General features: G+C 56.7%; 45 protein-coding genes (1 of these 45 only partly in view). 13 read left to right on the forward strand and 32 right to left on the reverse strand.

The features are described 5' to 3' along the window. The 3 genes in view from pgeF to lgt are tightly spaced (at most 23 nt apart) and all read right to left on the reverse strand, a layout consistent with a single transcriptional unit that may run on beyond the window. On the reverse strand, positions 1-441 hold the 5' portion of the coding sequence (pgeF, locus tag JM93_RS13875) for a peptidoglycan editing factor PgeF (protein WP_145344373.1). The gene continues 330 nt to the left of window position 1, outside the view; the window shows 441 of its 771 coding nt (coding positions 1-441); its start codon is at positions 439-441; the stop codon falls past the left edge of the window. A 23-nt stretch (positions 442-464) separates the two neighbouring features. Continuing rightward, on the reverse strand, positions 465-1,580 hold the full coding sequence (locus JM93_RS13880) for a class I SAM-dependent methyltransferase (protein ID WP_145344375.1): 1,116 nt from the start codon (positions 1,578-1,580) through the stop codon (positions 465-467). Next, positions 1,577-2,401, reverse strand: a complete 825-nt coding sequence (gene lgt / locus JM93_RS13885; RefSeq protein ID WP_145344377.1) for a prolipoprotein diacylglyceryl transferase — start codon at positions 2,399-2,401, stop codon at positions 1,577-1,579. Before lgt ends, JM93_RS13880 begins: the two co-directional genes overlap by 4 nt. Positions 2,402-2,596: 195 nt before the next feature. Here lgt and JM93_RS13890 point away from each other — a divergent pair, with 195 nt between their 5' ends. The 5 genes from JM93_RS13890 (at position 2,597) to JM93_RS13910 (ending at position 5,683) form a co-directional block, all read left to right on the forward strand. Beyond that, positions 2,597-2,887: an accessory factor UbiK family protein gene (locus tag JM93_RS13890; protein WP_145344379.1), complete on the forward strand. Its 291-nt coding sequence runs from the start codon at positions 2,597-2,599 to the stop codon at positions 2,885-2,887. A gap of 278 nt (positions 2,888-3,165) precedes the next feature. Next, on the forward strand, positions 3,166-3,666 hold the full coding sequence (locus JM93_RS13895) for a type III secretion system chaperone family protein (protein ID WP_145344381.1): 501 nt from the start codon (positions 3,166-3,168) through the stop codon (positions 3,664-3,666). Then, positions 3,663-4,484, forward strand: coding sequence for a pyrroline-5-carboxylate reductase (proC, locus tag JM93_RS13900; protein ID WP_145344383.1), 822 nt, complete (start codon positions 3,663-3,665; stop codon positions 4,482-4,484). Before JM93_RS13895 ends, proC begins: the two co-directional genes overlap by 4 nt. Positions 4,485-4,563: 79 nt before the next feature. Further along, a complete protein-coding gene (locus JM93_RS13905; protein WP_145344385.1) occupies positions 4,564-5,271 on the forward strand; it encodes a TetR/AcrR family transcriptional regulator in 708 nt (235 codons plus the stop codon). A 70-nt stretch (positions 5,272-5,341) separates the two neighbouring features. Beyond that, positions 5,342-5,683, forward strand: coding sequence for a tRNA-binding protein (locus JM93_RS13910; protein ID WP_145344387.1), 342 nt, complete (start codon positions 5,342-5,344; stop codon positions 5,681-5,683). Between the two features lie 17 nt (positions 5,684-5,700). Here the strand turns inward: JM93_RS13910 and JM93_RS13915 are convergent, their stop codons facing one another. Genes JM93_RS13915 through JM93_RS13925 form a run of 3 tightly spaced genes read right to left on the reverse strand, consistent with a single transcriptional unit; the run spans position 5,701 to position 8,441 of the window. Continuing rightward, positions 5,701-7,095 carry an ATP-binding protein gene (locus tag JM93_RS13915; protein ID WP_145344389.1) on the reverse strand — a complete coding sequence of 465 codons (1,395 nt, stop codon included), beginning with the start codon at positions 7,093-7,095 and terminating at the stop codon, positions 5,701-5,703. Between the two features lie 39 nt (positions 7,096-7,134). Further along, entirely contained in the window at positions 7,135-7,830 is a 696-nt protein-coding gene (locus JM93_RS13920) for a response regulator (protein ID WP_145344391.1), read from the reverse strand. Further along, positions 7,830-8,441 carry a MarR family winged helix-turn-helix transcriptional regulator gene (locus tag JM93_RS13925; protein ID WP_145344393.1) on the reverse strand — a complete coding sequence of 204 codons (612 nt, stop codon included), beginning with the start codon at positions 8,439-8,441 and terminating at the stop codon, positions 7,830-7,832. Before JM93_RS13925 ends, JM93_RS13920 begins: the two co-directional genes overlap by 1 nt. A gap of 250 nt (positions 8,442-8,691) precedes the next feature. On the opposite strand from JM93_RS13925, the gene JM93_RS13930 reads away from it, so the two are divergent. Continuing rightward, positions 8,692-9,594, forward strand: a complete 903-nt coding sequence (locus tag JM93_RS13930; RefSeq protein ID WP_145344395.1) for a branched-chain amino acid aminotransferase — start codon at positions 8,692-8,694, stop codon at positions 9,592-9,594. 72 nt (positions 9,595-9,666) lie between these two features. Here the strand turns inward: JM93_RS13930 and JM93_RS13935 are convergent, their stop codons facing one another. From JM93_RS13935 to JM93_RS13980, 10 genes are all read right to left on the reverse strand, one after another. Next, complete coding sequence (locus tag JM93_RS13935) at positions 9,667-10,965, reverse strand: multidrug effflux MFS transporter (RefSeq protein WP_244300843.1); 1,299 nt, start codon at positions 10,963-10,965, stop codon at positions 9,667-9,669. Positions 10,966-11,103: 138 nt separating this feature from the next. After that, entirely contained in the window at positions 11,104-11,565 is a 462-nt protein-coding gene (locus JM93_RS13940; protein ID WP_145344397.1) for a molybdenum cofactor biosynthesis protein MoaE, read from the reverse strand. A 5-nt stretch (positions 11,566-11,570) separates the two neighbouring features. Then, complete coding sequence (moaD, locus tag JM93_RS13945) at positions 11,571-11,822, reverse strand: molybdopterin converting factor subunit 1 (RefSeq protein ID WP_145344399.1); 252 nt, start codon at positions 11,820-11,822, stop codon at positions 11,571-11,573. Positions 11,823-11,859: 37 nt separating this feature from the next. After that, positions 11,860-12,435 carry a CDP-diacylglycerol--glycerol-3-phosphate 3-phosphatidyltransferase gene (gene pgsA / locus JM93_RS13950; protein WP_145344401.1) on the reverse strand — a complete coding sequence of 192 codons (576 nt, stop codon included), beginning with the start codon at positions 12,433-12,435 and terminating at the stop codon, positions 11,860-11,862. Between the two features lie 133 nt (positions 12,436-12,568). Next, positions 12,569-12,868 carry an HlyU family transcriptional regulator gene (locus JM93_RS13955; protein ID WP_145344403.1) on the reverse strand — a complete coding sequence of 100 codons (300 nt, stop codon included), beginning with the start codon at positions 12,866-12,868 and terminating at the stop codon, positions 12,569-12,571. 14 nt (positions 12,869-12,882) lie between these two features. Then, positions 12,883-14,505: a tetratricopeptide repeat-containing sulfotransferase family protein gene (locus tag JM93_RS13960; RefSeq protein ID WP_145344405.1), complete on the reverse strand. Its 1,623-nt coding sequence runs from the start codon at positions 14,503-14,505 to the stop codon at positions 12,883-12,885. Between the two features lie 144 nt (positions 14,506-14,649). Next, positions 14,650-15,228 carry a thymidine kinase gene (locus tag JM93_RS13965; RefSeq protein WP_145344407.1) on the reverse strand — a complete coding sequence of 193 codons (579 nt, stop codon included), beginning with the start codon at positions 15,226-15,228 and terminating at the stop codon, positions 14,650-14,652. A 93-nt stretch (positions 15,229-15,321) separates the two neighbouring features. Further along, positions 15,322-16,416 (reverse strand): endonuclease/exonuclease/phosphatase family protein, encoded by a 1,095-nt coding sequence (locus JM93_RS13970; RefSeq protein WP_145344409.1) that lies wholly within the window; start codon positions 16,414-16,416, stop codon positions 15,322-15,324. Positions 16,417-16,439: 23 nt separating this feature from the next. Beyond that, positions 16,440-18,437: an excinuclease ABC subunit UvrC gene (gene uvrC, locus JM93_RS13975; RefSeq protein WP_145344411.1), complete on the reverse strand. Its 1,998-nt coding sequence runs from the start codon at positions 18,435-18,437 to the stop codon at positions 16,440-16,442. Between the two features lie 101 nt (positions 18,438-18,538). Beyond that, positions 18,539-19,534: a calcium/sodium antiporter gene (locus JM93_RS13980; RefSeq protein ID WP_145344413.1), complete on the reverse strand. Its 996-nt coding sequence runs from the start codon at positions 19,532-19,534 to the stop codon at positions 18,539-18,541. A gap of 323 nt (positions 19,535-19,857) precedes the next feature. On the opposite strand from JM93_RS13980, the gene JM93_RS13985 reads away from it, so the two are divergent. Further along, positions 19,858-20,535 (forward strand): outer membrane protein, encoded by a 678-nt coding sequence (locus JM93_RS13985; protein ID WP_145344415.1) that lies wholly within the window; start codon positions 19,858-19,860, stop codon positions 20,533-20,535. Between the two features lie 138 nt (positions 20,536-20,673). Here JM93_RS13985 and JM93_RS13990 read toward each other — a convergent pair whose 3' ends face one another. Further along, positions 20,674-21,324 (reverse strand): glutathione S-transferase family protein, encoded by a 651-nt coding sequence (locus tag JM93_RS13990; RefSeq protein WP_145344417.1) that lies wholly within the window; start codon positions 21,322-21,324, stop codon positions 20,674-20,676. A 201-nt stretch (positions 21,325-21,525) separates the two neighbouring features. On the opposite strand from JM93_RS13990, the gene JM93_RS13995 reads away from it, so the two are divergent. Next, positions 21,526-21,780 carry a hypothetical protein gene (locus JM93_RS13995; protein WP_145344419.1) on the forward strand — a complete coding sequence of 85 codons (255 nt, stop codon included), beginning with the start codon at positions 21,526-21,528 and terminating at the stop codon, positions 21,778-21,780. A 7-nt stretch (positions 21,781-21,787) separates the two neighbouring features. Here JM93_RS13995 and JM93_RS14000 read toward each other — a convergent pair whose 3' ends face one another. From JM93_RS14000 to JM93_RS14025, 6 genes are all read right to left on the reverse strand, one after another. Next, positions 21,788-22,423, reverse strand: coding sequence for a ribonuclease T2 family protein (locus tag JM93_RS14000; RefSeq protein WP_208995172.1), 636 nt, complete (start codon positions 22,421-22,423; stop codon positions 21,788-21,790). 51 nt (positions 22,424-22,474) lie between these two features. Further along, on the reverse strand, positions 22,475-22,909 hold the full coding sequence (locus JM93_RS14005) for a hypothetical protein (RefSeq protein WP_208995174.1): 435 nt from the start codon (positions 22,907-22,909) through the stop codon (positions 22,475-22,477). 103 nt (positions 22,910-23,012) lie between these two features. Continuing rightward, positions 23,013-23,864, reverse strand: a complete 852-nt coding sequence (locus JM93_RS14010) for a 23S rRNA (adenine(2030)-N(6))-methyltransferase RlmJ (RefSeq protein WP_145344423.1) — start codon at positions 23,862-23,864, stop codon at positions 23,013-23,015. Continuing rightward, positions 23,861-24,370, reverse strand: a complete 510-nt coding sequence (locus tag JM93_RS14015) for a GNAT family N-acetyltransferase (RefSeq protein ID WP_145344425.1) — start codon at positions 24,368-24,370, stop codon at positions 23,861-23,863. The genes JM93_RS14010 and JM93_RS14015 overlap by 4 nt, the downstream gene beginning before the upstream one ends. Before the next feature lie 163 nt (positions 24,371-24,533). Continuing rightward, entirely contained in the window at positions 24,534-25,325 is a 792-nt protein-coding gene (locus JM93_RS22290; RefSeq protein WP_208995176.1) for a cold-shock protein, read from the reverse strand. 222 nt (positions 25,326-25,547) lie between these two features. After that, positions 25,548-26,639: a DUF1176 domain-containing protein gene (locus JM93_RS14025; protein ID WP_145344427.1), complete on the reverse strand. Its 1,092-nt coding sequence runs from the start codon at positions 26,637-26,639 to the stop codon at positions 25,548-25,550. 181 nt (positions 26,640-26,820) lie between these two features. Between JM93_RS14025 and JM93_RS14030 the strand changes: the two genes are divergently transcribed. Both JM93_RS14030 and JM93_RS14035 read left to right on the forward strand, forming a co-directional pair. Continuing rightward, positions 26,821-27,507 (forward strand): MBL fold metallo-hydrolase, encoded by a 687-nt coding sequence (locus JM93_RS14030; RefSeq protein ID WP_145344429.1) that lies wholly within the window; start codon positions 26,821-26,823, stop codon positions 27,505-27,507. A gap of 117 nt (positions 27,508-27,624) precedes the next feature. After that, positions 27,625-27,894, forward strand: a complete 270-nt coding sequence (locus JM93_RS14035) for a hypothetical protein (RefSeq protein ID WP_145344432.1) — start codon at positions 27,625-27,627, stop codon at positions 27,892-27,894. A gap of 65 nt (positions 27,895-27,959) precedes the next feature. Here the strand turns inward: JM93_RS14035 and JM93_RS14040 are convergent, their stop codons facing one another. Both JM93_RS14040 and JM93_RS14045 read right to left on the reverse strand, forming a co-directional pair. Further along, positions 27,960-28,958: a DUF1402 family protein gene (locus JM93_RS14040; protein WP_145344434.1), complete on the reverse strand. Its 999-nt coding sequence runs from the start codon at positions 28,956-28,958 to the stop codon at positions 27,960-27,962. A 108-nt stretch (positions 28,959-29,066) separates the two neighbouring features. After that, on the reverse strand, positions 29,067-29,264 hold the full coding sequence (locus JM93_RS14045; RefSeq protein WP_145344436.1) for a hypothetical protein: 198 nt from the start codon (positions 29,262-29,264) through the stop codon (positions 29,067-29,069). Positions 29,265-29,289: 25 nt separating this feature from the next. Here JM93_RS14045 and JM93_RS14050 point away from each other — a divergent pair, with 25 nt between their 5' ends. Further along, positions 29,290-30,213, forward strand: a complete 924-nt coding sequence (locus tag JM93_RS14050) for a DMT family transporter (protein WP_145344438.1) — start codon at positions 29,290-29,292, stop codon at positions 30,211-30,213. Here JM93_RS14050 and JM93_RS14055 read toward each other — a convergent pair. The 4 genes from JM93_RS14055 to JM93_RS14070 form a co-directional block, all read right to left on the reverse strand. After that, positions 30,183-30,542 carry a DUF6665 family protein gene (locus JM93_RS14055; protein WP_145344440.1) on the reverse strand — a complete coding sequence of 120 codons (360 nt, stop codon included), beginning with the start codon at positions 30,540-30,542 and terminating at the stop codon, positions 30,183-30,185. The two genes, JM93_RS14050 and JM93_RS14055, sit on opposite strands and share 31 nt — an antisense overlap. A gap of 13 nt (positions 30,543-30,555) precedes the next feature. After that, positions 30,556-31,920 carry an MFS transporter gene (locus JM93_RS14060; RefSeq protein WP_145344442.1) on the reverse strand — a complete coding sequence of 455 codons (1,365 nt, stop codon included), beginning with the start codon at positions 31,918-31,920 and terminating at the stop codon, positions 30,556-30,558. After that, entirely contained in the window at positions 31,921-32,481 is a 561-nt protein-coding gene (locus JM93_RS14065; protein WP_145344445.1) for a chalcone isomerase family protein, read from the reverse strand. A gap of 164 nt (positions 32,482-32,645) precedes the next feature. After that, positions 32,646-33,350: a substrate-binding periplasmic protein gene (locus JM93_RS14070; RefSeq protein ID WP_145344447.1), complete on the reverse strand. Its 705-nt coding sequence runs from the start codon at positions 33,348-33,350 to the stop codon at positions 32,646-32,648. 473 nt (positions 33,351-33,823) lie between these two features. On the opposite strand from JM93_RS14070, the gene JM93_RS14075 reads away from it, so the two are divergent. Next, the gene (locus JM93_RS14075; RefSeq protein WP_145344450.1) at positions 33,824-35,458 is read left to right on the forward strand and encodes a methyl-accepting chemotaxis protein; all 1,635 of its coding nucleotides are present in this window, start codon (positions 33,824-33,826) and stop codon (positions 35,456-35,458) included. Positions 35,459-35,733: 275 nt separating this feature from the next. Further along, positions 35,734-36,039: an ATP-dependent Clp protease adapter ClpS gene (clpS, locus tag JM93_RS14080; protein ID WP_145344452.1), complete on the forward strand. Its 306-nt coding sequence runs from the start codon at positions 35,734-35,736 to the stop codon at positions 36,037-36,039. Positions 36,040-36,058: 19 nt separating this feature from the next. Here clpS and JM93_RS14085 read toward each other — a convergent pair whose 3' ends face one another. From JM93_RS14085 to JM93_RS21750, 3 genes are all read right to left on the reverse strand, one after another. Further along, entirely contained in the window at positions 36,059-38,221 is a 2,163-nt protein-coding gene (locus tag JM93_RS14085; RefSeq protein WP_170230660.1) for a cation:dicarboxylate symporter family transporter, read from the reverse strand. 174 nt (positions 38,222-38,395) lie between these two features. Then, on the reverse strand, positions 38,396-39,865 hold the full coding sequence (locus JM93_RS14090; protein WP_208995178.1) for a coiled-coil domain-containing protein: 1,470 nt from the start codon (positions 39,863-39,865) through the stop codon (positions 38,396-38,398). A 316-nt stretch (positions 39,866-40,181) separates the two neighbouring features. Further along, positions 40,182-40,337: a hypothetical protein gene (locus JM93_RS21750; protein ID WP_155197547.1), complete on the reverse strand. Its 156-nt coding sequence runs from the start codon at positions 40,335-40,337 to the stop codon at positions 40,182-40,184. Between the last annotated feature and the right edge of the window lie 619 nt (positions 40,338-40,956).

The raw sequence follows: 40,956 nt of genomic DNA on the forward strand, positions 1-40,956 counted from the left end.
CGCACCAAGATCTTCCATGGCTGCGAGTGTGTTCTCCAACACACCGCCAATCGCCCCTTTCCAACCGGAATGGGCCGCGCCGACAACGCCCGCATCCGGGTCAGCAAAAAGAACGGGACCGCAATCGGCTGTCGAAATCCCAATCGCCAATCCAGGCCGGTCCGTCACCAGCGCATCTGCTTTTCGGTCCGCTTCGTCGCGCCAGGGCGTTTTTACCTTGATCACGTCCGGTGAATGGATTTGGTAAGGCGTCAGGAGATGATCGGGGGCTACTCCCAAATTTTCCGAAACCCGGCGGCGGTTTTCCCTGACGTGGTCTGTGTTGTCGTTAGAGCCGAGCCCTATGTTCAAACTGCCATAGATTCCGGTTGAGATACCGCCTTGCCGGGTGAAAAAGGCATGGCGTATGCCTGGTTTTTCAAGGGCGGGTGCGACGATCATGATAAAGACCTTATTTGCCGGGCTCAGCGGGATCCTGAGCCCATGTGGGAGCTGCTGTCAAATGGGTGGAGGCGACCTTGCCCGCCCGTGAGTGCCAGCACCTTGAACAGGTCCCCCATTTGGTTCGGCGCCGCGAGCCGCTCCACCGCGTCCCTGATTGACTCCTGTTCCTGGTGCGATTTGCCCGTTCCAAGACGCCCGGCGCGTTCCAGCAAACCCATTTTCAAGAGAAAGTCGCCCTGAGTCATAGGCGGAAGAGAACGGGCCCCTGCTGATTGGGCCGCAGCAGCCAGGGCTTCGAAGTTCACATGCGCCGTGACGTCCGCGTGACCGGGATGGGCAAGCACCGGGTCGGGCTTTTGCCTGTACAGCGCTTGCAACGTCTCTCCGGGGACCGTTTGCAAGTAACCGTAGTCGATAATCAATGCCAAGCCGCCGTATGTCTTGAGGCGCAGGCCAATCTCCTCGGCGACCGCGTTGCCGGCTGGCTGTGTTTCGAGAATGGATCCGGTGGGTGCCATGGCGGCTGAAACCGGGATCTGATGCTCAGGAAGCACGGCCGAACCAATGCCGAAGGCGAGTGCTTCTTGTGCATCCAGGCCAACCATACGCTCGCGCCAGCCGTTCTCTGTCTTGACGAATTGGTGGATCGGCAAGGCATCAAAGAACTCGTTGGCAACGAGCAGAACCGGTGCGGCCGGCAGTTCCGTGATGCTTTTAAGAAAGTCGGGAGCAAGAGGCGCGCCTTTCAGCTTGTCCAACTGTATTTCCCTGAGCCGGGAGCTGGTCTCCACAAGACACAGTTTTGCAGCGCTTAGGAAATCCGGGCGGAGCTTTGCGGTGCGCAACAGATCGGCCATCAAGGTTCCGCGCCCCGGGCCCAATTCGGTGAGAACGAAGTGATCAGGCCGTCCCGCTGCATCATAAGCGCCGATGAGACACGCTGCGATCAATTCGCCAAACATCTGGCTGACCTCAGGCGCTGTGATGAAATCGCCGTCTGCTCCGAAAGGCTCCTTGGTGGCGTAGTAGCCGTCCGTCGGATCGCTCAGACATGATGCCATGTATTCGGCAACGGAAATCGGCCCGCTTGCCGCGATTTGTGCTTTGAGACGGTCTTTCAGGGGCAGCGCGGTCATATGGCGGCCGGCGTCCGGCGGGCCGACCATATCATGACGCCGAGGCCGACAAGGATCATGGGCAGCGACAGGAGAATGCCCATCGTCAGAAACCCGGAAAGGTAGCCGATATGTGCATCGGGGACGCGGTAGAGCTCGGCGATCGAGCGGGTTACGCCGTATCCAAACGCAAATGCCCCGGCGATGAATCCCGGCTTTTCAAGCATTTTGTACCGGTGGCTCACAAGGCGAAGGACAAAGAACAGTAACACCCCTTCCAGCGCAGCCTCGTAGAGCTGGCTGGGATGGCGCGGTTCGGGACCGGCGCCCGGAAAAACCATAGCCCACGGGACATCTGATGGTCTTCCCCAGAGCTCGGCATTTATGAAGTTGGCAATCCTGCCGAAGAACAGACCGATTGGAGCCGCGCACCCGGCGAGATCGAAGAGGGTCCAAATAGACAGACCCCGGCGCCGGGCAAATAGGATCATTGCGATGACGGTGCCGGCAAACCCGCCATGGAAAGACATGCCGCCGGACCACACAGCAAGGGCTTCACCGGGATTGGCAAGGTAGTAAGCCGGGTTATAGAACAGCACATAGCCTAGCCGGCCGCCAATAATGATGCCGAGCGTCCCCCAAACGACGAAATCATCGAGATCCACCGGTGTCGGCCGTGCTTTTCCGCCCCAGAGCGCGTCATTGAGAACCAGGCGGCGCATGTAGCGCCAGGCAAGCAAAATGCCGACGATATAAGCCAGTGCGTACCAGCGCAGGGCAAATGGACCGACTTCGATGATGACCGGATCGATGACGGGAAAGGGCAACACGAAGAGCGACACGCTCACATCCTCAATTGATAACAGGCCGTTGGGCCGATGATTGTAGTCAAGCGTCCCGGCCTCTCAGGTGTCTTTGGCCAGACGCTTGCCCTCTTGTCCGACCTGCGTCAAGAGGACCGCCGGGTGTCGGTTGCCGCTTGAAGTTCTTCATAAATACTCATACCTGTCGGTCAGGCCATGAAAAAGGAGCGCCCGATGACACAGGGTCCAAACCGTCTATTGGACGATTTTGCAAAATTGATGACCGATGCAGCCGGTGTTGCCCAGGGCGCCCGCCGTGAAGTTGAGACCGCATTCCGGGCACAGGCGGAGCGGTTTTTGTCGGATATGGACCTGGTGACACGTGAAGAGCACGATGTTGTGAAGGATCTGGCAACCCGGGCCTTGGACCGTATCGACGAACTCGAGGCGCGCCTTGAAGCGCTTGAGGGAAAAACCGCGGGAAAATCGAAAAAGGCAACCGAAAAGCCGGCTAATGAAGGCTGACGGCGCGCCCTGATTCAGGCGATTTTTTTGACCATATTCTTCTCCCCAGATGGTTGCAGGCAAGAGATTCGTCCACAGGTTTGAGGCCGGCGAGTGTTTCAGATAGCACCTGCTTAACTCTATGCTGTTCTAGTATTGAATCTTAACAGGGATTCGTCGGGGCATGATCGAACCGCTTCAAGTGGTCAGGATGCTCCTCCGACTTGGGACATATCCGGCGGCCACGCCCGGTTTCCAATCGGGCTCTCGCGCCTCCGGCTCGAAAGGGGAGAAGGCGCATGAGCCTCATCGAGTTCGAATTCGAGCGACCTGACAATCCCGTCGACACCATCGAAACTGTTGCCGCGTTAAACGATTGGCTGTTCGAGAGATCAGCCGACGACGAGATTACGATCTCTATGTCGGGCGCATGGTGCGACTATCACGTTTCATTTTCCTGGATGGAAGAAGTCGAGGCGCTGCATCTTGCCTGCGCGTTCGACCTGAAGGTCACCGAGCTCCGGAAAACAGAAATCATCAAGCTGCTGGCGCTCGCCAATGAGCAGCTCTGGATGGGCCATTTCGATCTGTGGCACAAAGAGGGCGTGGTCATGTTCCGGCAGTCCCTTGTACTTGCCGGCGGCGCCGAAGCCAGTTCATCCCAAATTGAATCCATGCTTTCCAACGCGTTGGAAAGCTGTGAACGCTACTACCAGTCTTTCCAATTTGTCGTGTGGGCCGGACACACTGCTACACAGGCGATTGATACGGCTCTTTTCGAGACCGCAGGAGAAGCATGATTTTTTCAAAGGACCGCCCCTTTTTGCTTGTGGGTGCAGGCAAAATGGGCGGGGCCATGCTGGCCGGTTGGATGGCGGAAGGCGTTGAGCCTTCTGCCGTCGTCATTTCAGACCCTTCGCCTTCAGAGGAGGTCGTCAAGCTTATTCAGACTCACCAGATCCGCCATGTCACGGTACCAGACAGTGGTCTTCGGCCTGCTGTCATCATGGTTGCTGTTAAACCTCAGCTGATGGATGCCGTATTGCCCACCCTCTCCGGATGCGTTGAACCGGACACGTTGCTGCTGTCAGTTGCGGCAGGGACGCCAGTTTCGAAATTCAAAGGTGCCTTTGGAGATGTTCCCATCGCGCGCGCCATGCCGAACACGCCTGCGATGGTTGGCCGGGGAGTTACGGCGGTCTATCCCAATGACAAGGTAACAGAGGCTCAAAAGCAGACTGTCGGCCAGCTGTTGTCGGCCGTAGGCAATGTCGTCTGGCTGGACAGCGAGGAACAGATCGACCTTGTCACCGGTGTAAGCGGGTCGGGACCGGCCTATGTGTTTTGGCTTGCGGAATGCCTTGCTCAAGCTGGAGTTGAAGCAGGTTTGCCGAAAGACACTGCGCATCAGCTTGCAGTGGCGACAGTAACCGGGGCTGGTGAACTCATGCATCAGTCTGAAGAAACACCGTCTGCCTTGCGAAAGAATGTCACATCACCCAATGGGACAACCGCAGCCGCGCTCGATGTTCTTATGGCGGACACCGGCATGGAGCCGTTGATGGTGCGAGCCGTTGCCGCTGCCGTGAAACGGGCAAAAGAGCTCGCCGCAGCATAATCACGCCTTCGGTTTGCCTGATGGTCTTTGCGCCGCCGTGCGTCCGTCCTATGTTTATGGGAAGTTACGGAGGATTTCGATGGCTACTGCCAAGACGCGCCAGAAAATTATGAAAACCTTTCAGGAGCTGGTTGCCGAAAACGGCTACAGCGAAGTGAGCTTGGTCCAGCTCGCCGAAGCTGCGGATGTAAAGCTGTCTGTTTTACGCGAAAGCTACGATTCAAAAATCGATCTTGTGAAAGCGTTTTCCCGCGAAATCGACAGCGCGGTTTTGGACGAACGGGACGATGACATGGGTGATCAACCGGCCCGAGACCGGCTGTTTGACGTGCTAATGACCCGGATAGACCATCTTGCTCCTCACAAGCCGTTTGTACGGGCCCTGTATGAAGCGGCCCGAACCGACCCGGTTTTGGCGCTGGAGTTCAATGCAATCGCTGTCAAATCCCAGGCATGGATGCTTGATGCTGCCGGAGTTGAATTGGGTGGGCTCAAGCGGGCTGCAACGGTGCAGGGTCTAGCGATTGCGTTTGCGCGCGTCGTGGAGACCTGGCTCGGCGAGGACGATGAAGGAATGCCACGCACCATGTCCAAGCTGGACAAGGAACTGGATGAGGGGGTGTCCTGGATGAAGCGCCTCGACCGGTTGGATGGTTTTCTGAAGTTCGCTGGCCGCCTCGGGTCCAGGGCTCGCAAAATGCAGCGGCGCGGCAAACATAAAACCGCCCGCACGCAGGCTCCGGAGCCGGCCCTGGATGATAGCGAAGAAGTGCCGACCATGCATTGACCTATCGTCACCTTGCACAATCCGGACAAGGGCGGCAGAGTGCCGCCGTTTTGATGTGAGGTGTGTTGATATGAGCGAACAGATTTCCTTTGACGATTTTTTGAAAGTCGATATCCGCGTTGGCAGAGTTGTGGAGGCGGAGGAATTTCCAGAAGCGCGCAAGCCTGCCTATAAACTTCGGATCGATTTCGGACCGGAGATTGGGATTAAAAAAACGTCTGCGCAAATCACGAAGCACTACACACCCGAGACTCTGCATGGACGGCTTGTCATGGCCGTGGTCAATTTCCCGCCGCGGCAGATTGGTCCCGTGATGTCTGAAGTCCTCACCTTGGGCGTACCGGATGAGAATGGCGAAGTGGTGCTCCTGACCCCGGAACGCGATGCACCGATCGGGGGCCGGCTTTACTGAATGCAGCACTGGGAAAGCTAGCTCGGAATTCTGATGCGGGCCCGCAGGCCGCCCAAGGGGCTGTCTTCCAAAAACAAGTCGCCGCCATGCGAGCGGGCAATGTCCCGGGCAATCGCAAGTCCGAGACCGCTTCCCGACTGGTCCTGGTTTCTAGCGCTGTCGAGCCGCTGAAACGCTCGTGTTGCGGAGTCGCGCTGACCCTCGGGAATGCCAGGCCCGTTGTCATCGACCACAAGGGTGAGCCAGTTGTTCTTGTTCGTTCCGCTCAGGACAACCTTGCTGCCGTATTTCGCAGCATTTGTTACAAGGTTCGATAAGCCGCGCTTGATGGCCAGCCGCCGGATGGCCACCTCTTGATCACCTTCGAACGAGGTCTTTAAGGGGCGGCCCGAAATTTCCGCTTCTTCTTCGAGTTCCTCGAAGATCAGACCAAGATCGGTGAATTGGACAGCTTCGTCACCATCACCCCGGGCAAAGGCAAGGTAGTCCTCGAGCATGGTGGTCATCTCATCGAGATCCTTGCGCATGCCCTCTGTTTCGGGTGTCTCACCCAACAAAGTGAGTTGCAGCTTAAGGCGTGTCAGGATCGTTCGCAGGTCATGACTGACGCCAGCCAGCATTGTCGTGCGCTGATCCATCTGACGCTCGATCCGCCGGCGCATCTCAATAAAGGCCTGACCGGCGCGGCGCACCTCGCGAGCGCCACTGGCCCTGAAATCAATCACAGGACGGCCTTTTCCGAAGGCCTGGGCCGCGTCGGCAAGCCGAACGATCGGGCGGATCTGATTGCGCAAGAACACCATGGCAATTACGATCAGCACCAGGGAAGTTGAAAACATCCAGACCAGGAAAATGTGCGAATTTGAGGCATAGGCCTGACTGCGCCTGGCAAATACGCGCAGAATTTCATTTTTGAGCTGAATACGGATTTCGACAAAACGCGATCGCCCAACCGTGTCGATCCAGAACGGCTTACCGATCCGTTCGCTTATTTCGCGGCTTAGCCCTTGATCAATGACATCAAAGTAGGGTTTTGGAGCTGGGGCGGGCAGGGGCTCGAGCGGGAGGATGGACACACTCAGTTCCAGTGCGTCGCGGGCCATTGTTTCGATCCGCTCATGGCTTTCTTCCTGGGGGTAGTTCTCCAGTACATAGACAATCGCGGCAATTTCCCGGACGATGGCCTCCGACATGCGGCGCGACACTAGATCGTAGTGCCGCTCCATAAAAACGATGACCAGAACGGATTGCAGCACCAGAATCGGTACCACGATGATCAGCAGTGCCCGGGTGTACAGGCCTTTGGGCATCACCTGATAAAGCCAACGTGATCCTGCCTTGTAGGCTGAAAACACAAGGCTGAATGGGAACGGCAGCCGGCGGTTGGAGAAAAAGTGGTTCAAGCTGGCCATTGGAGGCCTTTCCAACCGGTCTGGTGTGTGAGTTTCTGCTTAGTCGCAGGCAAGACGGTACCCAATTCCTCTAACGGTCTGAAGGTAGATAGGATTGGCCGGGTCGACCTCGATTTTGCGGCGCAGCCGGTTGATTTGCACATCCACCGTCCGTTCGCCCAGGCCGCTGTCATCTCCCACGATCTTGTGCCGGGGCACGGTGGCGCCGGGTTGCTCGGCAAATATCGACAGGATCTGTTTTTCCCTGTCTGTGAGCCGGACAGGTGTCGTGCCGTTTTTCAGTTCGGCGCGGGATGCGTTGTAGACAAACGGGCCGAATTTGATCTCTTCGATAAACTCGGGCTGCTTGGGGCCGCCCCTGCGCAAGATGGCAGACATACGCAGCATCAGTTCGCGCGGCTCGAAGGGTTTCGGCAAGTAATCATCTGCACCGACTTCAAGCCCGGCAATCCGGTCGGCAGCGTCGGAGCGCGCCGTCAGCATCAAGATCGGTACGTCGGACTGCGTCCGTAGGTCCCTGGCCAGTTCAAGCCCTGTTTCACCGGGCATCATGATATCGAGGATCAGTAGATCAAACGCCAGGCCGGTCATGCACTTGCGTGCTTCTGCTGCGTTCGCGGCAGCTGTCACCCGGTAGCCGTTTTCTGAAAGGATCCGCGACAGCAAATCGCGTATCCGCTGGTCATCGTCAATCAGAAGAATGTGGCTCGCATTGTCGTCAAGTGCCGTTGCCATCAACGTGTCTCCTGATCGTTGAATAGTTGCGTCCCGTCAGGATCGGCCTTCAGGGCGGGGTCGTCGCTGCGCAAGAGTTTTGCAACTTCAACACGCGAGTCCGGATTGATCATGTGAAACAGAAACTTGCGTGTGACGGCCTTCTCATCTTCAGACATGTTTTTCATGGCCTGATTGAGGCGTCCCGCCTGCAGGCTCGCCAGCCGCATTGCCAAACTGTGGCCTTTCTCGGTGGTTTTCAAACGTCGTTGCCGCCGGTCGTTTTCCCCTGGCTTTTGCTCAATGAAATCCTCGTCAACGAGCTGTTTCAAAACACGCCCGAGGCTTTGTTTTGTAATGCGCAGGACACTGAGCAGATCGGTGACCATGATGCCGGGATTTCGATCAACGAAATGCAATACCCTGTGGTGAGCCCGGCCAAAATCAAACTGAGCAAGCACATCATCCGGATCGCTGGTGAAGTCGCGATAGGCGAAAAACAGAAGCTCGATCAAGTCGTAAGGGGGAGAGCTATGGTCTGCGTCAGGGCCAGTCTTTTTCCCATTGCCATCACTGGCCAAGAGATCACCGGCCCGTTCAGAATGAAGCCTATTGAAATTTACGTCAGCCATATTGACTTATTTTCGGTCGATTGTTACTGAATAAGGGTCCTTGACGAAATGATTGATCGATGTGGCGCGTATTTAGGCAATTTGCCTCCCGCCGAATCCCTCCTTCATTCGCTAAGACAAAGATACCGGGAGTTTGACAGGCTTGCAAAATGCCGTGCGCTTGAATGACCAAAATTCAAGCAACGGCGTGTTGTTACCTTCAAGAATATGAATTGCCGACAATCGGCCGCGGATGGCGTGGAGAATAAAGATGGCAGGTCTGCCCTTCGATCAGCGAGACGGAGAAATCTGGTGGGACGGGACGTTTGTTCCCTGGAGTGAGGCAAAGCTGCATGTGCTCAGCCATGGTCTTCACTACGCCAGCAGCGTGTTCGAAGGAGAGCGTGCCTACGGTGGCCGCATTTTCAAATCCGAAGAACACACCGCACGCTTGCATGAATCCGCCCGGGTCCTGGGGTTCGAAATTCCCTATAGCGAAGCAGTCATCAATGCGGCGAAAGACGAACTTCTGCAGCGCATGAACCTTGTCGATGCCTATATCCGCCCGGTTGCCTGGCGCGGTAGTGAGATGATGGGCGTTTCTGCCCAGGCAAACACGATTCATCTGGCCATCGCAGCCTGGGAATGGCCAAGCTATTTCAAGCCCGAAGAGCGCCTCAAGGGCATCCGGCTGGATATGGCTCAATATCGCCGTCCCGATCCGGCAACCGCGCCGTTCAAGTCAAAAGCGGCCGGGCTTTACATGATCTGCACGCTCTCCAAGCATGAAGCGGAGCGCAAAGGATACGCTGATGCGTTGATGCTTGACTGGCGTGGCCAAGTTGCGGAAGCGACCGGTGCAAATGTGTTTTTCGTGAAGGACGGCAAGATCCATACACCAACGCCGGACTGCTTCCTCGATGGCATCACCCGCCGCACTGTGATTGATCTCGCTAAACGGCGTGGTTTTGACCTCATTGAGCGGGTCATTATGCCGGACGAGTTGGAGACCTTTGAACAGTGCTTCCTGACCGGCACCGCGGCAGAAGTCACGCCGGTTTCTGAAATTGGCCCCTACACGTTTGAAGTCGGCGAAATCACCAAAGCTTTGATGACCGATTATGACGCGGTAGTGCGTCCGAGCGCGCCGCAGCTTCAGGCCGCCGCCGGCTGAAAGAATGTCATGGCTTCGACCAACAAGCGGCGGCCGGTTGGCCGCCGTTTTCACAAGGTCCGTTGAAATGGACTATTCGTTGTGAGAGCGGAACAGCTTGCCGCTTTCAGCGTAAAGGATCGCGGCCAGAGCGCCGAGCCCATAGACGGCAAAGGCCAACCCCAGCGGCTGGACGGTTCCGTTGAACAGCTGGCCCATGGCATAGCCCAGCATTGCACCGCCAAGTGTCGAGACAAAGCCGATGACCGAAGAAGCCGTGCCGGCAATCGCCCCAAGTGGTTCCATCGCCATGGCATTGAAGTTGGCGCCAATGAAGCCGAAGCTTGCCATCAGCACTCCAGATAGCCCAACAAACAGCCAGAAATTGATATCCCCCAAAAGGGCCAGCCCCAGTATCACGGCGCCGAATACCGTGAAAACAATGACGGCTACATGAGACAAACGCCGCATTCCGATGGCTTCTACCAGTTTGGAATTGGCAAAAGACGCGCCTGACATGGCAAGCGCAATTGCCGCAAAGACGATCGGGAACCAAACACCCAAATCGTACACATCCACGAAGATTTGCTGCGACATCGTGATGAACGAAAAAAGGCCGCCGAACACAAAGGTCAACGCGATCATGTAGCCGAAACTGTCCCGCGTCAGAAGCGTTGTGAGATAGGCTTTGGAGATGGCATCAAAATCCAGTTTTTGGCGGCGCGCGCGCGGCAATGTCTCTGGAAGTCGTATGAGGCACCAGGCAAACAGCAGTATGCCGGCGCCAAGCAGAAGCGTGAAGATCCAGCGCCAGCCTGCTGCCAGCAGGATCGCCTGTCCGATAGAGGGGGCGATGATTGGCACGACCATGAAAACCATCATGACCAGCGACATGACCCGGCCCATCTGGCGGCCGGAGAAGCAGTCCCGAACAACCGATGTGGCAATCACACGTGTGGCGGCGCAGCCGATGCCTTGAATGACGCGTGCAATCAAAAGCTGATCCAGCGTTTCGGACATCAACGACCCGACACTTGCCAATGCATAAAGCGCAAGGCCACCAAGGAGTATGGCCTTCCGTCCATAAGCGTCGGAGATCGGCCCGTAAAACAGCTGAGCGCCCCCAAAGCCGAGGAGATAGGCCACCAGAACCTGCTGCCTGTCGTTCTCATGCGCGATCTGAAGCGCGTTGCCAATGTCCGGAAGCGCCGGAAGCATCACGTCCATCGCCAAGGCGTTGAGCGCCATTAGACTGGCGATCATCGCGACGAATTCATAAAAATGCATGCCCGTGGAGCTTTGCGCCGGATGTTTGGGCGGAATTGCCGGATCAGCATCAGCGGAGGGATCAAGGTCGCGGGGGCGATCAGTATGAGATGCGTCTGCGCGCATTCGTGCTCCTTGAGATGGCGCGGCCATCATTCTCAATAACTCAGTGTATCACGCAATGCTTGCCTGAAACTGAGCAAAACAACTCTAAATGTTATAGATTCTTTTTTGGTTAACCATCCTGTACGGCTTCGGCCAAAGCTATTGCCAGCGCGCGGCGTCGGCGTCGTCAGCAGATTTGGCCTCCACCCAACTGCCGGTTCCCCCTTCTTTGAGATGTTCCTTTTTCCAGAACGGGGCCCGGGTTTTCAAAAAATCCATAAGAAAATCAGATGCCTCGAATGCGGCGCGGCGATGACTTGAGGCCGCAGCCACAAAGACGATCTGTTCGCCAGGCCTGATTTTACCGAAGCGATGAATAACCGAAAGTCCGGTCAACGGCCAACGATTTGCAGCCTCCTGCGCAATCCGGCCGATTTCAGCTTCGGCCATGCCCGGAAAATGCTCAAGTTCCAGCGCTTCAAGCCGGCCACCTTCGTCTCTGCAGTATCCGGTAAAGGTGACGACCCCACCCACGTCGGAGCGTCCTGCCGTCAGCTTCTTGATTTCCGCTTCAGGATTGAAATCATCCGCCTGAACCCGGACGCTGGGGACAATTGCCATTCCTGTCAGCCCCCGGTCATGGGGGGAAACAACGCCACTTCTTGCGTGTTGCCGAGCGGTTCGTGCGGCTCAACATGCATCTGGTCGAGCGCAACCCGAATGACTTCTTCGTCGGCAAGCGCAAGCGCGTGATTGTCGTCGAGTGTCTTCAGATGGGCGATCAGGTCCTTTACAGTCGTAACATCTGCCGGAAGCTCCAGCGTTTCTTCCTCAACACCGACTTTCTCTCGGACCCAGGCAAAATAGCGGATCTTCATGGGCGGACGTCCTCAAGGGTTTGCGTTCGGGGCGGCGTCAGTCTTCCGAGATGAGGTGAACAATCCCGGCGCGAAAATAGTCGTATCCGGTATATAGCGTGAGTATGGCTGCGATCCAAAGCGCCGTCAGACCGGCGAGCTGGGTCCCGGGCAAGATGGTTTCCCCAGCTGGGCCGGCAAGCAAAAGAGCAATTGCAACCAGCTGGACTGTCGTTTTCCATTTTGCGAGTTTCGTCACCGGCACACTGACCTGCAGTTCGGCCAGAAACTCGCGCAGGCCTGACACCAGAATTTCCCGGCACAAAATGATGATGGCTGCCAAGAGCGACCAGCCACCGATGTCGCGCGATGCTGCGAGCATTAAAAGCGAAACCGACACCAGCAACTTGTCGGCTATCGGGTCCAGCATTTTTCCAAGTGCCGACTGCTGCTGCCAGGCGCGCGCCAGATAGCCGTCAAAGAAGTCAGTGATTGCCGCGATTATAAAGATCGCCAGGGCAATCCAGCGTGGCGTCGTGCCTTCAAAGTAAAAGCAAGCTGCCACAGCAGGAACAGCTGCGATCCGGCCGTAGGTCAGGATATTCGGAAGACTGAAAACGACGCTTCGTTTCATGGGGTCCAATATTCAACTTGCAGTGAGACCGGCGGAAACACTCATGGGCAGTTGACCATATCAATCTGGCCAATCGGATGTTTGTCAACGCCAACACTCGGGAACGGATAACGGGCCGCGAAAGCCAGCAGGCTCATTCAAAAATGCCATCGCCCTGCTGATCAATCATCATTTGGGCTTTTCGCACCATGTGGGATGCAGCTTCATCGGCGCTGGACAGGGTGTCAGCACGTATGAAGATATGTGTTTTTGTCTCGTCGCCCGCCGGTTTTTCGATACGCCCGGCAACCTGCCATTGGCCGTTGATCTGACGGGGCTCGGGAACGATGACGAAACCTTCATGGTTGACCGCAGGCATTTCTTTGCTCGCCGGTTTTGCCGGTGCTGCATCTCCACCGCCTGCGAACAAACCCCTGATCAGTTTGCCTATCATGTTTGTGTCCTCACTCAACCCTGCTTGCCGGTTTCGTAAATCGCATAATCACGCGGATCATCGTTTGACGCATCGGGTGCCAGCGGCCCAAGTTTGTCAAACAGTTCCGGCATGGTGTCCTTGTGCATCTTCCACCGTCCAATCGAAGATGTGAAGATCGGCCGTCTCACTTGCGTGTCCGAGAAGGTGGTGACTGGAGTTTCGCCCTTATAGAATTCAAGACAGGCGGGATCCCAGTCCAGGCCGGCGAAGTCGATCAGCGCGCGGCTTTCGGTCTCTTGATCATAGACAAGGCCTTCGTACGACTGGTCCCGAATTTCAACCGGCAGCACCTTGTGCCAGTGCGCCATCAGGTCGGCATAAATCCGGTAATATTCAGCCACTTCGGACGGGCGGCGGGCATAATTGTGGGCAGGCGACAGCGCATGAGACAGCAAGGACATGCAGGTGTCGGCCGGGTTGCGGACACAATGCACAAACGTGGCTTTCGGAAACAGAAGCGCCATAAGCCACAGCATTTCGTAGTTGTGCGGCATCTTGTCGGTAACGCGTTTTGTACGCTTGTCGATCGCATCCAGGTCGCGCTGGTAACCGGAGGCAAACCTCTTGAAGTCTTTCGGCGACAATCCGCGCAATCGCCCCTGGGAACCCTGAGCAAATCCGCGTTTCAGTCCCAACTGGTCTTGATAGTCCCGAAACGTGGTGATTTCGCCTCCGCTTGCGACCATGGGATGACGCGCATAAATCTGTTCGACGAGTGTCGTTCCGGACCGCGGCAGTCCGAAGATGAAGATTGGCCGATCGGACAATGTGGCCTGATCCTTGCGCTGCTCAAAGAAGTCCCTGGTGAAGACCTCTTTCATGAGTTCAAGACGTGCGCGGTATGCCCCCATGTCGAACGGTGTGTAGGTGAGGTCGCGGGCTTTTTGATTGTGGGCTGCCGAGTCCTTTGCAGCGCCTATATCCTCGTAAATCTTCCCAGCCGCCCAATGCAGCGTTGCGAGGTCCTTAGGATGCGGTTGCGCATTTGCTTTGATCAGGCTTTCTATCTGATCCAATTCCTGGGGGCGCTGGTCCGGTTTTTCGGCCAGAGCGAGACGGTAAAAGGCACTCGGCAATTCCTTGCCGGCCTCGATTGCCTTGTGAAAGAAGATCTTGCCTTCGTCGATGTTGCCAATCGAGATTTCCAGCTGCCCGAGACCGACCAGTGCATAGCCATTTTCCGGGTCGACCGCGAGCGCCCGCTCATAGGTTGCGCGTGAAATCGCGGCTTTGCGAGACGTGCGATAGGCATCGCCCAGTTGGGCCAGAATATCTGCATTATCCGGTGCCAGAGAGGCCGCCTTGCGCAGAGATTCGATGGCAGCGGCATGGTCGTTTGTGTTTAGAAGTGCCAGGCCGAGCAGCTGATGAACAATCGGGTTTTTCTTGACCTTCTTAGCTGCTTTTTCGAGATGTGCGATCGCTGCGCCGATGTTCCCGGACTGGTAGGCGGCAATTCCCATCGTGAAATTCGCTTGCGGATGGTTTGGGTCCATGTCCAGAACATCGGAAAACATGTTCAGCGCCATATCGATGCGCCCGGCATGCTGGTGGGCGAGGGCTTGTTGGGCGAGGGCGTCTACGCGGTTGTTCATCGGACCCTTTGCGATCTCTGCTTACGGCCATCATCCGGGAATGGCTGGCGAGTTGGAATGGAACGGACCTGCGCAAACCGGTGCCGCGGATCTCGTAATACGCCTTGTCTAAAGTTTTGACCGGCAAAGGTCCAGTGGCCAGACCTATTCGAGCTCGCGCGCGGCCCAATGCTTACGGCACAAAGAAACATAGGTTTCCTCACCGCCGATAACCACTTGGTCGCCTTCCTCCAGGATGTTGCCTTGTGAATCGAGGCGGGCAACCATTGTTGCCTTCTTTCCGCACCAGCAAATCGTCTTGATTTCCCGAAGGCTGTCGGCAAGGGCGAGAAGTGTGGCACTTCCGGGAAACAGTTTGCCCTGAAAATCTGTCCGAAGGCCAAAGCACATGACCGGAATTTTCAAGCCGTCAGCGACACGCGCCAGCTGCCAAACCTGCTCTTCCGTCAAAAATTGGGCTTCATCGACAAAAACCGCATGGAGCGGGCTCTGCTTAGCGATTGTACCGATGTGAGCATGAAGGTCGGTGCGGGAGCAGAAAATATCCGCCTGCGCCTTCAACCCGATGCGCGAGGCAATAACGCCTTCACCCGCACGGTCGTCGATCGCCGCGGTCAGCAGCCGCGTGGTCATGCCGCGTTCTTCGTAGTTGTAGGCGGCTTGAAGCAGGACAGTCGATTTGCCTGCATTCATCGAGGAGTAGTTGAAATAAAGCTTCGCCATAGTCTTTTTTGTGTTGGGGAATCGTCTGAGGCGCAGCGCAATAATCCAGATTTCGCCCAGCGAACTCAATGTCCCTAACGGACAATGCTGTGCTTAATTCTGCGACTGTCCGGTCCAGGTGATCCGGCCGGAAAGAGGCAGGTGATCTGAGCCGACATCGGGTCCGAGGCGCACAGTGTCGAGACTGAACGGCTCGGAAACGGCAATGTGATCCACAATCGCTCCGAGAATCCAATGCAGCTCGTAGGCGAAAAAGAATCTGGTCGTCTGCGGGATGTCGTTCGGAAAGCGGGTGGTGAGGCGATGTGCGTTCAGGAAGCTCTGAAAATTACCGGACCAAGGCGACATATTCCAGTCGCCTATGACAATCTGTCCAGCCGATGTGGAGGCCGAGAGGTCCGCAAGATGCGTTGACAGTTTCCGGAAATAGTCCTCGCGGTCGTTCCAGCGTGAGGGGCTTCTCGGGCTTGCCGGGTGCGTTGCAATCACATCAACCGGCTCGCCATTCACGGACAGCGTAAGCGACATGATTTCCCGCTCGGGATGCCAGCTTGATTGCGGACTGCCTTCAACAATAATGCTTTCCTGCCGGGAAATCGGGAAACGGGAATAGACGACCAGATTGTTTAATTCGCCCACCGCCCGGTGTGGCGGATAGACATAGTCTTCACCTGTGCCCGGCTCCAGCCCTGCCGTGCGCCAACGCCTGTCCTGAGACCACCAGGCAGCCTCTTGAAAAACAATCACGTCCGCATCGACAGACTTGAGATAGCCGACCAGGCTGCCATCGCCAAAAAACTGACGCTCCAGGTTTATTGTTGTCACGGTCATGCCGTTGTCGATGGCCGCTGGCGTTCCGGTCTGAACCGGAAGGGTGAGGGTCCGGTGGATGGTGAATGCACAAAGACCGGCAAGCGACAAAAACAGGATGACGCAGTACATTGATCTTTTGGGGTTAAAGCCGCCGCTCAAGAAAAAGCAAATCCAAGAGCCAATCAGTGCCGAGGCCGATCCCGCGATCAGTTGCCGGACGAAAAAGCTCATGTTGTCCGTGAACCAGAACCCGGGAAACGCGAACGCCGTCAGCCCGAGGACCGCGAATACCAAACCTGTTGCCAAGCCCAGCCAGCCGAACCGGCGCGCATAGCGTTCCGTGAAAGTTTCATATGCCGGGACTGGTGCGCGCATCGCTAGATCTCTTTGTCAGCGGATTATTCGTGGAAATGGTTATAAACGACTTTGGCGACGGCTTCCGAGATTCCAGGAACCGCAATCAGGTCGTCCAGTCCAGCTTTCGAAACGGCTTTTGCGGTTCCAAAATGGCGCAACAATGCACGCTTGCGCGTCGGGCCGACGCCGGGAATGTCATCGAGCGGGTTCTTGGCGATGTCCTTTTTCCGGCGTGCCCGGTGCGATCCGATGGCGAAGCGGTGCGCCTCGTCGCGCAGCCTCTGGACAAAGTACAGCACCGGGTCGCGCTCCGGCAGCATGAAGGACTCCTTGCCCGGAATGAAAAATTTCTCCCGGCCCGCGTCGCGGTCTGGACCTTTGGCAATGCCAACCAGAGGAACGCCGCTAACACCGAGCTCCTTGAGAGTGTCCCTGGCCGCATTCAATTGGCCAAGGCCGCCGTCGATGAGCACAAGCTCAGGCCAGGCCGGCATGTCGCTTCCTGCGGCAGAGACTTCCTCTTTTTCCGCTTCGGCAAAGGCTTCCGGTTCATCCGGCGCGCGCTCCTCAGGTTCCGGCGTGATGTCTTCCGATCTCGCGTGCTCTTTCATAAGTCGTGAAAAGCGTCTCGTGAGCACCTCGCGCATCATTCCATAATCGTCTCCCGGCACCAGGTCTTCGGACTTGATGTTGAACTTCCGGTACTGCCCCTTCGCAAAGCCCTCCATACCGGCGACGATCATGCCGCCAACGGCGTTGGTGCCCATGATGTGCGAGTTGTCATAGACTTCAATGCGGCGCGGCGGTGCGGGCAGCTCGAAGGCTTCCGCAACGCCTTTAAGAAGCCGGGCCTGACTGGACGTCTCTGCGAGCCGGCGGCCGAGCGCTTCCTTCGCATTGTTCAAAGCATAGTCCACGAGTTCTTTTTTCTCGCCGCGCTGGGGACGGGACACATCCACCTTTCGGCCCATACGCTCGCTGAGGGCTTCAGCGAGCAAGTCCTGTTCCTCGACCGCATGCGACAGCAGGATCTGCCGCGGTGCCGGTTTGTCATCATAGAACTGGGTCAGGAAGCTCGACAGAATGGTGCTCTCATCGAAGGTCTTATCCGCCTTTGGAAAATAGGCGCGGTTCCCCCAGTTCTGCCCGGTGCGGAAAAAGAACACCTGGACGCAACTCTGGCCACCTTCCTGATAAATCGAAAAAACATCCGCTTCTTCGACGTTGCTGGGATTGATGCCCTGATGCGACTGGACATGAGACAGGGCAGCAAGCCGGTCGCGGTAAATGGCTGCGCGCTCGAACTCCATTTGTTCGGAAGCGGCCTCCATCTGTGCTGCAAGCTCCTTTTTTACCAATTGGCTTCGGCCGGACAGGAACGCTTTTGCCTCTGCGACCAGGCCCTTGTAGTCGTCCGGATCAATTTCATTGGTGCAGGGGCCAGCACACCGCTTGATCTGGTAGAGCAGACAAGGCCGGGAGCGGTTTTCGAAATAGCTGTCCGTGCAGTTCCGGATCAGGAAGGCTTTTTGAAGCGCGTTGATTGTCCGGTCGACGGCGCCGGCGGATGCAAACGGGCCGAAATAGTCTCCTTTGCGTTTGCGCGCCCCACGATGCTTGATGATGGCGGGTGAGCTGTGGTCACCGGTGATCAGGATATATGGAAATGACTTGTCGTCGCGAAGCAGCACATTGAAGCGCGGGCGAAACCTTTTGATCAGATTGGCTTCCAGCAACAGCGCTTCGGTTTCGGTGTTGGTGACCACGAATTCCATGGCCGCTGTCGACATGATCATGCGCATGATCCGGTTCGACTGGCCTTGCAATCGGGTATAGCTCGTCACCCGCTTTTTCAGGCTGCGTGCCTTGCCGACGTATAGAACGTCGCCTTTTTCGTCGAGCATGCGGTAAACGCCTGGTCCAAGCGGCAGCCGCTTGACCTGGTCGATGATGACATCCACGCCTTTTTGGATGGCAGGTGTGTCAGCGCTTTCCTTGTCGCCGTCGGGCGAGGTGTGGGAATCAGTCGTATCAGACATGGCAGTGATTTAAGCGTCCAAAAGCAGAAGGCAAAAGACTATTTCACGCTTTGCATGTCCGCTGCAGGTTTTGAGCTGCGCTCTTGTGCTGTTTTGTACCTTTATGCACTCAGGCTGAATGCATAAACCGCATAGATGTAGCCAAGGTAAGCCGCGGTCAGAGCGGCGCCGGACACCTTGTTGAGGCAGACCCGAAAGGCGGCAAGTGCGAGAAGCAAAACCGCGCAGCCCATCATGACCCAAATATCAAAAACAAGAATTTCTTTTGGCACGTCGATCGGTACCACGGCGGTGGTGATCCCGATTATGGCAAGCAAATTGAAGATATTTGAGCCGATGACATTTCCGATCGCGACCCCGCCGTGCTGACGGATTGCGGCCATGACCGTTGTTGCAAGCTCGGGCAATGAGGTTCCGAGTGCAATGACCGTCAAGGCGATGACAGCGTCGCTTACGCCCCATGCGGTGGCAACAGCAGTGGCGCCGGTAATGGTGAAATGTGCGCCGAGAGGCAGACCGACGAGACCGAGCACAATATAAACGATGGCGATCCACGTATTGTCCGGCACCCCGTCCACGTCCTCCAGAAGCTCCGCGCCTTCTTCTGCCTCAGCAGCCGCCGCAGCCGCGTCTTTCAGTTGCTTGCGATGCCTGCGGGCCGCCAATGCACTGTCCCCCAGGAACACGGCCAGCAGCGAGAGCAAAATGATGGCGGCAACCAGCGTAAGCGGTGAGAAAAAGCACAGGACCACAAAAACGACACTGATGCCGACCATGAAAATGGCCGTCCGGGTGGCTCCGTCTTCACCGCAGGGTGTGGTGGCGATTAGGGCCGGCAACCCAAGAACCAGAAGCACATTTGCAATGTTCGATCCGACCACGTTGCCGATGGCGATCCCGCCGGAACCTTCCAGTGCGGCCGTCAGTGAGATCAGCAACTCCGGTGCCGACGTCCCGAATGCCACAATCGTCAACCCGATAACAAGGCTTGGAATGCCGAGCTTTTGAGCTATCCCTACAGATCCTCTGACCAGAACGTCGCCAGCTATAATCAAAGCAACGAGACCGCCCGCGAGGCTTAGATAGTCAAACAGCATAAATGAATTCCGGTTGAGCCAGAGATGAATGGTTTTTGATTTGGTTCGGGCTGCGACGCTCCCTGCCGCGGGCCTTATACGGCATAGATTGGGTCGGGGGAAGCTGACTGCAACCGCCCAGCCACCTGTCAGGTGCCGCTAGTGTCTGTTTTACCGTTTATTCACCCTGTCAAATTGCGGCTCTAAATTGTCATGAAAACTCCATAATCCCAGACCTGATCCGCCACAAAGGCTGCCCATACAACGCAGCGGGGGAGCGTGGGGACAAGCCGGCCTGGCCTGTCCGCATGTCCATCTTAGGTCTAGATTTTTGGAGTATACCTATGAAGCGTTTTGCGTGTGCAGGTCTTGCCGTGGCGACACTCGCCGGGGCAACAGCACCTGTATTGGCCGCTGACCTTCCGCTGCCGGCCGAACCGGTGCAGACATATGACAGCACCCCGGTTCCTGCGGCACGGTTTGACTGGACCGGGTTTTACCTAGGTGGAAACCTGGGCTGGGGCTGGGGAGAATTTGACAATTCCTCCGGGCCTACAGGCAGCTTCAACAGTAACGCGAATGGCGTTCAGGGCGGCGGTCATGCCGGCTACAACTATGCCATCACGCCGAACATTGTGACGGGTCTCGAGGCTGACTTTCAGTTTTCTGACCTTTCGAAAACCAATTTCCGGAACGGTGTCGGCGTGAAAACGTCGTCTGACTGGAACTCAAGTGTCCGCGGCCGTCTCGGCTACACCTTCGACCGGTTTATGGTCTACGGTGCCGGCGGTCTTGCGATCGCGGATCTCAAAGTAAATGCAGATGGCGCAGAAGAAAGCACCACGGCGTTTGGCTGGACCTTGGGCGCCGGTGTTGAAGGTGCTGTGACCAACAACATCACAGCGCGCGTCGAATACGCTTACCAGGACTTCGGCCGCGAAAGCTTCACCTTGAACGGAAACCGTTATCGCAGCGACCTGGACGCCAACCTTGTGCGTTTCGGGCTGAGCTACAAGTTCTAAGCCAAAGTCCATTCCCAGAAGAATGACCCGGCGCTTTGGCGCCGGGTTTTTTTGTCTCGGACCGGTGACCTTGCCTGTAGCCGGGACCCTTCCCGTCTGCCGACAAGTGCTGCCGGCCCGATGACTTTTTCCGAATTTCTAGCGCAGCGGCGCCGGTTCGTTTTCCGGGACAGGGGCTGCAGGTGTGCGGGTTTCGGCATAGGAGGGCACCGCGGTTTCGAAAGCCTCCAGCCAGGCAACCATCTTGGGATGATCTGGCCGCCAAGCGCCCTCAAAGCGCATATCCAGGTATCCCAGTGCGCAGGCTATGGCAATGTTGCCGACATCGAGATCCGCTTCGGATGCAACGGTGGCAGGGACGTTTGCCTCCAGATACGCCAGAGCGCGTGCGATCTTGTCCGCCTGATAGATTTGCCAATCCGGAAACCGGTATTCCATCGGCTTGAAGCGCTTTTCATAAACCTGAAGGATGCCTGCATCCATGATGCCATCAGCAAGCGCTTGATTGCGAAGGGCTGCGAACCGGGCCTCACCTAAAGGGATGATCTTGTTGCCGCCTGCCAGGAAGTCGATGTACTCGGAAATAACCCGGCTGTCGTACAGCACAGAGCCGTCTTCCAAAACGAGCGCCGGTATTTTCCCAAGCGGGTTCTGCGACCTCAGACTGTCATTTGGATCCGCTGTTGCAGCTTCTTCCATTGTCACCCGGTCTTTGAGACCGAGCGCGGCGAGAGCGATCTTGATTTTCCTGCCGAAGGGCGAGGGGGCTGACGAACGCAAAATAAGCATGACGCACTCCGTTGATAGCTGCGCCTAACGTGCATCTGAGAGCTGAGGAGGCAAGGTCTGTGAGAACGCCGAAAGGTTTTTTTTATAACAATTCGGAATTGCTTAAAATTCGCACCAAATTGCACTGGTTTGAACAGGCTCGGTCAAACCTTGTTTACACGGCACGGCTAGCGTTGCGGCTAAACCAGCTGGAAAGCTCCGATGGCAGACGCGAAAGGTACAAGCGGGCTATTGATTAGGCCGACGCTTGAGATGCTGATCATCTCATGCGGTGTCTATTATTATGCCGGTCCGGAGTTTTCAGCGGTCCGGCCGCAGGTGTTCGACCGGCCACTCACCGAATACCGCCGGGCGATTGACGAAGCTGCGTATCAGCTCGCAGACACATCGAAACCGATCATTCCCGTTCTGGAACCGATCGCAGCCAGCATTGCCGGGGTCTTTTCAAGGCAATAAGGGCCTTTCACCGCGGGAATGGGACACTGATGCGATTGGCCGAGCAACCGCGTCGGTCAACAGCCGGACAGCTTTGGAAATCCAGGTCTTTGTTGAAGCAGATCCGGACTTCTTTCAGGAAACCGCCAGAGCAACTGACAGCTATTGCGTTGTTTCGGAGGTTCGGATTGGCGAGACGGAAGGCCTTTTCAACGCCGTCGGGATCAATGTTGCCGGTGCGGTCAATGTTTTGAAATGCGGCTGGGATCTTTACCTGATCGAAGGCTTTGCGGGTCAGATCAAAGTAGCCTTCAGGGGTCAATCCGCTGCAAGTGCCGTGTTTTTTCCATTGATGGAACGCCAGCCCGCGACTCGGCATAATGTCGAGAATCTCGTCGACCACTGTCCGGTTGGGGCCGCTAAGGTCGACCGGGCAATAATCCGGCCATCCCCGGTCATATTGCGGCCAAAGCCCGTGTACGATGAAACGGTGCGGTTTTTGCGCGCGGCATTGAAGCGGGTCGGCATTGCGCCCCTTCTCGCGGCAATAGGTCGGCGACCAGGACAACGCCAACACATAATAATCGAACTCGCCTGCCGTGTCGTCCGCACGGCCGGCCGGTGCCGCCAAAGCGAGCAACAGGCAAGTCGCCGCGGCCGCCAAAGCGTTCAGTCCTTTTCTTCCAGGCCGGGACATGCGGGCTGGCAAGACCGTTTAACGCGGGCGCGTCGTTGAGCAATAAGCGCCGTAGACCCGCCATTTGTCGAGAGGCGACAAGCAGGCTTCAACATTCCAGCCAACTCCAACAAAGCCCGCGTGCTCTACAAGCTTGAAATGCACCGTATGCTGTGTTCCGTCCGTCAGGCTGGCTGTGCCGCGGCAGAACCGGCGTGCGAGCGGGCTGATATCGTTGACGCGATAGCCGACTTCCCGCACCGCATCGATCGCTGTGATGGTTCGCCCGCCGGTGTAGCTTGTCTCGGCTCGGGCTACCGTGCCGGCGACCGCCGCGGTTACCGAGGCCGCTTGGCATTCCGGCAGGCGGGGGTCGCGATTGAAGGAAAAATACGCTTTGTTTTCTGCGCCGGTGGCCGGAAGACTGATGACGGCAGCAATGAGGGCAAGGGGAAACAAACGAAGAAAATTCACGGGGCCCGCTCCACGCATTTAAAAGACAAGGTGACGATGGGCGAGGGCGGGCCGGACGTCAAGGCTTCGCCCGGCCGGCAAACATTAAATTACGCCCTGCGGTCTATTCGGCAATTTGCTGCTCAAGTGTCCATCCGCTGCCCTCGGCCCCTCCCAAGGCTGTCTTCAGCCATGGCAGAATTTGTTTCATGTCGCCTTGCAGAGTGAAGGGCGGATTGATGATTGCCATGCCTGAGCCGAGCATGCTGGACGTCTTGGTGCTGATGCCGGTGGCAAGCTCAAGACGTAAAACATTGCGGATCCCGGCGCCCTCCAGTGCCTCAAACATGCGCTCAATCGCTGTGCGGTCTTTCAGCGGATACCAAAGCGCATAAATCCCGCCGGGCCATTTCTTCCAACCCTTTATGACGGCTTCACTCATGCGGTCGAACTCGTCGGTAGCCTCATAGGCCGGATCGACAATGACCAGTCCGCGCTTTTCCTTGGGGGGCAAGAAGCCGTTCAAGGCCAGCCAGCCGTCCAGATGAATTGTCTTGACTTGATAGTCCCCAGCAAAAAGCGCCGACAATGTTTGAAAGTCGGCAGGATGCAGTTCTGTCAGCGTCAGCCGGTCGCCCTTGCGCAACAGACTGCGAGTGAGTACCGGCGACCCCGGATAGCGTTCCAGTGTGTGCGTGCCGGTGTTATGAGCGGCGACCACATCGAGCCAAGGGGCAAGGAGCGTGCGCACGGCTTCTGGCATCTCGGCGCCATAGACTTTGCCTATGCCGCGCTGCCATTCGCCGGTGCGCTGGGTTTCATCCGATGTGAGATCATAAAGGCCGATGCCGGCATGGGTGTCGATCACCCGGAAAGGTTTGTCCTTCTTCTGCAGATACACAATGATCCGCGCCAAAACGGCATGTTTCAGCACATCTCCCAAATTGCCTGCATGAAAAGCGTGCCGGTAATTCATGATTCAGCCGCAACGCTTGTCCCTGGATCCCGCCGCAAAAATACGACCGCTTTGTCGCCATGGTCTTTGCTGCCAATCACAGAAAAACCGAGCCGCTGGTGAAACCTGAGGGATCCGGGATTTGGCGGGCGTTCGTTAACTTCGCAGACAAAGGACCTGCCGTCGCAGGCCGGATGTGCAAACAGGCTGTTATAAAGATGATCGCCGATTTTGCGGCCGCGCATCTTCTCGTCGACACAGATCCGGTCCGTGTAGGCGAAGTTGTTGACCCGTTCGCTGAGCCATGCGTAGTTGGGGCTTTCATAGTCACTGCCATCTGCGATGCACAGCAGGAAGCCAACCGGCTGGTCGTTTTCCAGTGCGACAAGGCAGGTCAATGATCCAGCGATGAGGCGTTCGAGCGCGACAATGTCGAGTTCGTTGACGGCTGGAACAGCTGCATTATTCAATTTGAGCAAAAGGGGCAGGTCGCCCGGGGCTGCCGGGCGGATAGTTAGGCTTGTCATGGGTGTTTTCTGTGTTTTGGGTTCTGGCGCTTGGACCCGGTGAAATAACCCGATGGAAATCCGGTCGGGATTGAGGCCGCGTGTCCGGTCACTGGCAGCAAATGAGAGGCCCGGGTCTCCCCGAGCCTCTACAATACGAAGCGAGAAAGGTCGACCGACCGGCCTATTCGTCCGGTGCGCCAGGCTGCTCGTCGGCGCCGTCTTCCGCAAGTTCTTTCAAGTCGACGGCCTTGGGGCCCTTGCCCCGGCGGTCAGGTTCTGTTTCGAACGATATCCGTTGCCCGCTGTCCAGTGTGGTCATGCCAGACCGCTCGACTGCTGAAATGTGTACGAATACGTCCGCATCGCCTTCATCTGGTGTGATAAAGCCGAAACCCTTATCGCTTTTGAAGAATTTCACCGTGCCAGATTGCCGTGGTCCGCGCTCAACCGGCCCCCCGCTGGGACCGTCCGGACGCGGGCGCCTGGGGCGAAAGCCGTCGCCGCCACCGCCGTCACGGTCGCCGCCATAACCGCCGTCGCGTCCACCGCCGCCATAGCCGCCGCCGCCACCGCCACCTCGGCCGTAGCTGCCGCCGCCGCGATCGCCGCCGCCACCGTAGCCACCATCGCGCCCGCCGCCGTAACCGCCACCGCCGCCACCACGGCCGTAGCCGCCGCCGCGGTCACCACCGCCGCCACCGTATCCGCCGCGTTCGCTACCGCCGCGATCATTGCCATAACCGCCGCTATTATAGCCGCCACCACGGCCGTAGCCGCCGTCACGTCCACCATCTTCACGGTCGCCGTACCGATTGTCACGGCCTCCGCCGTAATTATTATCATAGCCGCCGGGATACCCGCCGCCAAAATCACCGCCGCCAAAATCGCTGCTGCCGAAGTCTTGCGGACCGCCAAACTCGCGCTTGCCACCGCGCCGTCCACGCGAACGCCGGTCCGAATCGCCATCGTGCATTACTGGATCACCTTAAATCTTGTGCCACCGCTCTACGGCACATACCCTTTCAATTTCCCGTGCAAGACCACACAGGATGCTCGTCAAGTCATGGCTCAACCATGCCCGTCAACAACACAGGATTGGGTTGAAACAATGGGTGCCGCATCCCGATCCAGTACGCTGCGAATTCATCATAGGGTGGGAATTGTGAAAATCGCAAGAAATTCCTTAAGAAAACGCCTAATCTTTTGACGCAACGGCAGGCCAGGTCGTTGTCCAGCCTGATAGCGGTACATCAGTTCCGTCGCAGGTCTGGCGGCTGGCTTCTTCAGTCAGCACAAAATTGCTGCCGGTCCAGACCCACCGGTCCCAAATGCCGCATTCTCCCAAGCCTGAGCCTTTGAAAAAGCCATGGACTTGTTTTTGAACGGGAAACCACTTTGCATTGTAGATAAGGTCGGATGCTATCGGACCATCTTCTGTCATACGGGCAACATACATTTGCCGCGCTTTGCCATCCGCGGTCGCAAAAATGGCGACATAAGGTGTGTTGTAGGCGGTCGGCGCGCCGCAGGGCAGCAGGTAAAGGGTTGATTTGTCTTCCAACGGTGCGGCCACAGCATCAAGACTTGCGAAAATTGCAGGATCAATATCTGAGCAAAACCGATTGGCATCCCAAACGCTGAGGACAGAGGGCGGCAGTGTTTCGGGTGATAGAACCGGGACAGCGTGCGGTGCGTCCTGGGCCGGTTCGTCCCCCGGTGTGACCAACGCGGAGACCGTGCCACTACGAAGCTGCCGCTGATCGATCCATTTTAAGGCGGAGCGGGTTCCCTGCAACGGCACTTTGATAATGGTCGGATTTGTTTCGGTTGGCAGTTCAACAGTAAGAACGTCGCCTGTCAGCATGGCGCCGACGAGTGCCTCGGTGGCTGGGCCAACGGGGATCCAAAATCCTTCACCCCCAACGGGCCGGAACCCGGGAGGGGCCACAATCGTCGACTGAATCTCCCGCAATTGCGCAACGGGAAACGCGTCGACCTCATTGCCGTCAACGGAAAGTGAAATGGTTCCCTCCGCTGTGAGAACGGAATTTGTCGTTAGCCGGACCAGCGGGGCTGCGTCGGCACGCCAGTCCCGAATGATCCGGATATCGACCCAGGTCGCCTGGTCTCTGACAAAAACGGAGCCATAGCACATGCCGGAATTGCCGCAATTCACTGACCACCGGTCGAAGGTCGGCGGCGTGCGGAACGGTTGTGCCTGAAGCGGGGCGGCTGTTGATAATAGCAGCGCAGCAGCAAAAAAGAGGCGGTGGGATTTCAACGTCATTGCTGTAAGTGTATCCGCTGGTCGGTGACGCCCTGTTCATGGACGCTATCTTCTTGTACGAAATGCAAACACGAAGGTGAAGCTGCGCGGCCATAATAATAAGCCGCGAATGGGACTTTGCCCAAGTATTGTGATCAGGTTTGGCAGAAATGCGAACCACAAGCGGGAGTGAATTCGCCAAATGAACGACCAGACAAGCGCCTTGAACGATCAGGCTGCGGCGGATGCCCAACCCCCTATTCAAATCCTCATAATTCCCGTCACGCCATTTCAGCAGAACTGTTCGCTGGTGTGGGATCCCAAAACCCGGCAAGGGGCGGTGATTGATCCGGGCGGTGATGTCGACACGATTATGAGTGCGATTTCAGAGCACGGCGTTGTGGTTGAGAAAATTGTTTTGACCCACGGGCATATTGACCATGTCGGCGGCGCTGCGGATCTAGCTGAACGGTTGAGCGTGCCGGTCGAAGGTCCGCATGTCGATGACAAGGAGTTGATAACCCGGGTGTCCGATCAGGCGCGCCAATTCGGTTTGGCCGACGTGCGGCCCGTTGTACCCGATCTCTGGCTGAATGATGGTGACCGTATTCAGTTCGCCGGACGTGAATTCGAGGTTTATCATTGCCCGGGCCACGCGCCGGGCCATGTGGTGTTTTTCGATCGTGACCTGAGAATTGTCTTTTCCGGTGATGTCTTGTTCGCAGGTTCCATCGGCCGGACAGATTTGCCGGGTGGAGATCACGAAACACTGATTTCATCCGTCAAAAACAAGCTGTTTCCGCTTGGGGACGATGTTTCTTTTGTACCTGGCCATGGACCGGCATCGACCATCGGACACGAGCGGGAAACGAACCCGTTCTTGAAGTGATGCGCATCACTGCGTTGAAAACACGGTACGATTATAAATGGTCACAGGCTGGTGAGGCGGGTTTGCTGCAAGCGACACAGGCACATATGCCCTTTAGGTAAGAAGGAGGTGTGAACAATGACTTGGATGAAATGTGCCGCAGGTTTCGCCGCGCTCGCTTCGGTCGCCAGCTTTTCAACCGCGGCGTCGGCCACCGATTTTTATGACCGGCTGGCGCGCAGCCAAGAGATCCGCGAAAATGCCGAGCGCGGCGGGCCGCAAGTTCAGGGTGCAAATTCGCCGCTTATGCTCCGAGTAAAGGTCTGCAAGGATTTGCCGCTTGAAGTGGTCGACAAAAACACTGGCAAAAGGACCACGGAAACGCGGAAACAATGCTGGTTCGAGTAGACCCACGGTAAGGTTTGCGAAAAACATGCCGCTCCCTGTGAGCGGCTTTTTCGTTGGATGCAGGCTCAAAAAAGAGACTGCAGGTCTTCAATACGGTCATTGACGAGCCAACCATAGTAGTTTTCGCGCGGCCAAGCCCGGCCGCTTCTGCGAAACTGTGCGGCCCGTGACCATGGATCCCCCAAATTGTAGAGGGTTGCTGTCAGCCCGGGATTTTCGGAGATGTCGACTTTGCCCACCGATTTGTAGGCGTCAATTGCATCCTGAATGACAGCCGCCATGTAATGCAGCGATATGTCAGGGTCCATCGTTGCCCGGTATACATCGCCCGCATTGGAGGCGGACAGTGCCCGGTGGCGGCTTTGGCGGGCAACCCGGTCCGTCATCTTTAAAACCGTCAGTGGGCTCAGTTGGCCAAGACCAAAGCTCTGACCGGAAAAAAGCGGCTGAAAAAAAGTCTCGTTAAAGCTCTTTTTGGGATACCGGGTGCCATCGACGTTTCGGCCCTTGAAAGACGCGTCCCAAACGCGTTCGTAGCAGGACCATAACCGATCGCTCCGCTCGGATCGGCTGCCTTTCCGGCAACGGTCAAACTGTTCGCGCTCAACGAAAGTGTCGACGTGCTCGCCGTTATATTCAAAGCTGAGGTCAATCCCGGCATAGGCCAGCGCCTTGACGTAGTAGGACTGCGCACTGTCCAGGCTGTCGTAATTATAGGTGTGCTCACCGACAATAGCGCCAACCATGTGGATCGGATCAATGCCATAGACACGCGACACTCTTTTGATCGATCCCAAGAGCCGGCGGTCGCGGCGCAGAACGCCGAGCACCCGCTCGAATTTCGCATCGTAGGTCGAGTTGAAGGCTGAGGTGCGCCTTGCAGACGCGAATGGGATTTTTGGCTGGCTTTTGTAGCGGTTTCCTTCCGGGACCACTCTTACGCTGGCCGCCGCAGTCTCAGCGAACCCGTTAAATGGAGTGACCGGAGCAGCTATCATAAGGGCGGCAGCCAAGGAAACGGGCAACGCGAGTTTGCGGATAAACGTTTCGATCAAACCGCTCATTCGCAAGCGCTCCGGGCCTCATTCGCCGGGGCCGATCGTTCCCGGTCGCAATGATATAACAAACAGGCCGGATCAAGGGTGTCGCCATTGGTGACCGGGCCGCTCGATTCAAATTTCAAAAGTGCTGGCATAAAAACCACTCCATGCGACCGGTTTCAAGTGGGCAGAAGCCACGTTGGCGATTTCTTCACTGAAGCTGCTCAAAGAGATCGTACGATCCGGGTGCGAAACAGATGCCTTTGCGGCAGTTTTATGCGGAAGCTGGTTCCAGACAAATTCGACGTCCGGTATTGATGTTGCTTTCATGAGAATGCTCCTGTACGCGCATCTCATGTCTCGTATTTCCGCCAACTTCCTCCTCCTTGCTGCGGCTATCATCTGGGGTTCTGCCTTTGTTGCTCAGTCGACTGCAATGGCCGATCTCGGACCGCTTACGTTTACCGGTCTGCGGTTTTTGGTCGCTGCGGCAGTCATTATTCCGTTTGCCTTGCGCGAGGCGCGTCATAGGCCGGACAAACCGATTGGGGCCAAAGATCTTTCGGTGTTTTGCGCCATTGGGCTTGTTTTTTTCTTAGGGATCGCAATCCAGCAAGTCGGGATGGTGGTGACCACAGTTACCAATGCTGCATTTTTAACGGCGACCTATGTGGTTCTTGTGCCGTTGCTCGGCGCTGTATTTTTCAATGATCGCGTGCACCCTGTGCTCTTGCCTGCATCTCTTGTGACTCTGTTTGGCATCTGGCTCCTGGGCGGTGGCGGTTTGCAGTCGCTTAACTGGGGCGATGGATTGATGCTGATCTGCGCCGTTTTCTGGGCGCTGCATGTTGCGATCATCGGACGGGTTGGCGCGCGCACGGGGCGTCCACTGGCCATCGCATTCGTTCAGTTTTTTCTGACAGGCATGATCGGTATCACTGCGGGTTTTCTGCTGGAAACGGTAAGTCTTTCCGGAATACGGTCGGCTTGGTTCGAGCTCCTCTACACCAGCATCGTTTCCGGGTGCCTTGCCTTTTCCTTGCAGGCAATTGCCCAACGTTGGACCCAAGCCTCTGATGCGGCAATACTCTTGTCCTCCGAGGCGTTGTTTGGCGCGGTTTTCGGCGCATTGTTGCTTGGAGAGCGTCTCGGTCCCGCCGGGATTGCCGGCTGCGGGTTGATCTTTTCTGCTATTTTGGCAGTGCAACTGGTTCCTCTGCTCGCATTGCGCAAGCGGCAGGCAACTGTTCAGCCGCCCGAGCTTGTCGATTTCAAATGACGGGGAACCGGTCCGATCCTGAGCCGGACATCCATTGGAACGCCCATATGGTCGTAAAAGCTTTTGTGCCCGGTCAGTCCGCACAGCTCCCGCTGGATTTGAACGTGCCACAACGCCTCGGCCGCTTCTGCGACACGGCGTTCGCGTAACGCGGTGCCGTCGGCGTTCGTCGCTGAATCCGGCGATGGTATTTTGACCAGCGCCTGTTCAAGCTTACGGTTCAAACGGGCAAGGGTTCCGGCTTTCTCTTCCAGAATTTCCTGTTCAAGTGCCGCTGTGACGGGATCCGAAGCCGCTTCGGTATATTGTTTTGGTGGTCGAACACTCATGGTTTGATCAAGGTCAGTCTGCCGGTTTCAAGGGCCGCTTCGAAAAAGGCGGTTCATCCTTTCGGTCCAGCGACAAGGCACTTTCCTCTGCAAGGACCCAAAACAGCGTCGCGGCCTTGAGGGCAGATGGCACCGCGGCATAGGCAATGCTCAGCGACAGGCCGAGTGTTTCGGTCATCGGACCGCCGGGCTTATAGCCAACAAGGCCGAGCGCGGGAAGTGCAAGCCCTGTCGCAAGGGCAAAAGCAGCTTTCGAAATCAGCGTCATCATGGAAAACATCCTTGACGCTTCGGACTGACGTTTTGTTTGTGAGATGTGATCGGCGAGGATGGATGGCGGGATCGCGAGATCCGCTCCGAGTGCAAGGCCGGATAGGGCACACACAGCGGCATAGGGGTAAATATCTCCTGGCCCAAGAAGAGCGGCCCAAACGAACGTCAGGATCGCAACGGCCATGCTCAGGCTCCACGCTCGGACCTTGCCGACCTGGCGCGAAAGGTATTGCCAGACGAACATGGAGAGAGCGCCGGACAGAAAGTAGATCAGGAGGAACAGTCCGGCATATTCTTCAGCATTCAGACGGTCGCGGATGAAAAACATCACCAGCACAGCCGGAAGGGAACTCGCAAAGACGTTGAGCAGCGAGATCGCAAAAAACATCCTCCGCCAGGGATCTGAGACGATGTCTTTCCAGCCTGGGAGACTGTAGCTGTCGGCCGGTTTGCTGATATGAGCGGTGCGCATCCATCTCAACAACAGGAAGCCGCCGAAAAAAAGCAGCGGGAAATACAGCAGGCTCATAAGGCTGAACGCGCGGTCCGGGTCGGCGTTTACGCCAAGCAGCGTGGGGGTTATGGACGCCACCAACAACCCAATCAGTCCGAAGCCTTCGCGCCAGCCGGTAATCCTGGTCCGATCATGTGTCGTTGAGACCCAGGTTCCACCAAGCGCCTGCAGGTTGATGGTTACGATGGAAAAGCCGGTCGTGCACAAGAAGACCGATATGGCGAACCAGGTCAGGGGCGCCGGTGCAAATGGATTGAATATCATCCAAAAGCCGGCGCCCAGGAGCACCATGCCGATGATCAGAATGAGCTGCCGGTACTTGTGAAAGGTGTCGCTGACCGAGCCGATGAACGGATCCTGGAATGCATCGATAAACCGCAGTGCCAAGAGCACGAGTCCAAGCGCTGTCAGGGACTGCCCAAGAGTGGTTGCGTAGTAATCGGGCGCGTGAAGATAAACTGGCAAGCCGGCACATGCTAATGGCATGGCAATAAAGCCGTATTGTGCGAGGCTTTTTGTTTGCAGCGGCGCCGGACCAGATCCGGCGGCGCCGGGGCTGCTACCGGCCTCGGCGCGAGTGCCAGATGTCATTTAGGAATTCGCTCCAACCAGTTTTGCCCTTAAGGCCGGATCATTGGTGTTGGGTCCAAGCCATATCGCGAAGAACCTGCGAGTGAACTCCTTGTCCTGGATCGAACCAATCTTTTGGTTTCCTAGGTAGAAGTCTGTGTTGCCGCTATTGGTCCTGACGCCGGTAATCGACTGCCCGCGGCTGATATTTGGGAAGATCGCGCGCATTTGTTCAGTCCAGCGGTCGAGTTTGGCGCCTTGCGGCACCCCTTGACGAACCATTTCCTTGGCGGAGCGTTCCGCAATCGCTTCGCCCTTAAAGTTACGTAGATACGTGAGTTTCAGTGCGAACGGACCAGTTGCCGAATAGCTTCCGCCCGGTGCGTAAAGCTCGGCTTCGAACACGCTGAAACCGAGAAAAGTCAATTTCCCTTCACCAACGAGTTTGGCTGAGGGCACCGAGCGAGCAGCTGCGCCGAGGTCAGCATAGGCCGGTAGCGGCGCGGCGGCCGCGAGCGATATAAAAGCGGCCGTGGTCAGTTTCAAAAATATGCGCTTGGCGCTGCCATGGGCGTTTTTCATGTCCAAATCTCCGGTCAACTTGTCGCAGTGCTTGTGACAGGAACGGTACGGAGAAACAGCGCGCCCGGATTTGCGTAGTGGGAAAAAACAACACGGCACAAAAAACAGCCGCACCGGTTGGAACCGGCGCGGCTTCGCGGACCTAAGAGGCTTTTGCCTACATATTAGAGCGAAGAGTTGAAAGCATCGCGTACAGCGCGGCCGGCATCGGTGTTTTCAAAACAGACGTGCAAACCGTGTTCAATCAAGAGCTTGTCGTTGAAGACCAGCTGATCCGCGACGGCTGCCACCTCATCATCCGCCTTGGCAAGATGTTCGAATACGAGCCGGTCGATGACAGCCGCGTCGGAACGTTTACCTGCGACCTTCAAAATATTTTGAGCATCGTCATCCGCTTCTTCGACCGGGATCGCACCTTCGGCAACCATTGCGTCGAACTGCTCTTCATTTTGATACCCTCGGACAATGCCAATTGTGTAACTTTTCAGGTCGTCATGGCTTGACCACGAAAAATCATTGTCTTTGCGCTGGATGAACCCAACCGGGCTGGTTCCGAAGGAATTGGAAAACAAGCAGCGGTCACCGCCTTTTTCCGCATCACTGCCTTCGGCGTAGTACTCCGGATAGACGCCGATCCAGGCCGCATCTTTCTGAGCGAGGTTGATCGCACGGTTCCAAGGGAACACTTCAACCTCAGCTGTGCTTCCAGCCTTCTCGAATGCAGATTTTACGGCGTCGGTGCTTGCGCCCGAGCCGTCAGCCATGACATAGGGCGGCCACTCCAGTGTGGTCAGTTTGTAGTCTTCAGCTGATGCGGTAACCGCGGTCAACGAGAAAAACGCTGCGGAAACGACGGAAAGTCTGCGCATTGAATGCTCCTGTAATTGAGCGTGAGTTTGAGCCCGTGTGCCCTTCGGCCGCGGTGTCTATGTTTGTTGGGCAAAAAGTATGAAAATTATACTTATTTCGGTGTCTTAGTATTGCTTGCAAAGTAACGTGGTCGATTGCAGTTCCTTTTCAGTTTGCCGTCTGCAAAAACTGGAGTGTCCTGCGAAATCAACGGTATTCTGGCATAAGTTTTTCATTTTATTGCGGAAATTTTGTCTGTTTGGGTGTCGGTCATGCAGGCCGATCCGGCTTTTTGGCCCTTCTGCGATTGGAGTGAATTCGGCACAAAATGCACGAAAAAATCGCAGATCGAATTATCGTTATTAAATAGTTCACGCTGGTAAGGTTTCGTTATTCTTTTGGCATCGATTTTTTTCTTGGGTAGATTTTCGAGGTTAAGAGTTTTTTTGCATGATGAGTATTAAATGCCCTTAGTTACCTTATGGGGGCTTACATGAAATTCTGGCAATCCGTGAAGTTCACGACGACTGTTCCGATTGTTGCCGTTGTGGCGATCGCGTTCGTGGCTTTTTCCTACATTACCTCAACCCAGCGCATTGCAGCGGTTGAGCGCTCTTTTCGCGCCGAAATCAACCTGTCAACAGACCTGACCAATCAGGCGCTTGCAAACGCGATGTGGGACTTCGACCAGGGACTGGCCGGCGCTTTGCTGGCGCCTATGACCGACAATCCCAACTTCTCCTGGGCTGTCGTTCAGGAAACCAACGGATCGGTGTTTTCTTCCCTCAAGAGAGATGAGGAAGCAGCGATCGACGACCTGATCGCACTGGTGCCGGAAGACCAACGGACCCCTGAAGCCTCCGGTGAGACGAAATATGTCGAAGCCGCAAACTTCACAATCGGCATCAAGCCGATTACGCGTGTGGATGGAGACGACGTCAGCGTGCTTGGTTCTGTATACATCGCGCTTGACCGGGCGGCGGTTGACGAGGCGAGAAACGAAGCATGGATGACTGCTTTCGTTATGACCATCCTTGCGATCGGCGTGGTTTCGATTTGCTTGGTGTTCCTTATCCGCCGGATCACCGGACAGATCGGCAACCTGTCCTCGACCATGATGACCCTGTCCGAAGGCACTTATGACATTGACATTCCATATGTAAGCCGGGTCGATGAAATGGGTCAGATGGCCCGAACCGTCGAAGTCTTCCGTGACAACGGTTTGCGCCAGCAGGAACTCGAAGCAGAGCAACAGCAGAACATCGAGCGCGAGCGCCAGCGTCAATCTTCTTTGGACGCTCTTCTGGCCGAGTTCCGGGAAGATTCGCAGCGGCTCCTGCAGCCGGTCGAACAGTCAACCGACAACATGGCCCAAATCTCTGCCGGCTTGACTGAATTGTCGGCTGATGCGACAGAGCGCACGGCTTCCGTTGCGGCTGCCACGGAACAGGCATACGCCAGCGTTCAAACCGTCGCCTCCGCGTCTGAGGAGCTGTCGGCCTCCATTTCGGAGATCTCGCGTCAGATCACGGAAACTTCCGAAGTGGTGTCTTCGGCCAACACCAAGGCAGACTCTGCCAACCGCCAGGTTGCCAGCCTGGCAGCGTCTGCCCAGAAAATCGGCGCGGTTCTGCAGCTTATTCAGGACATTGCAGAGCAGACCAACCTGCTGGCTCTGAACGCGACCATCGAGGCTGCGCGCGCCGGGGAAGCAGGCAAGGGCTTTGCGGTGGTTGCCGCCGAAGTGAAGGAGCTGGCCAACCAGACGTCGAAGGCGACCGAAGAGATTTCGGCTCAGATTAACGCGATCCAGGGTGCATCCTCCGACAGTGTGGAAGCCATCGAAGAAATCGCCGAGATCATGACCCGGGTGAACGAGTTCACGAACTCGATCACAGAGGCGCTTGAGCAGCAGGGCAGTGCGACCGCCGAAATCAGCGGCTCCATTCAGGAGGTTGCGTCCGGGACCCGCGAAATCACCGAGAATATGACCAGCGTGAAAGGGGCGGTCGACGAGACTTCTACGTCTGCCACCGACGTGTCGCGGACCTCGGCGGAGGTTGCTGACAATACCCGCCAGCTGGCCGAGCGCATCGACGGTTTCTTGAAGCGGGTCGCAACGGTTTAACGCGATCGCCAGAACTCAGTTTGAACGCCCGGCTCCATGCCGGGCGTTTTCATTTTCGCGGCCTGATCTGGATTTTTGCCTGCTGCGATGCAATAATAAGTGCAAAGAGACAGGCAGCCGGTCTTTAAGCAAATGGGGAACACTTCCATGTTTCGTCTGGCTGACAATACGAATTTCCCTTAAGGGAGTTCGTCAGAGAAACTTGCAGACACGGCGGTGATGCTTTTCGGTTCGAAAGAACCGTGCGCGCCGGTTTGCGAATGCGGGACGCACAGATGAGCGATTCGGATCTTAAGCCGCGCCTTCAGCCGCGGACCAAAGTCGAAAAACCCAAGCTATACCGGGTGATTTTGTTGAATGACGATTTCACGCCGCGTGAATTCGTCGTGCTGGTGCTGAAAGGTGAGTTCCGGCTGGATGAGGCGAGCGCAGAGAAGGTGATGATGACCGCCCACCAGAAAGGCGCCTGCGTTGTGTCGGTGTATCCAAAGGATGTTGCCGAAACCAAGGCTACGCGGGCGATTGATGCCGCGCAACGGTTGGGTTACCCGCTTCAGTTTACCGTCGAACCGGAAGAATAGAGCATCCGGACACGGACCGTCAGTCTTCCGACCGTCTCCGGATTTCTGCCGGGTCAATCCATCGCCGGGCCATGTCTTGCAACACTCCGTTGTCTTTCGACAGGCTCATCCAGTAGTTCAGATAGGATGCAAGACCGGGTGACGCTGGTGGCATCAGGTAGGCAAACAAAAACCGGCTTGCCGTATCTTCCGGGACCACTGCAGAATAATCCTTAAGCGATATGGCAAGCGCTTTTGCCTGTTCGCGGGTCCAGATCGCGGCTTGCACATTCTCCATGTTGTCCAGGCGGCTATAGTCGTCCACGACCGTGAGCTTTGCAGACGGAAAGTTGCGTTTTGCAAGGGCAATCATGACCGGATCGTCAAACACCGCCAGGGACAGGTTTTTGTTCGCGGCTATCGCAGATCTCGATTTGAACTGGTCAACGGCCTCGCTTTTTACGATCAGCGCCAGCGGGCTTTCGAAATACGGATCGCTGACCGTTAGTCCCGAAAGACGCCCGTCGGTGATGTACAGACCGCCAATGGCAATATCGAAGCGGTGATTTTTCAGGTCTTCGTTAAGGTTTTGCCAAGTGTATGGCACGAAACGCAGATCTACATTCATACTTTGCGCGAAGCGGTACATCAGCTCCACATCATAGCCAACAATCCTGTCCTTGTTATTCTCGTAGGAGAACGGCATCACATTCGGGTTGATGCCAACGCGCAGGATGCCCGTTGTCTCTATTCTGTCGATTGTGTCCAATCCTGCATGCAGATCCGGTTTTGCATCCACACTCTGCGTCGGCTGCGCATCAACCCGATTTGATGCGCGGTTCGCGTCGCTCAGAGCCTGGAGGTAGTCAGGAAGCGAGGCTCCCCGGTAGCTGACCTCTGAATGGAGTGGTGCATGGGTTCCGCCCCAGCGCCCAAGAGCCCAAATACCGGTAAAAGCAACGGCCGTGACGGCAATCGTCAGGACAAGTGCGCGCAGATTAAACCTGACTTTGCCGTAGAACATGAAGGTGATTGCTGTCGTGACAAAGGCAAACGCCGAAACCGAGGCAATCACCTGCGCGTAGCGCGTGATGGCCATGGTTTCCACATAAAGATCGGTTGTTCCGCCGGGAAGGCCGAGCCAGTCCGCCATAAAGGTGACGGCCGCAATCGAGGATGTTGGCGATCCGATGCCAGACAGCAGTGTCACAAAGGGCAGCTCTATCAGCTGCTGCCGTTCGAGCGGCAGGTAGTAGTAAAACGCGGCATGGACCAGGAAAACAAGAATGAAGAAGTTGCCGATCTGCGCAAGCGGGTAGCTGACGGAAAGGGACGTTTCGATGATTTCCCTTTGCTCGTCTGTGGTGTCGCTCGTTTTGACGCGTGCAAGAAAGTCCTGCGCCGCTTGCTGAATAAGAGGCAGAGACGCGACAGAGAGCGAGGTGACTATCGCAACAACAAATGCTTCGCGCAGGCCCGACATGATTTCCCGGTATGTCAGAGGCAGAAAAACCGTCAGAAGCATCGGAAAGACCCAAAGAGCCAAAACCGCGGCACTGAGCAACACGACGGCGACATAGATCGACAGGGCTGCAAAACCGGTCAGGCTCACGGACCCGATTGACTCGGCGAACAGCGCACAGACGCCGAGCGGAGCCATGTAGATGACCCAGCCCCATATCCGGATACAGGCATTTCGAATAATGGTCAGGACATCGAGCAGGCTGGTCGGTTTGACACTGTGCTGGATGGCAATCCCGAAGATGACGCCCATCAGAACAACGGAAGGGATATAGTTCTGGCTGAGCGCCTGAAAGAAATTATCCGGTATCAGCAGGTCAACCAGAGCGGTCGGCGATCCCCGGTCCGTTGGCAGACTATTGGAAAAATCCACCACGGTGGTTTGGCTGACGAGCGGCACCGTGGACGCCGCGATGGCCAGAAACACAAACGTTACGGCCCAGAGCAACAGGTAGACCGGCCAGCTCTTGCGGAACAGTGTCACAGCCGTCGCGGGGGATAAGCGCCCGAGCCCAAGCACCAAAGACGACACCAGATAGGGAAGGACAACCACTTCCATCAGGCGGATGTAGATTTCGCCGAAGGGCTTGAGAACACTGGTCAAACCGGGACTCAGACTGCCGATGACGACGCCGGCAAATCCGCCGATAAGCACCAGAAAGGGCAGGAGCTTGAGTTTCAATGCTAGGGGGTCCTCATGTTTTCGGCGGGTTCGTCTTACCAACGCTGGTCTTGCAAAGTGTGGACCCCGGCAGAGCTGCCTCATGCCGCATGGGGTGCCCGAAAGACAAAAACCGCCCCGCAGCGCAGGCTACGAGGCGGAATGATGCTGTTCCGGACGATCTAGGCGCGGCTTTTAAGAATCGTCGCGCAGCTTGACGATCTTGGTCTTGTCCTGCTCCTCGGGCGTGCTGTCAGCCGTATCGTCCCGCGCAGGGTCGACGGCGCTGTCGTCCTCGGTCAGGCCAGCTTCCTCGGCCGGGTCGTAGTTGCGCGTGATGCCAAGCTCTTCGGCAGGGCCGCGGCCCTCCATCGCCATCTGGTAGTTGGCAATGACGGACTTGAGCTGCGCGATCTGCTCGTTCGCGGTGCCCATCTGGATCTTGTATTTCGAGAGCTTTTTGTTCTCGTCGACCAGCTCTTCCAGCTCTTCAGCGTAGCGCTTGTTCTGATTGCGCTCGTGGTTGAGGTCGGTGAGGGTCGAGTTGTAGCGCAGGTTCACCTCACGCAGCTTTGCGTTGGCTGTAACCAGTTCTTCGCGGTCGCGCTCGTGATTTTTCTGCGCACCGTCAAGCAGGTATTCGATTTCCTGCATGCGCTTGATCAGGTCCCGGTTGCGTTCCTTGAGGTTCGCATTGTCGCGGGTCATTTCCTGCAGCGACTGGGCGCCGATGCGGCGTTGCGACGACAGGTTCTCGATTTCCGCGTTGAGCGTGTAAACCTCGTTGTCGTGCTTGCGCTGCTCTTCTTCCAGGCGGTTCTTGGAATAGGTGAGTTCCTCGTTGGCCACATCGAGTTGGGATTTCAGGTCGATGTTTTCGTTGCGGAACTCGCCAAGCTTGCGCTTGACCGCTTCCAGCTCGCTGGTGGCCGAGTTGTTCTTCTTGATCTCTTCTTCCAAAAGCGCTGCGCTTTCGGACAGGTTCTGCTGCAGCTCTTTTTCGCGTTGCGAGATCTCTTCCAGGTTCGCCTTGACACTGTCTGTGTGTTCTTCCAGCGATTTGTACTTGGCCTTCAGGTCGGCCAGTTCGCCCTTGAGCTCGGCGACCTGCGCGTTGGCCTGAACCAGCTGCCCGCTCTGCTGGCGGTACTCCTCGTTGACCTTCTTGTTGTTGTCCCGGATCGTCACGAGGTCGTTGCGCGCGGTTTCCAAAGCGGTGCGGGTTTCGGTGTGGCGCTTGCGAAGCGAGTGCAGCTCGGCCTGGCTGTCTTCCAGCTGGGTGTTGATCGATTTGAGCTTGTGCTGCGTGTCCAGGAGGTCGGTCGAAAGCTTGGCGTTTTCAGACTTCAGCCGGACTTCCGTTTCCACGAACTGGCGCGAGTTTTCGACAAACTCGTTCAGCATCTGCACACTGTTGCGCGACTCGTAAGCCAGCGCGCTCATCTGCTCGAATGTGCCGCTAAGACCGCCGAGGCGGGACTTCAGCGTGTCGAGCTGATGAATCTTTTCCTGCATTTTCAGCGCAAATGGAGACAGATGCTCAACATTGTTGCTGCCGTCGTCCCCGGCCGAATCGTAGGTTTCAACCTCTGCCGGTTCCGGCGTGATCGCGTTTTGCCCGTCCGCTTCATTTTGCGGACGCGGGGTTTTTGAAAAGATGCCCATCTTTAACTCCTGGGTCGCGCGGGCTTTCTGCCTCACGCGGGACTGCCGCGGTTTGTTAAATGTTTATTAACCTGTTTAAGGCCGCGCTTCAACGACTCAGCGCTTCAGGCAGGACTTTACATTGGGAAAGTTAAGCGCCGAACCACCTGTTTCAGCCGATGCGCCGTTACGGTAAATAGAATATGACTCTGGGGCAGACATTTTTAGCGAACGCATCTTGCCCGGGTGATGTCCGGATTGCCTGCCTGATCCTGCGGCGGTCCGGCAGCAGGCGATTCTTGTGCACCGGATCAGGCCAGTGGATCAGGTTAGCGGATCAGGTCTGCGGGTTTAGGGCGGCGGCAATCCGGTCGTACAGTTCCTTCACGCGGTCCCGGTCGTAACCGGTGAGGGTGCTGCATTCCTCCGAACTGATGGCATGGGCCATGTAGTTCAGCGCGTTTGCCAGAATGATGAAATCGTCCGCTGACAAGGGCGGGGTCGAGGGCTGGTGTGTCCTTCCGTGTTGAAATGCTGCTGTCTGCCGGCAGCTGACCTGCGGCAGACAGGATCAAGGACATTCCGATGTTCCGGGTGTGACCGGTCATGGCCGGTGCGCGGGTGCTGCGCGTGCGTAGGCCGGTCCGGTCGCAGACCGAACTGCCAGCACGAAAAGCGCCGCGAGGGCTTCCTCCGGCGTTTTGTTTGAAAATCCCCTGCAAGATACAGGAGTGGCGGGACGCGTCAGGCCCCTGCCTGCGCATCTTGAGACAAATAGTGTTTCTTCGGCATGGCCTGACGGCCCCGCCCGGGCTGTTTTGTGTGACAGGACAGCCGAACTCCGAACCAGGACAGGATAACCACGACGCCGAATTGACCGGCACCCGAGGCTGCACAGCACACCCGGAATGGATAGACTGCTCAGGTACAGCTGTTTGCCCTGAGGCCTGTCACCGGACCCCGGACGGATTGCGTTACCATCCCCCCGTGAGCCCACGCCCGGCCCGCTCCCCCGTAAAGGACGGTCCCCCACGGAGCCCTTTGAGCAGGCGGGGCAAGTATAGGGGCAGGGCGAAGGGGCGTGGACAAGTTTTCTGTTTGTCAGGAGGGGG

This window comes from Roseibium hamelinense (assembly GCF_007830545.1).
Classification (GTDB): Bacteria; Pseudomonadota; Alphaproteobacteria; order Rhizobiales; family Stappiaceae; genus Roseibium; species Roseibium hamelinense.

What these genes read in the sequence shown, in the direction of transcription:
- JM93_RS13880 (WP_145344375.1), bottom strand. Translation starts at nt 1,580, where the DNA reads ATGACCGCGCTGCCCCTGAAAGACCGTCTCAAAGCACAAATCGCGGCA.
- JM93_RS13890 (WP_145344379.1), top strand. Translation starts at nt 2,597, where the DNA reads ATGACACAGGGTCCAAACCGTCTATTGGACGATTTTGCAAAATTGATG.
- JM93_RS13895 (WP_145344381.1), top strand. Translation starts at nt 3,166, where the DNA reads ATGAGCCTCATCGAGTTCGAATTCGAGCGACCTGACAATCCCGTCGAC.
- proC (WP_145344383.1), top strand. Translation starts at nt 3,663, where the DNA reads ATGATTTTTTCAAAGGACCGCCCCTTTTTGCTTGTGGGTGCAGGCAAA.
- JM93_RS13905 (WP_145344385.1), top strand. Translation starts at nt 4,564, where the DNA reads ATGGCTACTGCCAAGACGCGCCAGAAAATTATGAAAACCTTTCAGGAG.
- JM93_RS13910 (WP_145344387.1), top strand. Translation starts at nt 5,342, where the DNA reads ATGAGCGAACAGATTTCCTTTGACGATTTTTTGAAAGTCGATATCCGC.
- JM93_RS13915 (WP_145344389.1), bottom strand. Translation starts at nt 7,095, where the DNA reads ATGGCCAGCTTGAACCACTTTTTCTCCAACCGCCGGCTGCCGTTCCCA.
- JM93_RS13920 (WP_145344391.1), bottom strand. Translation starts at nt 7,830, where the DNA reads ATGGCAACGGCACTTGACGACAATGCGAGCCACATTCTTCTGATTGAC.
- JM93_RS13925 (WP_145344393.1), bottom strand. Translation starts at nt 8,441, where the DNA reads ATGGCTGACGTAAATTTCAATAGGCTTCATTCTGAACGGGCCGGTGAT.
- JM93_RS13930 (WP_145344395.1), top strand. Translation starts at nt 8,692, where the DNA reads ATGGCAGGTCTGCCCTTCGATCAGCGAGACGGAGAAATCTGGTGGGAC.
- JM93_RS13935 (WP_244300843.1), bottom strand. Translation starts at nt 10,965, where the DNA reads ATGCGCGCAGACGCATCTCATACTGATCGCCCCCGCGACCTTGATCCC.
- JM93_RS13940 (WP_145344397.1), bottom strand. Translation starts at nt 11,565, where the DNA reads ATGGCAATTGTCCCCAGCGTCCGGGTTCAGGCGGATGATTTCAATCCT.
- moaD (WP_145344399.1), bottom strand. Translation starts at nt 11,822, where the DNA reads ATGAAGATCCGCTATTTTGCCTGGGTCCGAGAGAAAGTCGGTGTTGAG.
- pgsA (WP_145344401.1), bottom strand. Translation starts at nt 12,435, where the DNA reads ATGAAACGAAGCGTCGTTTTCAGTCTTCCGAATATCCTGACCTACGGC.
- JM93_RS13955 (WP_145344403.1), bottom strand. Translation starts at nt 12,868, where the DNA reads ATGATAGGCAAACTGATCAGGGGTTTGTTCGCAGGCGGTGGAGATGCA.
- JM93_RS13960 (WP_145344405.1), bottom strand. Translation starts at nt 14,505, where the DNA reads ATGAACAACCGCGTAGACGCCCTCGCCCAACAAGCCCTCGCCCACCAG.
- JM93_RS13965 (WP_145344407.1), bottom strand. Translation starts at nt 15,228, where the DNA reads ATGGCGAAGCTTTATTTCAACTACTCCTCGATGAATGCAGGCAAATCG.
- JM93_RS13970 (WP_145344409.1), bottom strand. Translation starts at nt 16,416, where the DNA reads ATGCGCGCACCAGTCCCGGCATATGAAACTTTCACGGAACGCTATGCG.
- uvrC (WP_145344411.1), bottom strand. Translation starts at nt 18,437, where the DNA reads ATGTCTGATACGACTGATTCCCACACCTCGCCCGACGGCGACAAGGAA.
- JM93_RS13980 (WP_145344413.1), bottom strand. Translation starts at nt 19,534, where the DNA reads ATGCTGTTTGACTATCTAAGCCTCGCGGGCGGTCTCGTTGCTTTGATT.
- JM93_RS13985 (WP_145344415.1), top strand. Translation starts at nt 19,858, where the DNA reads ATGAAGCGTTTTGCGTGTGCAGGTCTTGCCGTGGCGACACTCGCCGGG.
- JM93_RS13990 (WP_145344417.1), bottom strand. Translation starts at nt 21,324, where the DNA reads ATGCTTATTTTGCGTTCGTCAGCCCCCTCGCCCTTCGGCAGGAAAATC.
- JM93_RS13995 (WP_145344419.1), top strand. Translation starts at nt 21,526, where the DNA reads ATGGCAGACGCGAAAGGTACAAGCGGGCTATTGATTAGGCCGACGCTT.
- JM93_RS14010 (WP_145344423.1), bottom strand. Translation starts at nt 23,864, where the DNA reads ATGAATTACCGGCACGCTTTTCATGCAGGCAATTTGGGAGATGTGCTG.
- JM93_RS14015 (WP_145344425.1), bottom strand. Translation starts at nt 24,370, where the DNA reads ATGACAAGCCTAACTATCCGCCCGGCAGCCCCGGGCGACCTGCCCCTT.
- JM93_RS22290 (WP_208995176.1), bottom strand. Translation starts at nt 25,325, where the DNA reads ATGCACGATGGCGATTCGGACCGGCGTTCGCGTGGACGGCGCGGTGGC.
- JM93_RS14025 (WP_145344427.1), bottom strand. Translation starts at nt 26,639, where the DNA reads ATGACGTTGAAATCCCACCGCCTCTTTTTTGCTGCTGCGCTGCTATTA.
- JM93_RS14030 (WP_145344429.1), top strand. Translation starts at nt 26,821, where the DNA reads ATGAACGACCAGACAAGCGCCTTGAACGATCAGGCTGCGGCGGATGCC.
- JM93_RS14035 (WP_145344432.1), top strand. Translation starts at nt 27,625, where the DNA reads ATGACTTGGATGAAATGTGCCGCAGGTTTCGCCGCGCTCGCTTCGGTC.
- JM93_RS14040 (WP_145344434.1), bottom strand. Translation starts at nt 28,958, where the DNA reads ATGAGCGGTTTGATCGAAACGTTTATCCGCAAACTCGCGTTGCCCGTT.
- JM93_RS14045 (WP_145344436.1), bottom strand. Translation starts at nt 29,264, where the DNA reads ATGAAAGCAACATCAATACCGGACGTCGAATTTGTCTGGAACCAGCTT.
- JM93_RS14050 (WP_145344438.1), top strand. Translation starts at nt 29,290, where the DNA reads ATGTCTCGTATTTCCGCCAACTTCCTCCTCCTTGCTGCGGCTATCATC.
- JM93_RS14055 (WP_145344440.1), bottom strand. Translation starts at nt 30,542, where the DNA reads ATGAGTGTTCGACCACCAAAACAATATACCGAAGCGGCTTCGGATCCC.
- JM93_RS14060 (WP_145344442.1), bottom strand. Translation starts at nt 31,920, where the DNA reads ATGACATCTGGCACTCGCGCCGAGGCCGGTAGCAGCCCCGGCGCCGCC.
- JM93_RS14065 (WP_145344445.1), bottom strand. Translation starts at nt 32,481, where the DNA reads ATGAAAAACGCCCATGGCAGCGCCAAGCGCATATTTTTGAAACTGACC.
- JM93_RS14070 (WP_145344447.1), bottom strand. Translation starts at nt 33,350, where the DNA reads ATGCGCAGACTTTCCGTCGTTTCCGCAGCGTTTTTCTCGTTGACCGCG.
- JM93_RS14075 (WP_145344450.1), top strand. Translation starts at nt 33,824, where the DNA reads ATGAAATTCTGGCAATCCGTGAAGTTCACGACGACTGTTCCGATTGTT.
- clpS (WP_145344452.1), top strand. Translation starts at nt 35,734, where the DNA reads ATGAGCGATTCGGATCTTAAGCCGCGCCTTCAGCCGCGGACCAAAGTC.
- JM93_RS14090 (WP_208995178.1), bottom strand. Translation starts at nt 39,865, where the DNA reads ATGGGCATCTTTTCAAAAACCCCGCGTCCGCAAAATGAAGCGGACGGG.